General features: G+C 46.5%; 61 protein-coding genes and 2 pseudogenes (2 of these 63 cut by a window edge). 26 read left to right on the forward strand and 37 right to left on the reverse strand.

What is annotated here, in order from left to right; genetic code table 11:
• The 3 genes from AADZ70_RS12600 to AADZ70_RS12610 form a co-directional block, all read left to right on the forward strand.
• A protein-coding gene (locus tag AADZ70_RS12600) for an LCP family protein (protein WP_045926551.1) crosses the window boundary here: on the forward strand, positions 1-321 show its end. Its footprint begins 666 nt before the window's first position; only the last 321 of its 987 coding nucleotides appear in the window; its start codon lies off the left edge, out of view; its stop codon occupies positions 319-321.
• 155 nt (positions 322-476) lie between these two features.
• On the forward strand, positions 477-1,334 hold the full coding sequence (locus AADZ70_RS12605; protein WP_264819252.1) for a Cof-type HAD-IIB family hydrolase: 858 nt from the start codon (positions 477-479) through the stop codon (positions 1,332-1,334).
• A 115-nt stretch (positions 1,335-1,449) separates the two neighbouring features.
• The gene (locus tag AADZ70_RS12610) at positions 1,450-2,175 is read left to right on the forward strand and encodes a hypothetical protein (protein WP_064778516.1); all 726 of its coding nucleotides are present in this window, start codon (positions 1,450-1,452) and stop codon (positions 2,173-2,175) included.
• A gap of 38 nt (positions 2,176-2,213) precedes the next feature.
• On the opposite strand, the gene AADZ70_RS12615 is transcribed toward AADZ70_RS12610, so the two are convergent.
• The 5 genes from AADZ70_RS12615 to pgsB form a co-directional block, all read right to left on the reverse strand.
• Positions 2,214-3,449 (reverse strand): C40 family peptidase, encoded by a 1,236-nt coding sequence (locus AADZ70_RS12615; RefSeq protein ID WP_047475816.1) that lies wholly within the window; start codon positions 3,447-3,449, stop codon positions 2,214-2,216.
• A 147-nt stretch (positions 3,450-3,596) separates the two neighbouring features.
• The gene (locus tag AADZ70_RS12620) at positions 3,597-3,758 is read right to left on the reverse strand and encodes a hypothetical protein (protein WP_342007129.1); all 162 of its coding nucleotides are present in this window, start codon (positions 3,756-3,758) and stop codon (positions 3,597-3,599) included.
• A complete protein-coding gene (locus tag AADZ70_RS12625; protein WP_047475817.1) occupies positions 3,745-4,914 on the reverse strand; it encodes a CapA family protein in 1,170 nt (389 codons plus the stop codon). The genes AADZ70_RS12620 and AADZ70_RS12625 overlap by 14 nt, the downstream gene beginning before the upstream one ends.
• A gap of 18 nt (positions 4,915-4,932) precedes the next feature.
• On the reverse strand, positions 4,933-5,382 hold the full coding sequence (gene pgsC / locus AADZ70_RS12630) for a poly-gamma-glutamate biosynthesis protein PgsC (protein ID WP_003151340.1): 450 nt from the start codon (positions 5,380-5,382) through the stop codon (positions 4,933-4,935).
• Positions 5,383-5,396: 14 nt separating this feature from the next.
• On the reverse strand, positions 5,397-6,578 hold the full coding sequence (pgsB, locus tag AADZ70_RS12635; protein WP_016937732.1) for a poly-gamma-glutamate synthase PgsB: 1,182 nt from the start codon (positions 6,576-6,578) through the stop codon (positions 5,397-5,399).
• 696 nt (positions 6,579-7,274) lie between these two features.
• Between pgsB and AADZ70_RS12640 the strand changes: the two are divergent.
• From AADZ70_RS12640 to AADZ70_RS12675, 8 genes and pseudogenes are all read left to right on the forward strand, one after another.
• Positions 7,275-7,518: pseudogene (locus AADZ70_RS12640) on the forward strand (Ger(x)C family spore germination protein); the annotation flags it as partial.
• Positions 7,519-7,608: 90 nt separating this feature from the next.
• The gene (locus AADZ70_RS12645; protein WP_095241226.1) at positions 7,609-8,595 is read left to right on the forward strand and encodes a LacI family DNA-binding transcriptional regulator; all 987 of its coding nucleotides are present in this window, start codon (positions 7,609-7,611) and stop codon (positions 8,593-8,595) included.
• Entirely contained in the window at positions 8,592-9,473 is an 882-nt protein-coding gene (gene rbsK, locus AADZ70_RS12650; protein ID WP_342007130.1) for a ribokinase, read from the forward strand. The genes AADZ70_RS12645 and rbsK overlap by 4 nt, the downstream gene beginning before the upstream one ends.
• Entirely contained in the window at positions 9,470-9,865 is a 396-nt protein-coding gene (rbsD, locus tag AADZ70_RS12655) for a D-ribose pyranase (protein WP_342007131.1), read from the forward strand. The genes rbsK and rbsD overlap by 4 nt, the downstream gene beginning before the upstream one ends.
• A gap of 16 nt (positions 9,866-9,881) precedes the next feature.
• Complete coding sequence (locus AADZ70_RS12660; protein ID WP_342007132.1) at positions 9,882-11,375, forward strand: sugar ABC transporter ATP-binding protein; 1,494 nt, start codon at positions 9,882-9,884, stop codon at positions 11,373-11,375.
• Positions 11,365-12,336, forward strand: coding sequence for a ribose ABC transporter permease RbsC (rbsC, locus tag AADZ70_RS12665; protein WP_326351147.1), 972 nt, complete (start codon positions 11,365-11,367; stop codon positions 12,334-12,336). Before AADZ70_RS12660 ends, rbsC begins: the two co-directional genes overlap by 11 nt.
• A 13-nt stretch (positions 12,337-12,349) precedes the next feature.
• Positions 12,350-13,267: a ribose ABC transporter substrate-binding protein RbsB gene (gene rbsB / locus AADZ70_RS12670; protein WP_047475824.1), complete on the forward strand. Its 918-nt coding sequence runs from the start codon at positions 12,350-12,352 to the stop codon at positions 13,265-13,267.
• Positions 13,268-13,327: 60 nt separating this feature from the next.
• Positions 13,328-13,861, forward strand: a complete 534-nt coding sequence (locus tag AADZ70_RS12675) for an SH3 domain-containing protein (RefSeq protein ID WP_047475825.1) — start codon at positions 13,328-13,330, stop codon at positions 13,859-13,861.
• A gap of 137 nt (positions 13,862-13,998) precedes the next feature.
• On the opposite strand, the gene AADZ70_RS12680 is transcribed toward AADZ70_RS12675, so the two are convergent.
• The 3 genes from AADZ70_RS12680 to alsS form a co-directional block, all read right to left on the reverse strand.
• Positions 13,999-14,523 (reverse strand): NAD(P)H-dependent oxidoreductase, encoded by a 525-nt coding sequence (locus AADZ70_RS12680; protein ID WP_045926541.1) that lies wholly within the window; start codon positions 14,521-14,523, stop codon positions 13,999-14,001.
• 101 nt (positions 14,524-14,624) lie between these two features.
• Positions 14,625-15,392: an acetolactate decarboxylase gene (budA, locus tag AADZ70_RS12685; RefSeq protein WP_016937721.1), complete on the reverse strand. Its 768-nt coding sequence runs from the start codon at positions 15,390-15,392 to the stop codon at positions 14,625-14,627.
• Between the two features lie 58 nt (positions 15,393-15,450).
• Positions 15,451-17,163 carry an acetolactate synthase AlsS gene (gene alsS, locus AADZ70_RS12690; RefSeq protein ID WP_045926539.1) on the reverse strand — a complete coding sequence of 571 codons (1,713 nt, stop codon included), beginning with the start codon at positions 17,161-17,163 and terminating at the stop codon, positions 15,451-15,453.
• A gap of 156 nt (positions 17,164-17,319) precedes the next feature.
• Here alsS and alsR point away from each other — a divergent pair, with 156 nt between their 5' ends.
• Both alsR and AADZ70_RS12700 read left to right on the forward strand, forming a co-directional pair.
• Positions 17,320-18,228, forward strand: a complete 909-nt coding sequence (gene alsR, locus AADZ70_RS12695; protein ID WP_016937719.1) for an acetoin biosynthesis transcriptional regulator AlsR — start codon at positions 17,320-17,322, stop codon at positions 18,226-18,228.
• A 197-nt stretch (positions 18,229-18,425) separates the two neighbouring features.
• Complete coding sequence (locus AADZ70_RS12700; protein WP_045926538.1) at positions 18,426-19,757, forward strand: arsenic transporter; 1,332 nt, start codon at positions 18,426-18,428, stop codon at positions 19,755-19,757.
• 48 nt (positions 19,758-19,805) lie between these two features.
• Here AADZ70_RS12700 and AADZ70_RS12705 read toward each other — a convergent pair whose 3' ends face one another.
• The 3 genes from AADZ70_RS12705 to AADZ70_RS12715 all read right to left on the reverse strand — a co-directional run bounded on the left by AADZ70_RS12705 (position 19,806) and on the right by AADZ70_RS12715 (position 22,610).
• Positions 19,806-20,480, reverse strand: coding sequence for a hypothetical protein (locus tag AADZ70_RS12705; protein WP_016937717.1), 675 nt, complete (start codon positions 20,478-20,480; stop codon positions 19,806-19,808).
• Positions 20,481-20,521: 41 nt separating this feature from the next.
• Entirely contained in the window at positions 20,522-21,394 is an 873-nt protein-coding gene (locus AADZ70_RS12710; RefSeq protein WP_342007133.1) for a spore coat protein, read from the reverse strand.
• 121 nt (positions 21,395-21,515) lie between these two features.
• The gene (locus AADZ70_RS12715) at positions 21,516-22,610 is read right to left on the reverse strand and encodes a CotH kinase family protein (protein WP_064778509.1); all 1,095 of its coding nucleotides are present in this window, start codon (positions 22,608-22,610) and stop codon (positions 21,516-21,518) included.
• 140 nt (positions 22,611-22,750) lie between these two features.
• On the opposite strand from AADZ70_RS12715, the gene AADZ70_RS12720 reads away from it, so the two are divergent.
• From AADZ70_RS12720 to AADZ70_RS12730, 3 genes and pseudogenes are all read left to right on the forward strand, one after another.
• Positions 22,751-23,368, forward strand: coding sequence for a spore gernimation protein GerQ (locus AADZ70_RS12720; protein WP_342007134.1), 618 nt, complete (start codon positions 22,751-22,753; stop codon positions 23,366-23,368).
• 172 nt (positions 23,369-23,540) lie between these two features.
• Positions 23,541-24,161, forward strand: a complete 621-nt coding sequence (locus AADZ70_RS12725; protein ID WP_342007135.1) for a flavin reductase family protein — start codon at positions 23,541-23,543, stop codon at positions 24,159-24,161.
• Between the two features lie 155 nt (positions 24,162-24,316).
• Positions 24,317-24,649 (forward strand): annotated as a pseudogene (locus AADZ70_RS12730) (DUF4181 domain-containing protein); the annotation flags it as partial.
• Between the two features lie 22 nt (positions 24,650-24,671).
• Here the strand turns inward: AADZ70_RS12730 and ggt are convergent.
• Positions 24,672-26,249, reverse strand: coding sequence for a gamma-glutamyltransferase (gene ggt, locus AADZ70_RS12735; RefSeq protein ID WP_342007136.1), 1,578 nt, complete (start codon positions 26,247-26,249; stop codon positions 24,672-24,674).
• A gap of 207 nt (positions 26,250-26,456) precedes the next feature.
• Here ggt and AADZ70_RS12740 point away from each other — a divergent pair, with 207 nt between their 5' ends.
• From AADZ70_RS12740 to AADZ70_RS12750, 3 genes are read left to right on the forward strand one after another with little or no spacing between them, the layout of a single operon-like run.
• Positions 26,457-26,933, forward strand: coding sequence for an Lrp/AsnC family transcriptional regulator (locus tag AADZ70_RS12740; protein ID WP_016937711.1), 477 nt, complete (start codon positions 26,457-26,459; stop codon positions 26,931-26,933).
• A 13-nt stretch (positions 26,934-26,946) separates the two neighbouring features.
• Positions 26,947-27,537, forward strand: a complete 591-nt coding sequence (chrB, locus tag AADZ70_RS12745; protein ID WP_342007137.1) for a chromate efflux transporter subunit ChrB — start codon at positions 26,947-26,949, stop codon at positions 27,535-27,537.
• A complete protein-coding gene (locus AADZ70_RS12750; RefSeq protein ID WP_264819270.1) occupies positions 27,534-28,070 on the forward strand; it encodes a chromate transporter in 537 nt (178 codons plus the stop codon). Before chrB ends, AADZ70_RS12750 begins: the two co-directional genes overlap by 4 nt.
• A 26-nt stretch (positions 28,071-28,096) precedes the next feature.
• Here AADZ70_RS12750 and AADZ70_RS12755 read toward each other — a convergent pair whose 3' ends face one another.
• A complete protein-coding gene (locus AADZ70_RS12755; RefSeq protein WP_264819271.1) occupies positions 28,097-28,318 on the reverse strand; it encodes a hypothetical protein in 222 nt (73 codons plus the stop codon).
• Positions 28,315-28,860 (reverse strand): flavodoxin family protein, encoded by a 546-nt coding sequence (locus tag AADZ70_RS12760; RefSeq protein ID WP_064777940.1) that lies wholly within the window; start codon positions 28,858-28,860, stop codon positions 28,315-28,317. The genes AADZ70_RS12755 and AADZ70_RS12760 overlap by 4 nt, the downstream gene beginning before the upstream one ends.
• 122 nt (positions 28,861-28,982) lie before the next feature.
• Here AADZ70_RS12760 and AADZ70_RS12765 point away from each other — a divergent pair, with 122 nt between their 5' ends.
• Positions 28,983-29,864: a LysR family transcriptional regulator gene (locus tag AADZ70_RS12765; protein WP_342007138.1), complete on the forward strand. Its 882-nt coding sequence runs from the start codon at positions 28,983-28,985 to the stop codon at positions 29,862-29,864.
• Positions 29,865-29,951: 87 nt separating this feature from the next.
• Here the strand turns inward: AADZ70_RS12765 and AADZ70_RS12770 are convergent, their stop codons facing one another.
• The 11 genes from AADZ70_RS12770 to AADZ70_RS12820 form a co-directional block, all read right to left on the reverse strand.
• Complete coding sequence (locus tag AADZ70_RS12770) at positions 29,952-30,668, reverse strand: endonuclease V (RefSeq protein WP_342007139.1); 717 nt, start codon at positions 30,666-30,668, stop codon at positions 29,952-29,954.
• Between the two features lie 115 nt (positions 30,669-30,783).
• On the reverse strand, positions 30,784-31,437 hold the full coding sequence (locus tag AADZ70_RS12775; RefSeq protein ID WP_342007140.1) for a hypothetical protein: 654 nt from the start codon (positions 31,435-31,437) through the stop codon (positions 30,784-30,786).
• Positions 31,438-31,587: 150 nt separating this feature from the next.
• Entirely contained in the window at positions 31,588-32,073 is a 486-nt protein-coding gene (locus tag AADZ70_RS12780; protein WP_342007141.1) for a hypothetical protein, read from the reverse strand.
• Entirely contained in the window at positions 32,073-34,079 is a 2,007-nt protein-coding gene (locus AADZ70_RS12785; protein ID WP_342007142.1) for a T7SS effector LXG polymorphic toxin, read from the reverse strand. Before AADZ70_RS12785 ends, AADZ70_RS12780 begins: the two co-directional genes overlap by 1 nt.
• Positions 34,080-34,098: 19 nt before the next feature.
• Positions 34,099-34,359 (reverse strand): YwqI/YxiC family protein, encoded by a 261-nt coding sequence (locus AADZ70_RS12790; RefSeq protein ID WP_016937698.1) that lies wholly within the window; start codon positions 34,357-34,359, stop codon positions 34,099-34,101.
• The gene (locus tag AADZ70_RS12795) at positions 34,359-34,793 is read right to left on the reverse strand and encodes a DUF5082 family protein (protein WP_016937697.1); all 435 of its coding nucleotides are present in this window, start codon (positions 34,791-34,793) and stop codon (positions 34,359-34,361) included. The genes AADZ70_RS12790 and AADZ70_RS12795 overlap by 1 nt, the downstream gene beginning before the upstream one ends.
• Before the next feature lie 306 nt (positions 34,794-35,099).
• Positions 35,100-36,425 (reverse strand): UDP-glucose/GDP-mannose dehydrogenase family protein, encoded by a 1,326-nt coding sequence (locus AADZ70_RS12800; RefSeq protein WP_016937695.1) that lies wholly within the window; start codon positions 36,423-36,425, stop codon positions 35,100-35,102.
• A 198-nt stretch (positions 36,426-36,623) separates the two neighbouring features.
• A complete protein-coding gene (locus tag AADZ70_RS12805) occupies positions 36,624-37,388 on the reverse strand; it encodes a CpsB/CapC family capsule biosynthesis tyrosine phosphatase (RefSeq protein WP_016937694.1) in 765 nt (254 codons plus the stop codon).
• A gap of 48 nt (positions 37,389-37,436) precedes the next feature.
• Positions 37,437-38,078, reverse strand: coding sequence for a CpsD/CapB family tyrosine-protein kinase (locus tag AADZ70_RS12810; RefSeq protein WP_342008063.1), 642 nt, complete (start codon positions 38,076-38,078; stop codon positions 37,437-37,439).
• Between the two features lie 34 nt (positions 38,079-38,112).
• Positions 38,113-38,859 (reverse strand): Wzz/FepE/Etk N-terminal domain-containing protein, encoded by a 747-nt coding sequence (locus AADZ70_RS12815; protein WP_016937692.1) that lies wholly within the window; start codon positions 38,857-38,859, stop codon positions 38,113-38,115.
• 215 nt (positions 38,860-39,074) lie between these two features.
• Positions 39,075-39,218, reverse strand: coding sequence for a hypothetical protein (locus AADZ70_RS12820; protein WP_014471134.1), 144 nt, complete (start codon positions 39,216-39,218; stop codon positions 39,075-39,077).
• Positions 39,219-39,421: 203 nt separating this feature from the next.
• On the opposite strand from AADZ70_RS12820, the gene AADZ70_RS12825 reads away from it, so the two are divergent.
• Together AADZ70_RS12825 and AADZ70_RS12830 are read left to right on the forward strand one after the other, a co-directional pair.
• Positions 39,422-41,032: an SWIM zinc finger family protein gene (locus tag AADZ70_RS12825; RefSeq protein ID WP_342007143.1), complete on the forward strand. Its 1,611-nt coding sequence runs from the start codon at positions 39,422-39,424 to the stop codon at positions 41,030-41,032.
• Positions 41,019-43,793 carry a DEAD/DEAH box helicase gene (locus tag AADZ70_RS12830; RefSeq protein WP_342007144.1) on the forward strand — a complete coding sequence of 925 codons (2,775 nt, stop codon included), beginning with the start codon at positions 41,019-41,021 and terminating at the stop codon, positions 43,791-43,793. Before AADZ70_RS12825 ends, AADZ70_RS12830 begins: the two co-directional genes overlap by 14 nt.
• 115 nt (positions 43,794-43,908) lie before the next feature.
• On the opposite strand, the gene AADZ70_RS12835 is transcribed toward AADZ70_RS12830, so the two are convergent.
• The 4 genes from AADZ70_RS12835 to AADZ70_RS12850 form a co-directional block, all read right to left on the reverse strand.
• Entirely contained in the window at positions 43,909-44,766 is an 858-nt protein-coding gene (locus tag AADZ70_RS12835) for a Cof-type HAD-IIB family hydrolase (protein ID WP_342007145.1), read from the reverse strand.
• Complete coding sequence (locus AADZ70_RS12840; protein ID WP_016937688.1) at positions 44,763-45,545, reverse strand: DeoR/GlpR family DNA-binding transcription regulator; 783 nt, start codon at positions 45,543-45,545, stop codon at positions 44,763-44,765. The genes AADZ70_RS12835 and AADZ70_RS12840 overlap by 4 nt, the downstream gene beginning before the upstream one ends.
• 209 nt (positions 45,546-45,754) lie before the next feature.
• Positions 45,755-46,096 carry a single-stranded DNA-binding protein gene (gene ssb / locus AADZ70_RS12845; protein ID WP_045926379.1) on the reverse strand — a complete coding sequence of 114 codons (342 nt, stop codon included), beginning with the start codon at positions 46,094-46,096 and terminating at the stop codon, positions 45,755-45,757.
• 96 nt (positions 46,097-46,192) lie between these two features.
• Positions 46,193-46,546 carry a hypothetical protein gene (locus AADZ70_RS12850; RefSeq protein WP_016937686.1) on the reverse strand — a complete coding sequence of 118 codons (354 nt, stop codon included), beginning with the start codon at positions 46,544-46,546 and terminating at the stop codon, positions 46,193-46,195.
• A gap of 172 nt (positions 46,547-46,718) precedes the next feature.
• Here AADZ70_RS12850 and AADZ70_RS12855 point away from each other — a divergent pair, with 172 nt between their 5' ends.
• A complete protein-coding gene (locus AADZ70_RS12855; protein ID WP_016937685.1) occupies positions 46,719-47,129 on the forward strand; it encodes a YwpF-like family protein in 411 nt (136 codons plus the stop codon).
• 45 nt (positions 47,130-47,174) lie between these two features.
• On the opposite strand, the gene mscL is transcribed toward AADZ70_RS12855, so the two are convergent.
• Entirely contained in the window at positions 47,175-47,570 is a 396-nt protein-coding gene (gene mscL, locus AADZ70_RS12860) for a large conductance mechanosensitive channel protein MscL (protein ID WP_049627557.1), read from the reverse strand.
• Between the two features lie 56 nt (positions 47,571-47,626).
• Positions 47,627-48,052: a 3-hydroxyacyl-ACP dehydratase FabZ gene (gene fabZ / locus AADZ70_RS12865; protein WP_003151242.1), complete on the reverse strand. Its 426-nt coding sequence runs from the start codon at positions 48,050-48,052 to the stop codon at positions 47,627-47,629.
• Positions 48,053-48,247: 195 nt separating this feature from the next.
• Here fabZ and AADZ70_RS12870 point away from each other — a divergent pair, with 195 nt between their 5' ends.
• Positions 48,248-49,312: a tetratricopeptide repeat protein gene (locus AADZ70_RS12870; RefSeq protein WP_342007146.1), complete on the forward strand. Its 1,065-nt coding sequence runs from the start codon at positions 48,248-48,250 to the stop codon at positions 49,310-49,312.
• A 21-nt stretch (positions 49,313-49,333) separates the two neighbouring features.
• Here AADZ70_RS12870 and AADZ70_RS12875 read toward each other — a convergent pair whose 3' ends face one another.
• The 4 genes from AADZ70_RS12875 to spoIIID all read right to left on the reverse strand — a co-directional run bounded on the left by AADZ70_RS12875 (position 49,334) and on the right by spoIIID (position 52,599).
• A complete protein-coding gene (locus AADZ70_RS12875) occupies positions 49,334-50,155 on the reverse strand; it encodes a flagellar hook-basal body protein (protein WP_029575297.1) in 822 nt (273 codons plus the stop codon).
• A gap of 24 nt (positions 50,156-50,179) precedes the next feature.
• Entirely contained in the window at positions 50,180-50,977 is a 798-nt protein-coding gene (locus AADZ70_RS12880) for a flagellar hook-basal body protein (RefSeq protein ID WP_016937681.1), read from the reverse strand.
• A 159-nt stretch (positions 50,978-51,136) separates the two neighbouring features.
• Entirely contained in the window at positions 51,137-52,138 is a 1,002-nt protein-coding gene (mbl, locus tag AADZ70_RS12885; RefSeq protein ID WP_342007147.1) for a cell shape-determining protein Mbl, read from the reverse strand.
• A 179-nt stretch (positions 52,139-52,317) separates the two neighbouring features.
• Positions 52,318-52,599 (reverse strand): sporulation transcriptional regulator SpoIIID, encoded by a 282-nt coding sequence (gene spoIIID / locus AADZ70_RS12890; protein ID WP_003151236.1) that lies wholly within the window; start codon positions 52,597-52,599, stop codon positions 52,318-52,320.
• A 332-nt stretch (positions 52,600-52,931) separates the two neighbouring features.
• Here spoIIID and AADZ70_RS12895 point away from each other — a divergent pair, with 332 nt between their 5' ends.
• Both AADZ70_RS12895 and AADZ70_RS12900 read left to right on the forward strand, forming a co-directional pair.
• Positions 52,932-53,345 carry a MarR family transcriptional regulator gene (locus AADZ70_RS12895; RefSeq protein ID WP_016937679.1) on the forward strand — a complete coding sequence of 138 codons (414 nt, stop codon included), beginning with the start codon at positions 52,932-52,934 and terminating at the stop codon, positions 53,343-53,345.
• A 24-nt stretch (positions 53,346-53,369) separates the two neighbouring features.
• Positions 53,370-54,566 (forward strand): MFS transporter, encoded by a 1,197-nt coding sequence (locus AADZ70_RS12900; RefSeq protein WP_045926376.1) that lies wholly within the window; start codon positions 53,370-53,372, stop codon positions 54,564-54,566.
• Positions 54,567-54,601: 35 nt separating this feature from the next.
• Here the strand turns inward: AADZ70_RS12900 and AADZ70_RS12905 are convergent, their stop codons facing one another.
• The gene (locus AADZ70_RS12905) at positions 54,602-56,056 is read right to left on the reverse strand and encodes an NCS1 family nucleobase:cation symporter-1 (protein ID WP_342007148.1); all 1,455 of its coding nucleotides are present in this window, start codon (positions 56,054-56,056) and stop codon (positions 54,602-54,604) included.
• 166 nt (positions 56,057-56,222) lie between these two features.
• A protein-coding gene (locus AADZ70_RS12910; RefSeq protein WP_045926374.1) for an MFS transporter crosses the window boundary here: on the reverse strand, positions 56,223-56,519 show its 3' portion. 1,068 nt of this gene lie beyond the right edge of the window; only the last 297 of its 1,365 coding nucleotides appear in the window; its start codon lies off the right edge, out of view; the stop codon is at positions 56,223-56,225.

The following is a 56,519-nucleotide window of genomic DNA, read 5'->3' on the forward strand; positions in this document are numbered from 1 at the left end:
ACCGATCTGATGCGCGGACAAAGACAGATGGAAGTGCTGAGCGCCATTATTAAAAAATCTAAATCGTTAAGCTCGATCCCTTCTTATGACGATATCGTCGACAGCTTAGGGAAAAACTTAAAAATGAACTTATCTCTGAATGACGCCATCGGCCTGTTCCCGTTTATCACATCGCTGAAATCAGTGAATTCTTTACAGCTGACAGGTTCAGACAGCTATATTTACACTCCTCAATACGGCAAAAATATTTATTATTTCAAACTGAATGAGGAGAACCTTCAAGAAGTGAAAACGAAATTAAAAAAGGATTTAAACGAGTAAGATATCACGGCGGGGTTTCAGAATCCCCGCCGTTTTTCTGTTGAAAAATAGGGCATGAAGGTATAGCCTTTTAATTGACGGCTTTCTGCTGATTTCGCAAAAAGCTGAACATACTACAGGAAGCAGCTTTATTTTTAAGGAGGGCATCCATACATATGAAATTGATAGCCATTGACTTAGACGGCACATTACTGAACTCGGACAGTGTGATTTCTCCGGAAAACAGAGCGGCTTTACAAAGAGCGGATGAAGCGGGCGTTCTTGTGGCCATCTGCACGGGCAGAGCCACTTTTGATGTAAAATCACTCCTGGAAGATTTGGATATTCCGATCATTGCTGCAAACGGCGGGACGGTTCACGACAAAGGATACCGGCTCGTCAGCCGGCTCTTAATGGATCAGCAGGCCGGTAAGGATATCGCCGCTTACTTAACGGGAAAAGACATTTACTTCGAGGTTTATACAGATCATCACCTGCTGTCCCCGTTTGACGGCGAGTCCAAATTGCAGGCAGAACTGGACATTCTGAAAAGCGCCAACCCGGAAGAAGATATTCAGACATTATGGGAGGGCGCAAAGACGCAGTTCAAACAATTCGGCATCAAACCCGTGCAGGATATACAGGCCATTTTTAACGGAGACGAACATATTTACAAGCTTCTTTGTTTCTCTTTTGATATGGAAAAACTTAAAAATGCCAAAGAAGAAATTACACACCATCCGAAACTATCCCAGACTTCTTCCGGAAAACACATCATCGAAATCCTCCCTGCCGGTTCCGGTAAAGGACGGGCCCTGACGGAGCTTGCCTCACTATACGGAATTGAAAAACAGGATATTTACGCCATCGGCGACAGCCCGAATGATTTCTCCATGTTTGAAGCAGCCGGAAACCGCATCGCCATGGGCAACGCGATTGATGAACTGAAGGAAAAAAGCACGTATATTACAAAAAGCAACGATGAAAACGGCGTTGCCCATTTCATCAACCGGCTTCTCGACAACGAACAATAAAAAATCCGTCCGTCAAAAGCCAGGTCTTTCACGACCTGGCTTTTTCATGTTTTCTAAAAAAGGAATTTCCAAAATTGAAAATAAATTGTAAAATAAAGAAAAAAGGAGCGTTATTATGTCGAATGCAATCGCTGTTATTGGATTTTTGGCTTTTCTCTTCGCACTTGGATACGGAATATTCCATCTCATATGCAAAGCGGCAAAAAAAGAAAAACGTTTTTCAAAAAAGCTGTTTTGGCCCCTTCTCATCGGCGGATTTGTTCTGCTCCTGACAGGCGGTTCCTCGGCAGAGCCGGACACCTCAGCCGCGAAGGCAGAGGAGAAATACAGCACACTGGATACGGCTTATCAAAAATTAACGAAGGACCACCAGGCGCTTGAGAAAAAATATGAAAGCATCAGTGCCGCGGCTGAAAAAGAGAAATCCGAAGCCGAAGCAGGCAATGAGAAAAAACTCAGCAAACTCAGCAAAGAAATAAACGAGCTGAAAAAAACAAACAAATCACTCAAACAAGACAACGAGAAATTAAAAAATTCACAAAAGAAACTCGAAAAGACCGCTGAAACGCTTCAATCAGAAAATAAAACATTAAAGCGGCAAAAAGAAGAAACAAAAACATCCGAGCACACGGAAACGGCGCAAAATACCGCCCCTTCCTCCGGCGGACATGCCGGGACGAAAGCAGCCGACACCTCACAGGGATGCGACATTAAAGGCAGCCGAAACGGCATTTATCACACGCCGGGAAGTACATACTACGATCGGACGACAGATCCAGTGGAAATGTTCTGTTCTGTAGAAGAAGCGGAAGCGGCCGGATTCAGAGCCCCGAAACGGTAAAAGAAAAAGACGTCAGAGACACTCTCTGACGTCTTTTTTTACGGGAGCCGGATGCTGCCCGCATATTTGTCCTTCCAATAAGCGCTTGTATTCATATTTGTGATGGTTACGCCTGCGGACACAGTGACATGAATCACTTGTCCGTTCCCGATGTAAATGGCCGGATTCAAGCTCTCCGCTTTAAAGAAGACCAGATCGCCGGGCTTCAGATCCTGTTTATCGACCGGAGCGCCCGCCTGCATCTGCTTGTCCGCGTAACGCGGCAGGCTGATTCCTTTTGCTTTTTGATAGACGTATTGAACAAATCCGGCTGTATCAAAGCCATTTTCCGGTGAAACGCCGCCTTTCAGATAAGAAATTCCGATAAGATCAGCCGCTGTTGACACAACGGGATTATCTTTAGAAATAGTCAGGTTGCTGAATCGGCGCACTCCTGTAAAATGCTTTTTCCAATAATCTTCCGCCAAATAAGAAATGGTGACTTTTTCGGAGCGGCTCGCTTGGATGAATCTTCCCTCTCCCGCATAAATGCCTGCATGGGAAATTCCTTTTTTATACGTGTCGCTGAAATAAATCACGTCCCCGGGCTTTATGTCGCTCAATTTGATTTTCTCACCGACCAGCCACTGCTGCTCCGCAGATCTCGGCAGGTAAATGTGAAGCCTGTTTTCGAAAACATATTGGACAAGCCCCGAACAGTCGAATCCCGCTTCAGGCGTGCTGCCGCCGAATACATACGGAATGTCGAGATAACGGGCGGCTTCCTGAACGATCGGATTATCAGCCAGCTCCGGATCTTTTTTAATCCGTCTCGCGCCAAGATATAAATTCATCCAATAACTGCTTTTTTGAAAGCGCGTGATCGTCACGCCTTCTGACGGAGAACTGTGTATCATCTCTCCGTTTCCGATATAAAGACCGTCTTGGACGGGCGTGTTTTTTGTTGAATCCGACTTTTTGAAAAAAACAATATCTCCCGGTAAAAGGTCATTTTCTTTGACGGCAGCTCCGACTTTCCATTGATCACTGACCGTTCTCGGCAGATGGATGTTCTGTCTGCCGAAAAGATAATGGATCAATCCGGACGGATCAAAACCGTCCTCAGGCTCTTCGCCTCCGTAAACATATTTATTTCCGACAAGTTTTTGTGCGTCTGAAACGATCAGGACAGAAACTTGAGAATCCGCTTCAGCAATTTCCGTTCTCGTTACTGCAGGTGCCACAAGACAAATCATAAGGCCGGCAAGGATGTACTTCCTCCAGCTTGTGAGCATGTTTTTTGTTCACTCTCCTTGTTTTTAGTAGTTTTTACATCGGTAACTTTTAACAAATGTTTAGAGAGCATAAAAAAAGAATGCCCATATCGGGCATTCTTTACTGGATTCGGTGCAAACAATATGCCGGCAAGCGGAATCATGCGCTTATTTTGCGCCCGCTGTGTCATCTTGCTGAATTTTTTGCATTTCCGTGTCAATTTTTTGTTTTTCCTGATCTGTGAGCTGATCATTGTATTTAAAAGCTGACATAAACATAAATACCATAATGATCGCGGCAAACGGCCATCCGGCTTTAATGATTTTCATTTGTTTTTCCCTCCGTTTTCTTTTTTAAGATATTGCTGTGGTCCACATCAAACGTTAACTTTCCGTCCTTGACGCTCCAATTGAAATTCGATTCTTTCGTCAGTTCTCGTATGATTGTTTTATGATTGATGCTGCCTTTTTTAACCGGCGCAGGCGTCGCTTCATGAATGTTCATCGGCGTGACTTCAAAGCGTCCCGTGCCGTTTTTCTGCAAATGATATTGTACAAGCGCCGTGTCTCTCGTTCTTGTCCATCCCTGGTCAAATACGAAGTTGCCCAGGCTGTAGAAAATAACGGTGCCGTGGTACATTTCGATCGGTTCAAGCACGTGCGGATGGTGTCCGACGATGATATCCGCTCCGGCATCTGACATTGCTCTTGCCAACTGGCGCTGTCTGTCATTCGGATCATTATCATATTCCTGTCCCCAGTGTGTTTGAACAATGACAAGATCGGCTTTCTTTTTGGCTTTGGAAATCATCGGAATGAACAGCTCAGGATCGGCCGGAAGCACACCCGGCGCATTTCGTTTAGCTGCAAAGCCTTTTCCGGAAACATCGGTGAATCCCAGTGTTGCGATTTTGATTCCGTTTACATCTTGATATGAAATGTTCTGCTCAGCCTCTTTAAGCGTCAGGCCCGCACCGACAAGTTCAAGGTTCTGCTTTGAAAATTCTTCAACAGTATCCCGCATTCCTTGAGGGCCGTAATCCATCGCATGGTTGTTGGCTGCCGTCAGAACGGTGAAATTCGTGTCCTTCAATACTTTTACGGCATCTTTGTCTGACTGAAGGTGAATATTTTTGTCTGCTTCTTTGTAGTTCTTTTTATATGTAACCGGGTTTTCAAAGTTTCCCGATACATAGTCAGATGCTTCAAAAAATGGCTTTGCGTAGCGGAAGACGCTTTCCGTTCCGTTATGCTTTGTCACTTTCTCCACATTCCGGCCCATCATAATATCTCCGACGAACGAGGCTGATACAAGGTCATCGGCATTTCTTTTCACACTCGGCGTCTCCGCCTTCCCTGTCAGGATGCAGATGAACATCAGGCAAAAGACGATCGGCAGTGCGATAAAAACGTGAAGATTGGTTTTCTTTTTCTGCTGTTTGGTCAGCTTCAGCAGTTTCTCTTGAAAGCTTAATTGTTTTTTCATCGTTTGACACACCTTACATTAGATTAAGTAGTAAGCAAACATAATGGCAAAAGTGGCGCCGCTTAAAAACAGCGTGCTGGCAAATGTAATCGTTAATCCCTGTTTCTGAATCGTGTTGGCGATCAGACCCGGTACAATGATACCGATTCCGCGGAATTCTGATATCTCAAACGGTACGATCGGGTAGAGAAAATCCAATGCGATTTTTAAGCAGATTCCCGTGATCAGCATAGCTGCGAATTTTCTGCGTCCGTATAAAATCATAAATCTGGATAAACCGTATTTGACGATCACGTATGTAAGAAGACTTACTAACAATACGAGTAAAATAAAGACCGGCTGGTTAAAAACGAGCCCTAAATAACCTGGTACAACTAAACCGGCAGGTACGATACCTGTTTTTTCCGCGAAAATTAAACTGATTAACACGCCTAAAATAAGTGAGATATATAAATCTGATCCGAACATTTATCCTTTTCCTCCTAGCTAACGAGCTGTTTCACCTTATACTCTTGGATTTTTTCAATTAATGGTTCCGCTGAACCGTGGATGTTGCCGACGCCATATATGACACGGTTTTGCATTCTTGTTTTCAGCACGTCCATGATTTCGTCTGTTGATTTATATTCGAGATCGTGCAGGGTATCGGCAGGAATCTTGCCTTCTTCATAAGCTTTGACGATCGGTTCTGTCGTCTCGCCAATGAGAATGAGTTCCTTCGTTTTAATGTACGGAAGCACGTCATTGGCAAACTGAATCGTTCTGTCCACGCGGTCGGCGCGGCAGTTCATGATGACGATCGGTTCATCTGTCGGATAGCCGATTTCCTTTACACGTTTCCATATATTCAAAGTAGAAGATGCATCATTTGCGGCAAAGCCATTTACGAAATGACCGGGCTCCTTTGTGCTGAGCAGCGGCAGAATTCTCATGGCGCCTGGATCAGGCGGCGCATTCAGCATGCCTTTAAACGCCGTTTCTTCATCTATACCAAGAGCCTGGGCAACGCCGAGCGCAAGTGAAGCGTTATCAGGAAAGACCATATATTCGAATTTCCGCAGGTATTCATCAGTAATTTTAGAGTTATCCGCAATAATGACTTCGGTATTTCGCTCTGCGGCTTTTTCTTTAAAGAAATCTGTGTATTCACTGTCTGTAATCACAAGATGGCCGTTATAAGGAATCGTCGCGGTAAATGCTTCAGCGATTTCATCAAGCGTCGGCCCCATAACGTCCATATGGTCTTCAAGCACATTCACGATGACGCCGATGTTGGCTTGAAGGAGTTCTTCCTGAAAGATAATCTGATAATCCGGGTTTACCGCCATACATTCACTGACAATGGCATTGGCGCCCCGTTCTACGGTTTCCTTCATTACTTCTTTTTGCTCGCCGATATTCGGGCCCTGCGGTTTCCGTTTGATCGGTTTTTCCTCAGGTGTATCCCAATAGATCATCCTTGCATCTGTTCCCGTCGTTTTTCCGACTGTTTTGTAGCCCGCCTCCATCAGTATTCCGGTCGTCAGCCTCGTTACGGTTGACTTTCCGCGGATACCATTAATATTGACGCGTACTGGCAGAGCATCGATATTCTTCTGATGCCGCCTTTTTTCAATGATTCCGATGATTAGTACGGCAGCACAGGCTATAATGAGTAACCACATTGATTTTTGACATCTCCTTCTGTATTGATAAATTCATTCATCAGTATATAGCTTCACTATGAATTCTCAATCGGCATTATGTAACATAATCTTCCCGCTTTCACTGAGCCAAACTTCTCTATTAGTGACGCTATTCTTCCTATTATCGAATTGATTTTTTTGGGAATCGGCAGGACTTAGAACTTACTTCAATTTTTTTTAGAAAAAATGAATGCGTTTACATTTTCCCTCGTCTATTTATTTGGACTAATAGAACTATTCGCGTTCCGGAAGAAAAAGATGTAATCATAATCCATCTTATCCAGCCTTTTATACCAGTGTTTTCCGCACTGCGCATACGTTTTCGGACTCTTTGTCCGCTGGATGCACACTTCCTGTTTTGTTAAGAATAAGGTCTTAAAGTCATTCATTTTTCCCCTGTATTCTGCTGTCAGTCCCATTCCAAAATAACTATTGGGATGTCTTGTACATGACAGAAACAGACGGGTCCGGAGTGTTTACAAGAAATATACATTTTATATGCGGAAAGCCTATCTGCTTTCGTTCCGTTTACAGGCCATTTCTCACTCTTTTGAAATAATTTTAATAAATCTTTAAATTCGTTCAAGAAAAGTTCATCCATAATTGTGGAGTTTATGGAAAAACAGCAAGCAGCATCAAGAAATTCCTCTAATTTATAAAATACATAAAAAAGGAATGGATAATGATCCCCGCCGGCATCTGAAAGTAAAAATTCATTTAAAGCTGAACGCACGTGCCTTGGAATATGCGAAAGACAAGCTGAATTCCTATGCGGCTATCGGCAAAATGAACAAACAAGCCTCAGCCAATCTGAACGAGCGGAGCAAGCATCTCAATTGGGCGTGAGGTCTATCCTTTCATAGAGATTGTCCCTGATATCAAAGTGAACATCTCTCAAATCGGTATCGTGAATGAATAGAGGCTCAAGCCTCTTTTTTTGTTGCCAAGCGAAAATATTCGTGATACTCTTTTTGTGTAAACGGTTACATAGATAGAGGAGGAGTGTTTGTTGGCAACGATTAAAGATGTCGCAGGCGCTGCCGGCGTCTCTGTTGCCACGGTCTCGCGTGTCCTCAATGACAACGGCTACGTGCATGAAGATACAAGAACGAAGGTCATGCTTGCCATGGAGAAGCTGAATTATTATCCGAATGAAGTTGCCCGCTCTCTTTATAAAAGAGAATCCAGACTGGTCGGACTTTTGCTTCCGGATATTACGAATCCCTTTTTCCCGCAGCTTGCCCGCGGCGCTGAAGACGAATTGCAGCGGGAGGGGTACCGGCTGATGATCGGCAACAGCGATGAGGAATTGGAAAAAGAGCTCGACTATCTGCAGACATTTAAACAAAATCAAGTTGCCGGAATTTTGGCGGCCACCAATTACCCTGATCTTCCCGAATACAGCGGGAGCCTTTACCCGGTCGTATTTCTGGACCGGGCAAAAGAAGGCGCTCCTTCCGTATTCAGTGACGGCCGGGCAGGCGGAAAACGGGCGGCTGAGGAAATGCTCCGCGGCAAAAGCACAAGCATCACGCTCGTCAAAGGCCCCGGCCGCCTTCCGACCGCTCAGGAACGTTTTAACGGCGCACGTGACGTGCTGCAAAAAGCGGGCGCGCAGTTCAATGTCATCTCCGCCGCTTCATTTTCCATCAAGGATGCCGCCATTTTAGCGAAAGAATTGTTTGCCGCATTCCCGGAAACTGACGGCGTCATTGCCAGCAACGACATTGCGGCGGCGGCCGTCCTTCATGAGGCGCTGCGGCTCGGTAAAAAAGTTCCCGAGGAGATTCAGATTATCGGATACGACGATATTCCGCAGAGCAGTCTCTTGTTCCCGCCTCTTTCAACGATCCGCCAGCCTGCATATGAGATGGGAAAACGAGCGGCAAGCCTGCTGCTGCAATTAATAAAGAAAGAACCGCCAAAAGAGACGTCCATTCAAATGCCAGTCACATACATGGAAAGACAAACGACGAGAAAGGATGAGTACAAGTGAGTGAAATTTGTGTTATCGGAAGCTGTTCTATGGATCTTGTCGTCACATCCGAACGGCGTCCGAAAGCGGGAGAAACCGTACTGGGCGCAGACTTTCAAACCGTGCCCGGGGGAAAAGGCGCAAATCAGGCCGTAGCCGCTTCCCGCCTGGGCGCTGACGTATATATGGTAGGGAAAGTAGGGAGTGACAGCTACGGAAAAGCGATTATTGAAAACCTGCAGGCAAACGGTGTCAATACGGACTATATGGAAACGGTTACACACAAAAAAAGCGGAACGGCTCATATTGTGCTCGCAGAAGGAGATAACAGCATCGTCGTCGTAAAAGGCGCAAACGATGACATCTCCCCCGCTGATGCCAAAAGCGCACTCGCGAAACTTCCCGGCATTGATATCGTGCTGATCCAGCAGGAAATCCCCGAAGAAACCGTTGAAGAAGTGTGCAGCTACTGCCGCGAGCATCAAATTCCGGTGATCCTTAATCCGGCGCCGGCCCGTCCGCTGAAACAATCAACGATTGAGGATGCCGCTTATCTTACGCCGAACGAACATGAAGCATCCATTTTATTTCCTGGCCGGAAGAAAGAAGAGGCGCTAGCCGGCTATCCCGGCAAACTGTTTATTACCGAAGGGAAACAAGGTGTGCGGTATTCTGACGGCACTGCAGAGCGGCTCGTTCCCGCCTTCCCTGTGGAAGCGGTCGACACGACAGGAGCCGGTGATACTTTTAATGCGGCACTTGCCGTCGCACTCGCGGAAGGACAGGACATTGAACAAGCGCTTCTGTTTGCCAACCGCGCCGCCTCCCTATCCGTGCAGCATTTCGGCGCCCAGGGCGGCATGCCGGACAGAAAAGCAGTCGAGGAGTTGCTGTCATGAAGAAACACGGAATGTTGAACAGCCACATCGACAAAGTATTAGCCGATCTCGGGCATACAGACCTCATCGCGATCGCCGATGCGGGTCTCCCCGTCCCAGACGGTGTCCCTAAAATTGATTTGTCCTTAACGGCGGGCGTTCCCGCCTTTCGGGACGTGACCAGCCTGGTGGCCGGGGAGATGGAAGTCGAAAAGGTGATGGCTGCCTCCGAAATCAAAGACGCCAATCCTGAGAAGGCAAGTTTTCTAGAAAGCTATTTCTCAGAGCGGACAATCGAGTACATGCCCCACGAAGAATTCAAACAGCTCACACAGAAAGCAAAAGCCGTCATCCGTACGGGTGAAATGACACCATACGCCAACTGCATCCTGCAGGCGGGAGTGATTTTCTAGAAGGGAGGGATCCAGCATGCACATCGGCATGACAGACATTCATAAAGCATTCGGGAAAAATCAAGTGCTCTCCGGCGTCTCATTTGAGCTTCTGCCGGGAGAAATCCACGCTTTAATGGGAGAAAACGGAGCGGGTAAATCGACTTTAATGAATCTGCTCACCGGACTGCACCGGCTCGACAGGGGAAACATTACGATAAACGGAACAAATATGACCTTCTCTAATCCAAAAGAAGCCGAAAAGCACGGAATCGCCTTTATCCATCAGGAACTGAATATATGGCCGGACATGACGGTGCTTGAAAACCTGTTTATCGGCAAAGAGCTGACGACGGCGTTCGGTGTTTTAGAAACAAAGAAAATGAAAGCGCTAGCAAAATCACAGCTTGAAAAACTGGGAGTCTCTCTGCCTCTTGATCGGGAGGCCGGACAATGTTCCGTCGGCCAGCAGCAGATGATTGAGATTGCTAAAGCGCTGATGACAAACGCCGAAGTCATCATTATGGACGAACCGACCGCGGCGCTGACCGAACGGGAAATCGGCAAGCTGTTTGACGTAATGACGGCGTTAAAGCAAGACGGCGTTTCAATCGTCTATATATCACACCGAATGGAAGAGATATTTTCAATTTGCGACCGGATCACCATTATGCGGGACGGCCTCACTGTCGATACGGCGCATTTAAAAGATACTAATTTTGATGAAGTGGTCAAAAAAATGGTCGGCCGGGAGCTGACTGATCGGTATCCGACACGCACGCCGTCACTCGGCGATAAGGTGCTCAAAGTGAAAAACGCCTCAAAAAAAGGAAGCTTTTCACAAGTCAGTTTCCATGTGCGCGCCGGAGAAATCCTCGGTGTTTCCGGCTTAATGGGTGCCGGACGGACAGAAATCATGAGGGCGCTGTTTGGAATTGACCGGCTCGATTCCGGAGAGATCTGGATTTCCGGCCGAAAAATCGGCATTCGGGGTCCGGCTGATGCCATCCGCAAGGGACTCGGCCTGATTACAGAAAACCGGAAAGATGAAGGACTGCTTCTGGATACGTCCATTCGTGAAAACATCTCATTGCCGAACCTGACCAGTTTCTCTCCGAAAGGCATCATTGACCGAAAACGCGAGGCGGAGTTCGTCGAGCTGCTGATCAAGCGGCTGACCATTAAGACCGCGTCTCCGGAAACCGCCGCGCGTCATTTATCCGGAGGAAATCAGCAGAAAGTCGTCATCGCCAAATGGATTGGAATCGGCCCAAAAGTTCTCATCCTCGATGAACCGACAAGAGGCGTCGACGTAGGTGCGAAACGGGAAATCTATTCATTAATGAATGAACTGACCGATCGCGGAGTCGCCATCATCATGGTTTCTTCCGAGCTGCCGGAAATTCTCGGCATGAGTGACAGAATCATCGTCGTCCATGAAGGACGCATCAATGGAGAAATCAATGCGGCCGGCGCAACACAAGAACACATCATGACACTTGCCACGGGAGGGCAGCAGAATGAAAACTGAACCAATAACATCAACTGAACAACAGCGTTTTTCCATTCATACCTTTACGCAAAAACTCGGTCCGTTTCTCGGCTTACTGATTCTTGTGCTGATCGTTTCCGTTTTAAACCCGAGTTTTCTTGAACCGCTCAATATTCTCAATCTTCTTCGGCAGGTTGCGATTAACGCGCTGATCGCTTTCGGAATGACGTTTGTCATTTTAACGGGAGGCATTGATCTCTCTGTCGGAGCCATCCTCGCCTTATCGAGCGCATTGGTCGCAGGTATGATGGTATCAGGCATCGACCCGATCTTAGCCGTTATCATCGGCTGCGCGATCGGCGCCGTACTCGGCATGATGAACGGTTTATTAATCACAAAAGGAAAAATGGCTCCGTTTATCGCCACTTTGGCGACAATGACGGTCTTTCGCGGACTGACCCTCGTCTATACAGACGGAAATCCGATTACGGGACTCGGTACAAATTATGCGTTTCAATTATTCGGGCGCGGTTATTTTCTCGGCATTCCCGTACCCGCCATTACCATGCTGATTGCATTTGCGGCCCTATGGGTTCTTCTGCACAAAACACCGTTCGGCCGCCGGACATACGCCATCGGCGGCAATGAGAAAGCAGCGCTGATTTCCGGTATCAAAGTGCCCCGTATCAAGATCATGATCTATTCTCTGACAGGTTTATTATCGGCTCTGGCCGGAGCGATTCTGACATCACGCTTAAATTCCGCACAGCCGACGGCCGGGGAATCATACGAGCTGGACGCCATCGCAGCGGTTGTACTCGGCGGAACGAGCCTGTCCGGCGGACGGGGACGCATCATCGGTACGCTGATCGGGGTTTTGATTATCGGTACGCTGAACAACGGCTTGAACCTTCTCGGCGTATCGTCTTTTTATCAGCTCGTCGTCAAAGGAATCGTCATTTTAATCGCGGTGCTGCTGGACCGCAAAAAATCGGCATAGTAGGAGGAGCATTATGAAGAAGGCCATCATCGCGATTGCGGCATTATCACTGTTTTTACTGTCCGCCTGTTCACTTGAACCGCCCCAATGGGCAAAACCGTCAAACACCAAACATAAAAAAGAATTCACACTCGGACTATCCGTCTCCACTTTGAACAATCCGTTCTTCGTTTCATTAAAAGACGGCGTGGTAAAAGAAGCCAAAAAACGGGGCATGAAGGTCATCATTGTCGATGCCCAAAACGATTCATCAAAACAGTCGAATGACGTAGAAGACCTGATCCAGCAGGGAGTCGATGCGCTGCTGATCAATCCGACCGATTCATCAGCGATTTCAACCGCCGTCGAATCTGCAAATTCCCTCGGCATTCCCGTCATTGCGCTTGATCGTTCAGCCGAACACGGCAAAGTCGAAACGCTTGTCGCTTCTGACAATGTCAAAGGAGGAGAAATGGCGGCCGGCTACCTCGCCGATCAGCTCGGAAAAGGCGCCAAAGTCGCGGAATTGCAGGGAGTTCCGGGCGCATCCGCGACCCGGGAACGCGGTACGGGCTTTCATCATATCGCCGACAAAAAGCTGAATGTCGTAACGAAGCAAGCGGCCGATTTTGACCGTACAAAAGGATTGACCGTCATGGAAAACCTGCTCCAGGGCCATCCTGACATCAAAGCCGTGTTCGCCCATAATGATGAAATGGCGCTCGGTGCGCTCGAAGCGATCAACAGCTCAGGCAAACACATTCTGGTTGTCGGTTTTGATGGAAATAAGGATGCGATTTCCTCCATTAAAAATGGGAAGCTGACAGCCACGGTCGCCCAACAGCCGGAGCTGATCGGAAAACTGGCGGCGGAAGCGGCGGAACAGGTGCTGAAAGGAGAAAAAATCAAAAAAACCATTTCCGCTCCATTGAAACTTCAAACGCAAAAGTAACCGTCCGATGTTTAGACTTCCGGAAAAACGTGAAAAGAAGAAGTAAAAGGAGAGATAGAGATGAAGAAAACAGCCAAAGCGGCATCCATCCTGACCCTTGCAGCGGGAATATCAGCGGCTTCAGCTGCCGGAATAACGCCTCTTCCTGAGACACACGCGCAAGAAGCGGTCAAGATTGACGATCTGTACAGCTATCCGCTTGACTCTTATCTCGTTTCCGCGGAAGCATTGAACGTCAGAACAAAAGCATCGGCTGTCAGCCCGAAAGCTGATGTCCTTCATTTAGGCGACAGCTTAAAAATCGTTTCATTCCAGAACGCAGACTGGGCAAAAGTTCATTATAAAAACGGAAAAACAGGATTTGTATCTACTCATTATATTGTTAAAGCAGCAACAACCGTAAAAACGACCGCAAAAACTAAAGTATTTACAGAAAACCGAGCAGTCAAAGCTTCCCTTGCTAAAAATACGAGCGTTTCTTTCTTAGGATGGAAAAAAACTGCCGGCGGCGGCATTGATTTTGGCTGGGCGCTTGTCGATTACGGCGGCGCAACTGGATACATCAGCACAAAAGATCTGCAAAAACTGACATAATTTCAAAAACGGATTTCGCACATTCACCGCGAAATCCGTTTTTTTCTTTCTGACAGTCAAAATTGTCGAGAATTCGAAATATTTCTCAGGAAATATTGTCACATAAAGACGAATGCATACTGCATCAGCGGATCATTTTAAAATGATTTCTTTATGTAATCCGCCAGACTTCTCGCATTGTCACGAATATCTGCCGCACCCGCCCCATTTACACCGTACAGCGCGAAAGCCGGCAAATAGGTCATACCCGTAAAATTAGCCATTGCCTGAAACGGCCTTAAAAGCTCGCTCAATGTAAAGTGGTTGGAACCGCCTGCCTGGTATGCATCCTCCCCGGCACCTACGGAAACAGCCAGCAGTAATTCTTTGCCGTGCAGCGCCTTGCCTTTGGAGCCGTAAGCCCAGCCGTACGACAGCACATGATCCATCCATGTTTTTAAAAGCGGAGGCGCACTGTACCAGTAGAGCGGAAATTGAAATACGATCCGGTCATACTGTTCACACAGCTGGCGTTCCTTTTCCGCATTGATTTTCCCGTCCGGATATTCTTTATAAAGCTCACGGACCGTAATGTCATCGTGATTTTTTAATTCTTCTGTCCACGCCTTATTGACCACTGAGTTTTCCATGTCAGGGTGAACCGTCAATACCAAAACTTTCACAGCTACCACACCTTTCCCTTTTGACTGTATTTTACCTAATCATTGCCGATTCAGCCAAATAAAAAGAAAGCCCGGGAGAAAAACGGGCTTTCTTTTTTCATTTATTCAGGGCTTCCTTCGGTTGTTTCAATATCCTTCGCGAAATTCGGATTATCTAAATTCGCGTTGAAAAAGTCCGCCGTATTCGGAAGCTTGAGATTCATGTTCATTTTTTGAGAAATGGTCACTTTGCAATCTTTAATGATATAGTCAAACACATGTCCGCCGGAATTGCGGCCTTCATCAATGAAGTGCAGGTGATACCCGGAAACAGCGATGCCGTTTGCGTAACCCGGCGTCCAGAAGCCGGCAATCGTTCCCTGAATGTCGTCAAAGTTGAACACAGGCTGTGTTTTCACCGCTTCGATCATCGGAACGTACGGTTTCTCCTGACGTTCTACCGTTCTCGTCTGCACCTTTTTAAATACACCGTCTAAACGGATCGCATAAAATAAGTTTTTACTAGGGAGAAGGCTTGCCATTTCCTGTTCGAATTCTTCACGGGTCATTTCGCCGTCGATCGTATGCGTCATATCCGGTGTGAAAAATGTGAATGAACAGAATGGTGACAGGTCCCCGCCTTTCACAGGCGTAGCCGTTCCGTCGCCGCGCAGACGGTAAAATTGTCCGTCAAATCCGATTAATTCGCCGTCCAGTTTGTTGAAAGTGCCGATTCCGAAATCACCGAACTTCGGAATGTCAGCCATATCAAAATCTCCGTCATATACTCCGTCCAGCAGAGATGTCATTGTTGATACTTGATAGATCTGATCCTCAGGTGAGCCTTTTTCTCCGCGGCTCATCACTTGGATGTCGTTTGCATTTTTCATTCTCTTCACTCCTTTTAAATTAGGCTGTTTTAGAAAACAGGTCATGGTGCGCAGAGTGCTAGAGAGCTTTTGCTTTCATTCTTTCTTTGAATTGCTTCGGAAGCATGTCACTTGATAAATGAACGTTGTCACTGTAATCGACAGGAATGTCGATGATGACAGGGCCTTCTGTGTTCAAGCCTTTTTGCAGCACGTCTGCCAGCTGTTCCGGTGACTCGACACGCAAGCCGGTGGCGCCGAAGCTTTCTGCATATTTTACGATGTCAATGTTTCCGAAATCTACGCATGATGTACGGTTGTATTTTTTCATTTGCTGGAATGCGACCATATCATATGTGCTGTCATTCCATACAAGGTGAACGATCGGCGCTTTTAAGCGGACTGCCGTTTCCAGTTCCATTGCGGAGAACAGGAATCCTCCGTCTCCTGAAACGGATACGACTTTTTCACCCGGATTCACCAATGTGGCGGCAATCGCCCAAGGAAGCGCTACGCCCAATGTCTGCATGCCGTTGCTGATCATCAGCTTCAGCGGCTCATAAGCGCGGAAGTAGCGGGACATCCAGATCGCGTGAGAACCGATGTCACAAGTAACGGTCACATCGTCAGCAATTGCGCTGCGAAGTTCTTGGACGATTTGCAGAGGATGCACTCTGTCGGATTTATGATCGCTTGGCGCCTTCTCGCTGTCTGTCAGCATTTGTTTTAATTCGCTCAGCACTTCTTGTTCACGGCTGCCCATATCGAATGTCACCGCATCGTGCTCGATTTGTTTGACGGTTGCGGCGATATCCCCTAATAACTCTAATTCCGGCTGATAGGCATGATCGATATCGGCCTGAATTTCGTCAAGATGGATAATAGCACGGTCGCCGTTTACGTTCCAGAACTTCGGATCGTATTCAATCGGATCATAACCGATCGTTAATACGACATCCGCCTGTTCAAGCAGAAGATCGCCAGGCTGGTTGCGGAACAGTCCGATCCGGCCGAAATATTGGTCTTCAAGCTCTCTGGACAATGTGCCGGCCCCTTGGTACGTTTCAACGAAAGGCAGTTTTGTTTTGGCAAGCAGTTTACGGATTTGTTTTACCGCTTCCGGTCTTCCGCCTTTCATGCCGACTAACAGAACGGGAAGTTTCGCCGTCTGGATTTTGGCGATAGCCGCGCTGACCGCTGATTCCGGTGCAGGGCCTTGTTTCGGCGTCGGCACGCTGCGTACGTTTTTAACATTTGTGATTTCATTCACAACATCCTGCGGAAAGCTCACAAAAGCCGCGCCTGCCTGACCTGCTGACGCTGCCCTGAAGGCGTTTGTTACCGCTTCTGGTATATTCCCTGTTTCCTGTACTTCTACACTGTATTTTGTGATCGGCTGAAATAGTGCCGCATTGTCTAATGATTGGTGTGTCCGTTTTAACCGGTCCGCGCGAATCACGTTTCCCGCCAGTGCCACTACCGGATCACCTTCTGTATTAGCCGTTAACAAGCCGGTCGCTAAGTTGGATGCCCCCGGGCCTGAAGTAACGAGACAAACGCCAGGTTTTCCTGTCAGTCTTCCGACAGCCGCTGCCATAAACGCAGCGTTCTGTTCGTGACGGCATAAAACCAGTTCAGGTCCTTTATCTTTTAACGCATCAAATACTGCATCAATTTTTGCACCCGGAATGCCAAAAACATGTGTGACACCTTGCTCCACTAAGCAATCAACAACAAGCTCCGCCCCGCGATTTTTTCCAGAGGTTCTCAGTTCATTTGTTGCTTTTGCCAACACCCTCACTCCTTATTATGCATATTAAATATAAAATTTTAAGTAATTTGTGATATTATTCACTATACACCCTTTGGAAATTGACCTCCAATATCAATTCGCCGTATGATTAATATGTTTCACGAATAATTAACAAAGGGAAAGGAATGGATAAGGATGGAGCTTCGCCATCTTCAATACTTTATTGCCGTTGCTGAAGAACTTCATTTCGGCAAAGCCGCGCTTCGGTTAAATATGACACAGCCGCCTCTCAGCCAGCAGATCAAACAGCTTGAGAAAGAAGTCGGCGTGACTTTATTAAAGCGCACGAAACGGGTTGTAGAGCTTTCTGCTGCCGGAGAAAGTTTTTTGAAACACAGCAGAAACGCGATCGAACAAATAGAAAAAGCGATTGAAATGGCGCAGAGGACAGCGCGGGGAGAGCTCGGCCGGCTTGTCGTCGGTTTTGTCGGCTCAGCCACATATGAATTTCTGCCGCCGATCATTCGGGAATTCCGCGAAAAATTCCCCTCCGTCAAGCTTGATCTGCGTGAAATCTCTTCTTTCAGACAGCAGGAAGAGCTTCTGAAAGGCAACATTGATATCGGCATCCTTCATCCGCCTTTACAGCATTCGGCTTTACATATGGAAAAGGTGCAGAGCAGTCCTTGCATTCTGGCCTTGCCGAAGCAGCACCCGCTTACCGCCAAAGAGACAATCGACATTCAGGATTTAGAAAATGAACCGATTATCACACTGGCGAAAGAAACATGGCCTACTTTATACCTGGAATTTGTAAACTATTGCGAGCAGGCGGGCTTTAAACCGAAAATTGTTCAGGAAGCGACGGAGTATCAAATGGTGATCGGATTGGTAAGCGCCGGAATCGGTGTAACCTTCGTGCCTTCTTCAGCTAAAAAACTGTTTAATCTCGAAGTCGCCTATCGCGACATCAATCAGGTTCAGCTTACCGCCGATTGGGTCATCGCCTACCGCAAGGACAACCAAAACCCGATCCTGAAACATTTCTTGGAGATTATCAATAAACGCCAGGCTTTATTGCAGGCGGATAAGGAAAAAGTATAAAAAAGAGGACGCCGAGAAGCAGCCTCTTTTTTTTTGTGCTTTAATGGAATTTTACTAAATTAGTAGAAACGCTCAGTACACCTTTCGGCCTGTACTCGTATACATACAGTACAACTGATCAGGAGGGATAAAAATAACGGGGCGGCAATGACCCATCCAAAAAGGAGGCAGAACATATTACACATATTAGCGTCATATTGACCCTGATTTCTTTCTTTGTGACCATTATTCTTATTTTTTGGAGACCCCGGGGATTAAATGAAGCCGTTCCGGCATCGCTGGGCGCCATTTTCGTTTTGTTATGCGGAACCGTTTCCTTTCATGATTTAGGAGATATAGGGTCTAAAGTCACCGGAGCATCGATCACCATTATTTCCACAATGATTATGGCGATCGCGCTCGAAAGCTTCGGTTTTTTTAATTGGGCGGCAGCCAAGCTGCTCCATCGCGCCAGAGGATCAGGCATCCGGCTGTTTTGGCTGACCAACCTGCTTTGTTTTTCAATGACGCTCTTTCTGAATAATGACGGCAGCGTCTTAATCACCACTCCTATTTTACTGTTGGTATTAAAGTATCTCGGACTTAAAAAACATCATAAAACGCCCTATTTAATCAGCGGCGTCTTAATTGCGACGGCGGCAAGCACTCCTATCGGCGTCAGTAATATCGTCAATTTAATTTCTCTCAAAATGATAGGCATGGACCTTTATTTGTACACCAATATGATGTTTATCCCCGGCACGCTGGGGCTCGTGTTTATGGCCTTTCTGCTGTTTGCTGTTTTTTACCGCCGCTTGCCGAAACAGCTCCCCGATATTCCGGTTCATTTTGATTCACTGGAACACAAAAGATATCATCCGCTTCAGCCTCCGCCAGATCAGGCCCAAAACAGCCGTACGAAAATCATGTTTTGTGTTTTAGCGTTTGTATTGTTAGTGCGGGTCAGTCTGTTTGCCGCTTCATACAGCGGCATATCCGTTTCACTTGTGGCAGTCATCAGTTCAGTCATCCTGCTTGCCTGGAGATGGTTTCATTTAAAAATGAGTCCGGCAGACTTATTAAGGAAAGCGCCCTGGCATATCTTTGTTTTTGCCTTCACGATGTACATTATCATCTACGGACTGCATAATATCGGACTGACCGCATTGCTTGTTCAGTATATTGAGCCTTATGTCTCACAGAGCATTGCCCACGCGGCTTCTATTATGGGTATTGCTACATCCGTCCTCTCTAATTTGTTTAATAACCATCCTGCCCTAATGATCAGCACCTTGACATTAACTGAAATGTCAATTGACCCATTAACCGTAAAAATCATTTATTTAGCTAATATTATCGGCAGTGATATCGGATCATTGCTTCTGCCGATCGGGACATTAGCCACGCTGATCTGGATGCATATCATCAGACAGCACGGCGAAAAAGTCTCTTGGTCAGAATATATCAAAACGACCATTGTCGTTGTCCCTCTCACCGTTGTATTTACCATTACCGTTTTATATGTTTGGATCAGCTGGATATATCTTTAGCTCCGATGAAAAAAACTGCCTGCTATATAAGAGAGGCAGTTTTATCATTTATGGGAGGTGCATGGTTTTTAAATGATTCAATTTCCAAAAGACCGTATCTCCGTCCGCATTGGTCAATTCAAGAATGTTATCTGAGACGTCCTGTAACAGCCCCACTTTATTCGGTATATCACCTAAATCCAGAATAATCAATTTGCCGGTATATTTTTTTAATTGCTCCTCAAAATTCCGGACAAGGGGCACACTGGCGGGAACGACCGGCAGTTCTGAGCTGTTTAATGTATACGGCGTCTGCTCATCGGAATAAGGTGTCAGCCATTTTAAATGATGCATTGAGATGAAAAGCGTCTTATAAACCGGAGAGAAGAAAACAAAATAATCGTTTAAAACACTTGTTACATAGCCATGAATGGACCGGTCTCCCGTAACGAATATTTCTGTAAATCTGCCTTTTATATGCTGGAGGGTATTCCGGTAAGAAAATGAATGTTCCTGTTTTTCAGGATGCGGACTTTCTTCTCTTGTGTGCGGCCCTTTACTCTCATCGTCCGGCACAGTCAAAGTCATCCGCTGCAGATGCAGCAGCGGGATATAAAGAAAAGTCCGGCCGTCATGGATCACAATGATATCATGACCGATATCCAAAAGAGTTCCTGAAAATGTAGTATTTCCCGATATCTCAATATCGACTTGTTTATCCAGAAATCTGCTTAACCCAGCCATTTCATCCTCCCCTCTCCCTCGTTTTCGGACAATCTTTCCGGTCATTTACGGCCGCGTTTCCACCGGTAATCTATTGTTCTTAATACAGTGGCGTAGCTATAAGATTCATCTTCTTTCCGTTTAGAGGATCGTACGGACTTTGATGATCTTTTCGATTTTTTAGAGGAAGTATGCTGCTCTTCATGTGATGCTTCTTCAGCGCACTCTTTCTCATCTTTATTCTCGTCTTGATTCTCGTCTTTTTTGGCCGCTCCTTTTGCCCCTGCGCTGATGCTCTTAATATGAAAAGGATAGATCCGCAGCACTTCTTTATCTTTCACAAGAGTATAGTGGCCGTCGGAATTATCCACAAGTATACCTTCAACGGCTTCAGGACCTCCCCGGTTGATGGAAACCCATTTGTGGATCAGGCGTTTAAATATGCCGTGAAAATCATCAGCCATTTCAAATTCCGGGCGCTCTTCCTCTTGGCCGTCCTCTTCTTGTTCGGCGCTGATGCTTTTGACATGGTCGGCATTAAAATAGACGATTCCGTCATCTTCCGTTTCCAGCACGAGAAAATCATCCCCTGTTTCGTGAAGCTTTCCTCTTTTCGATTCCGGACCTCCCTGATTCAATTGCACCGTGCGATTGGTCATCCTGCTGATCAGGTCTTGAAAATCATCAGCTCTCTCGCATTCTGCCGGCTCAACCGGCGATAAGGTCTCACTCGTATTTTCCGTAACGCTTTTCACGTGCTTCCATTGATAGTAAACGATTTTATTATCAACCTGAAGAGCGATATAATCCGATTGAATGTCTGCCAATCTTCCTGTCTTGGACTCCGGGCCTCCCCGATAGACAGTAATCACTTTTCCTTCCATCGCATGCAGAAAGTTGTCATCAGACCGATGCCGATTCGTATTGCGTTTCATCTATTGTCCTCCTAGTCATATTTCTCATTAATGTCAAACATAATGCATATATACGTATCCCGATTCTTTTCGGGAACTGGTTCACCAGCCTATTTGTAAAAAATCTTTCTTCCTCCCCAAATCAGATATTCCACTGCTCTAACTCGCTGCTGATGAAAGCAGACCGTTCCTTAATGTATTCGCAAATCACATCAGGCTCCCGGTCAAAGCGGTCAAGCTCATCTTTTTTATAAGGGTCCTTCGCGACATGCGGCCTGATCTGCTCATACAGCGACATGACCTTCGGCTTCATATGTTCAATGGTAAACCGGGTCTGAAGCGTCTCTTCCAAAAGCCGTTTGTACGCTTTGCGGAAATACGGTTCATCCAGAAGTCTTGCGGTCAAGGTATTAAATCCTTGTATTCTGACATAATCAGCCTCCATCCGGTCACCGTGAATGTCTCGTCCCCACGTCGCATCGTAATCCCACGGAATGACTTCAAAAAGTCCCGTTTCATGGCTGCGGTACAAGGCGTAATTATGAACAAACCCATCGTAGTTTGAGGTAAACACGATGCCCGCAAGCCACCGCAAATACTTATCCGCGTCCAAGTGTTTGACAATCTCCCCCTTGAACTCTGACTTCGGCACGGTATTAATTTTATAAATCATATCCTGCAGATAAAAATCGTCTTCTTTCGTTCCCGTTTTCTTTTCATAGCCAAGTTCGAGCGATGTTTTCGTGTCCCGCTCCAAATCACTGACAAGGGAGAAATTTGCATCATCATCCACCGCGTAAAAAACAGCGCCGTCAGCCAGGTTCCGTTTCGCCAGAAAATATTCATCTACTGACTCCAACTCAAGGTACACACCCTCATATTTGCCGTTGATCTGCAAGGATACGAAATTCGCCTTTGGCGACAGCGTTCCAAGCTCCGCGAAGAAATCGAGAGACAGCTTATTCCGCATCATCGACGGATCTTTGTATTCGGCGTTTAAATGTATTTCTTTAGCCCTGCGAAATGTTTTCGGCGAATAAAAAGTGACGTGATACGATTTTTTCTTAAAGTCTCTTATATGAGAGCCGCGGTACGCCAGATCAATGTCAAGCCGTTTTTGATTCACTCTCAGCACCGCGGGCACCGGATCATCATCCCAAATGTCTTTTTTCAGCTCCAACAAGTCTTTCGGGTGAATAAACAGCTGATATAAAGGCAATGCTGATTGGTCTTTCACCTGAAAACCTCCTTGTATTAATTTAGGCTGTGCTTTTTCAATAAAACTCAGCGGAACACACATACACTTTTTTTATCCATGCGTACTATGTGGTAGTAAGGATCGCATCCTTAAAACATATATCAAGAGGAGGTTTCAAAATGGGCCACTATTCCCATTCTGATATCGAAGAAGCAGTAAAGTCCGCAAGCACCGAGGGATTGAAAGATTATTTGTACCAAGAACCAAAAAGCAGTAAGAAAAGAAAGTCCCGCAAAAATAAAAAATCTCGCAGCCACAAGAAATCACGTTCTCACAAAAAATCTCGCAGCCATAAAAAATCATGCCGCTCTCACAAAAAATCTCGCAGCCATAAAAAATCACGTTCTCACAAAAGATCCCGCAGCGATAAAAAATCACGTTCTCACAAAAGATCCCGCAGCCATAAAAAATCGCGTTCTCACAAAAAATCTCGCAGCCATAAAAAATCGCGTTCCCACAAAAAATCACGCAGCGATAAAAAATCACGTTCTCACAAAAAATCCCGCAGCCGTAAAAAATCGCGTTCCCACAAAAAATCTCGCAGCGATAAAAAATCACGTTCTCACAAAAAATCCCGCAGTCAGAAAAAATCGTGCCGCCGCAAGAAAAAACGCACTCAGAAAAAACCTTACCGTTCTCATAAAAAACAAAGCCATAAAAAAGACGATTACTGCACCAAAACAGAGTATTGGAAAGATGGAAATGTCTGGGTTGTAAAGAAAAACTATAAGAAGTAATCCCCCAACAACCTAATATCACTTGTAAATAGGCTGCCGGCTAAACGGAAGCCTTTTTCCTCAAACAGATATATGCCACGAAATAAGATATGCATCCGGGTTTCTTTTGTTGTGCTTCCGAATTTTCTTTCGGTATAATCAGGTCATACGAAAAAGAAAGGCGGCTGACATGATGCATATCTTACGAGCAGACGAATTAAACGCGAAAGATACCTACAAATTGCTTTCGGGCACAGTAGTTCCCCGGCCGATTGCATTTGTCACTACGCGTTCATCTATCAACGGCGCCGTAAACGCGGCGCCCTTCAGTTTTTATAACGTTGTCTCCGCAGATCCGCCGCTTCTTGCCATTTCTGTAAACCGCGCGGAGGGACAGCAGAAAGACACTGCGAGAAACATAATCGCTCATCAGGAATTCGTCGTGCATGTCAGTGATGAGTCCATCATTGAAGACATTAACAAAACGGCGGCAAGGCTTGGCCCTGATGTCAGTGAGCTTGACATGACAGACCTTTCCGTGACAGACAGCACCTGCATCAGCGTTCCCGGTATAAAAGAAGCGAAGGTCAGGTTTGAATGTATACTCGAACGCCACCTTCCGTTCCAGAATGACGGCGGGGAAACGACGACAGATCTCATCATCGGCAGAGTCGTTTGTTTTCATTTGAATGATCAAGTATATGATGCCGATAAGGGCTACATACGGACCGATGAACTGCAGCCTGCGGCGAGGCTCGCGGGGAATGAATACGCCAGACTCGGGAAGACATATACGCTTGTCCGCCCGACCTGAAACAGGAGCCAATATAATAGAAGAAACTAGTCAAAAAGACCCCTTTTAAAAGGGGTCTTTTTTTATCTGTTGACTGTTTAACTCAGTCTAATGTCTTATAAAAGATTGAAACTTACAAGGTCCTAAACGAATGACAAGTTTTTAGGGGGCAGACGATGGATTTCATTCAGTTACTGATTTTTTCAGCCGTATTTATTTTGCTCAGCCTTATGTTTCACGTATTTGCCGTCAAAGTTCTCCATTTGCCAAAGCCTGTTAAAAAGCAGAAGCCGATAAACGGCACACATCGATTAATCGAAATCACCCTGCTTATTTCGGGCATCGCAACGGTGTCATTATTCAATGAAATGTACGTATTTGCAGGAGTTGTTTCTATGCTTTTCTGCTGCGACGGCTTAATGGAGCGGCGGCATCGGCGGGAGAAAAAGCAATATGTGTACGATTCGTTTTACGCGGGTCTATCTGCCGCACTCGGCGTACTTATTTTTCCATCCGTTAACGGATCGTGCTCTAAACCCCTGCGGCCGCTCCGTCGCCGCGCGGGTCGGCCCCGCCTTGGAGAAAACCTTCGTCATCAATGACGATCGCTGCCGCGTGTCCCATGATCCGGTCAAAATCGCTAACCGTCTCGACGCGGTGGCCGCTTTGCTTTAATGCTTCTCTCGTTTCACGGCTGATCCGGCTTTCGACCCTCAGCCCTTCATACGCCTCTCCCCATGTCCGCCCCCACACCCAGCGCGGCTCACTGACCGCCTGCTGCGGGTCCATATTGTAATCAATAATGCGTGTAATCAGCGCCGTCTGAGTTTGCGGCTGGCCTTCTCCTCCCTGGGTGCCGTACAGGATGTGCGGCTTCCCTTCTTTACAGGCCATCGCCGGCATGAGGGTGTGGAAGGTCCGTTTGCCGGGTTCGAGCGTATTGACATGAGATTCATCCAGCGAAAAAAATGACCCGCGATTTTGCAGCAGAATGCCCGTCTCCCCCGCCGTAACGGCTGATCCGAACTCAAAATAAAGGCTCTGTATAAAGGAAACGGCATTTCCTTCCGCATCTCTGACAGCGGCATAAGCAGTGTCGCTTCCGACCGGACGGCTTACCGCCGGAGCAGCCGTGTAACCGATGTCTTCCGCCAGCTGCTTTGCATACCGTTTATCAAGTAACCGATCCAGCGGAATATGAGAAAACGCCGGATCAGTCAGCACTTCATTCCGATGCTGAAAACTCTTTTTCAGCGCCTCGATCAGCAGATGATAATATTCAAAGGAGCCGTGTTCGATCTTAGAAAAATCATAGTTTTCCAATATATTGAGCGTCATTAAGCCTGTAAACCCCTGTGAATTCGGGGGAGCCTGATAGATGCGGTACCCGCGGTAATCAGAGGATACCGGGTCCGTCCACTCGCCGCGATGGGCTTTGAAGTCATCAAGCGTCAGACGGCCGCCGTTGTTTTGCAGAAATGATGTGATGCTTTGGGCGATATCCCCTTCGTAAAAAGCGCTCCTGCCTTTTTCGGCAAGCTGCTCCAAGCTGGCCGCCAGATCCTTCTGGACAAACCGCTCGCCAGGCATGGGCGCTTTTTTGTTTCTCGTAAAAATGGCTGAGGTATAAGGTGTTGAGGCTAAAAGAGCGAGATTTCGTTCTGTGTGGGCGCACTGGTCGGCGGACACCGGGAATCCGTCTGCCGCATAATCAAGGGCGGGCTTCAGCACCTCAGCGAGCGAAAGACGCCCGTACGCCGAAAGCACGGCATCCCAGCTGTCCGCCATTCCCGGAACGGTAATGGCGCTTTCTGTCCCTCGCATCGGTATCGCTTCTCTGCCTCGATACAAGTCTCTCGTCACATGTTTTCCTGAGCGGCCGCTCCCGTTGTAAGCTTTGATTCGCCCCGTTTCTTGATGGTATGTAAGCCAAAATGAATCTCCGCCAAGCCCCGTCATATGCGGATAAACGACTGCCAGGCAGGCGCTGACCGCCACCGCTGCATCAAACGCGTTTCCCCCCTTTTCAAGAATGCCGGCCCCCGCCTGGGAAGCAAGATAATGCGGACTGACGACCATTTGTTTCGTTCCGATGGTAGAAGTATTCATGGCAAGCCCCTTTACAAATTTTCTCAAGTATAAAAAGCGGCACCGACGGCATCCACTTTTCTGAGAGAAAATCTCACACACTATTTTCTTTCCGTTAAGAAAAAATCAATATTTATTACGTAACGAAAACAATTAAAAAATTTATCCTTCATACCGTAAGATTTCATGATACAATAATGTCTACCAGATGAAGGAAGGTGAAGCCGATTGGAACATGAGTACAGCATTCCGAACCTTGTACTTGATGAAACGGATAAACATATTCTCTCGATTTTGCACGAGGAAGGGAGGATTTCCTATACAGACTTAGGAAAGCGGGTTAATCTGTCGCGTGTGGCGGTTCAGCACCGCATCCAGCATTTAATGGATGCCGGCGTAATTGAAAAATTCACCGCTGTCATCAACCCGGCGAAAATCGGCCGCCATGTGTCCGTGTTTTTTAATGTGGAAGTGGAGCCGCAGTATTTGGAGGAAACAGCGTTAAAGCTTGAAAAGGAGCCGGCCGTGACAAGCCTTTATCACATGACCGGACCGAGCAAGCTGCATATGCACGGCATTTTCGCAAATGATCAGGAGATGGAAGAGTTTTTGACAAAACGGCTCTATACGCAAAAAGGCGTCGTCAGCGTCGATTGCCAAATGCTGATTAAACGGTATAAAAGCAGAATGGGCATGAAGCTGTAAGGAGGACACGGCAATGAAAAACCCCTATTGGGACATTACGGCGGCAATGGTGCGAACAGGCATTCTCGGATTTGGGGGCGGCCCGTCCGTGATTCCGCTCATCCGCCATGAAGCCGTCAATAAATACAAATGGATAGATGATGATGAATTCGGAGAAATATTAGCGATCGCAAATGCGCTTCCCGGACCGATTGCCACAAAAATGGCCGCGTACTTGGGCTTCAAGCTGAAAGGCACGTTAGGCGCAATCTTGGCAGCCCTCGCCCACATTCTGCCTACATGCCTTACGATGGTAGGCTTGTTTGCCGCTGTAAATGTGTTAAGCCACTCAGCGGTTGTTGCCGGCATGATTGGCGCCGTCACGCCGGTTATCGCCGTCATGCTCGGCATCATGGCGTACGAGTTTGGCCAAAAAGCGCTAAAAGGTTTCGGCTGGGTCACCGGCATCCTGTTTTTTATCATCGCTTTTATCGGCCTGCAAACGCTGCAGATCAATCCCGGCTTTGTCATTATTATTTTCTTAGCATACGGCGCGTTTCATTTTAAATTAAAAGACAAAATCACAAATAAACGTTCAAAAGATAAAGGAATGTCGGCTTCATGATGATGATCTATTTATTTATGGCGTTTTTTATTGCAAATGTACTCGGATATGGCGGCGGCCCTGCGTCTATTCCGCTCATGTTTGAAGAAGTCGTCAACAGATACAGCTGGCTCTCAAACGACCAATTCTCAAACATGCTCGCCCTTGCGAACGCATTACCCGGCCCGATCGCCACTAAAATCGCCGCGTATGTAGGCTACAGCGCAGGCGGATGGCCCGGCTTCCTGATTGCGCTGATCGCAACCGTCGTACCGTCAGCGCTCGCATTGATCGTGCTGCTTCGCATCATTCAGCGCTTCCGCCAATCATCCGTCATCAAAGGCATGACGCTGTCCGTCCAGCCCGTCATCGCCGTCATGATGCTCATTCTTACGTGGCAAATCGGCGCAGACGGCATCAAAGCGATCGGCTGGATTCAATCACTAGTCATTGCGGGGATTTCTCTCCTTGCCCTGACAAAATTCAAGCTGCATCCGGCCTTTCTGATTATCGCGGCGTTTTTGTATGGAGGCCTTGTGGTTCCTCATTTGTAGAAAAAAGCACCTGTCCAGGTGCTTTTTTATTTTGGCCCGGAAATGCCGTTTGATATGACAACTGTTTCTTCTCCTGCATCACTCTTGATGATGTGCTTGACTTGCAGCGTAGTTCCTGCCATTCTCACAGATTGCTTCAACTGAGGCGAATTGGTTTCAACCTGTATCCAAACAGGAGGCTGGACCTTCCAAAATAAAAACAATGCAAGAATCAGCATGCCAGCAATGACCGACAGCAAAAACTTCATATCGCATCGCTTCTTTTCAGTAAGCTGCTCGCAGCGTTCAGCGCCTGATGATCATGAAGAATATCACCGGGACGATTGCCTTCTCCCAGCACATAGCCTTTAAAGGGCATCCCCATAAAATGAAAAATATGTTCAAATTGCTGAATCAGCGGCAGCCCTTTTAGTTTAGGATTGTCTCCTCCCACTGCTGTTACATAGGCCTGCTTCGCTGACATTTGCTGTATAAAATCAGGAAATCTCGGGTCTCTCAACGTCTGTGACCAGCGATCAATAAACAGCTTTAATGTCCCTGACATGCCAAACCAATAAATTGGGGTGGCAAAGACGAGAATATCACACTGCAATATCCGTTCAATAATAGAATCGTATTCATCTTGAACAGGACGAAAGCCGCCTTGGGCGTGGCGCAGATCTTCAATTGGCCGGATCTGATATTTCCGCAAATGAATGTGCTCCGCATCGAATCCTTGAACAGCTTTATCCGCAAGAATATCCGTATTTCCGCCAGACCGAGTTCCGCCATTAATAACCGCAATTTTCATGATGCATCTGCTCCTTTGTTTACGAATGATTTTCTTCATCATATAATGGATTCATCAATCAATACAGATGATTATTTCGATTGTTTCAATCGATAAAACCGATTTAGAAAGGGCGAGATCAAATGGAATTGAAGCAGCTGATCACCTTTATTACCGCAGCAGAACATGTAAACTTCACCCTAACCGCCAAGATGCTTAACTATGCACAATCAAGCGTTACCTCTCAGATCAAATCACTTGAAGAAGAAATCGGGACTCCTTTATTTGAACGGCTCGGCAAGCGGCTTATCTTGACAGAAGCCGGCAAAACATTCAAATCCTATGCGGAGAAGATCATTGCGTTAACAGAAGAAGCAAAAATGGCCGCAAATCAAGTAAGAGAAACAACCGGAACCTTGAAAATCGGGGCGACGGAAAGCCAGTGCACATATCGCCTTCCGCCTATCATAAAAGAATTCAAACAGGCTTTTCCTCAAGTAAAGCTCATATTCAAACCGTATATTTCCAACGAACAAGCGAAAGAACAGCTCTTACAGGGCCAGCTTGATATCACCTTCATTTTAGATGTGAACCGAACGGAAGACGGACTGCACGTTGAATCTCTGATTCAGGATGAGATCAAAATGGTAGCCGCCAATGACCATCCTTTTCCAGCAGACTCACCAGTAACATTGAAGGATCTTCAAAACGAAACCCTTCTGCTGACAGAGGACGGCTGCTCATACCGCACGCTCTTTGAGGACACTTTACAAGACGCCGGAGTCTACCCTAATAAATTAGAATTTGTCAGCATAGAAGCCATCAAACAATGCGTGATGGCCGGACTTGGAATTGGACTATTGCCTGAAATGACAGTAAAAGACGATATTGCCGAAGGACGGATGAAAGAACTCAACTGGCAGAATGAATGCCCTGTTTTTACTCAACTGGCATGGCATAAGGACAAGTGGATGTCTGCACCATTAAAGGCTTTTATCGATTTGACGCGAAAAACATTCAAATAGAAACCTTATCCGCAAGGACGACAAGGTTTTTAATAAAGCAGACACCAGGCATACAAAAAAACACTTGACGGCTTAAAGCCCCAAGTGTTACACGTGATTTTTCCGATAAAACGTTCGCAAGACATGTGTTTCAAGGTCAGCCAGACGGACAGGGATCGGCAGTCTGCTTTCATGATTGATCAAACTCATCGTGATCTGATAGCTGCTTTCTAAATCAATGTTATGTCCGCAAGACAAGAAAATAGGCTTCACATCCCGCCGCGTCCTCAGCGCCCGGCCATATACTTCGCCGTCAATGATAATATCTGTGTATACGCCGACTTCATTTTCAGGCATCTCGAAATCGCATCCTTTGATTTTGAGATAGGTTTTCGCAATCCCAATCGTCGGCTTCCCCAGAAAAAAAGCCGCATGGGTGGCAACGCCCATATGATTGTAATGCAGATACCCGTTGCCATCAAACAAGAAGACATCCGGCTCCGTCTCCAGCTTTTTCGCCGCCTCGATGATCAAAGGCAGCTCGCGAAACGCAAGAAAACCGGACACATACGGTACGCTGATTTTCCCCATACTGTGCACCTTTTCAATGACTTCTTTTGTATCAGCGTCAATCACGATGATACTGCACACCCCGTACGGTTCCCCGTCCTGCTCCCAATAGGCGAGGTCGACGCCTGCGCAGGTGTTGACGGAGTTTGGAGGGATGACGGGGGATAGGTTGATTTTATGTATAAGGGATTGTTGTATTTGAATAAAATCCGCTTCATCTTTTAGATGAAAATCGTGAATTTGATGTATTTTCATTTCACTTGTTTTCCTCTCTTAAAATAGTCTTCGCGCTCAATCTTCCTGTGTTTCGATCTAGCGAAGACTCCATATGCTTCATTGAAAAAAGCAGATAGTATCATCTGCTTTTTTATTAATACTCATTTTTCATTTCTTTCATAAAAATAAGATCCAATTGTTTAAGTAATTCTTTAAGTTCAGTACACATCATATCTTCTAGAGGATTTTCCCAATCTTCGTTTTTTATCAGTTCAATGCCATAACTTCCAGTGGGATCCCCTTCTGGGTACCACCCTACATCAAGCAGCAAACTTTTAGTTTTATGAGAAATCTGCAGGAGATCTTGATTAAAGTCAAATAACCAAGCATCATCATTTTCCTCTAGATTTTTAGGATCAGTTTCTTTTAATGTAATATAATCAACAGTCCAACCCGCCGGTATCTTAAGCCTTAAGAAATTGGGAACATGTTGGCTTAGCGGCTGCAAACCCTCTAAAACCCCGCTTCCCACAGTCCAGATTTGATATTCTAACTCTTCTAATAATTGTTCTATCTCATCAAAAGATTCATCTTCATAAATCTTATCTGTTTTTAAGCCCGTTACTATGACATGGTATTGATCATTTTCATAAATTACCTTAATAAAGGCCTTTCGTTTTTCATTTTGCAGTATTAGTAATTCACATTTTTCTTGCATCCTTCTTTCTGAACTTAAATTGTTCAGTACTACAGACCAGCCATCACAGATTTTTAATGGCAGCAATTGAGAAATATGGTCTCTGTCCATCCAGTTTCTCCTTCATTATTCTAATATATCAGTAACACAGGACAACTCTTAATGTTAACCTCCTTTTGAAATGCTTTATACAATAAGAAACAAAAACGCCAGCCCTTGGTTTAATCCATAGACTGACGTTTCGTTTAAAACCTCTCACTCTTAAGCTTTATCCAAGGCGATAAAAGTCCCGTTAGGATAGTCACCATCCCAACCACACGGAAAGTAACCCGCTTTATAAATTTTAAAAACTTTTTCAAAAAAATTATTTGTATTACCATTAATTGCTCTATTAATAGCACAATTGTTTAGGTCAGCTACTATGTCCTCAAAAAAAGCATTGAATTCAGTAGAAGCACTTCTAATACTTTCAGAAAAAGTATCTAATAATGTGTCTATATTTTCCGGCTTTTGACTATCTTCTAATTCGTAAAACCGCTCCCATACCTCACTCATTTCAATTTCCCTTATATCTTTCCATGTATATTCGTCTTCTCCATATACTTCTTCATAAGCGAAGTATTCAGCCTTTTCTTGGTCATTAATTATTTTAGTAAAATTAGATACATTAACTGATTTTATAGGCTTAAAGGTTTTTGAAAATTCAATTACCTCTTCCACTAGATCATGATATTTTCCAAAATTCATTATTTGTTATACCACCTTTCCCAAAGATCAACTGTCGCCCCACCGCCTCTTTTCCAAACGGGTTTTCTTGAGGCGCTACCTTCTTTCCTTTCTAATTTATATGCTTCTAATCCTTTCTCCTTTATTTTCTTTAATTCTGTTTCTAAATAATTATCTCTCATATAAAGAGGCAGCCCTTTTTCTTGTAATTCCCTTAATTTTTGTTGTAAACCATATACCTGTTTTTCAATGACGTCTATACTTTGGTTAAGATCGATCTCATCTAATTTTTTTCTCACAAAACTGCTATAAACTGAATGATATCCTTTATGCCGTGAAGTAGCACTTATATCATCATCCGGCACCCGTAAGAAAAAACCATTTGAAGCATCATCCATATCCATTCCTAACTTCTTCAAAACAGGATGACTTCGAAACTCCTTCGGTATAATATGTTGAGCCTGATATGGAGTACGTTTTGTTGAACGTGGAAGTCCCATTTGCTCAAACATATTTTTACCTAATTTAGTTGAACTCCCTCCTGTAACCTTGCCTGGGGTCCCTGGAATTAATCTTGTGGCAGTGCCTCCACTGTTACCACTGCCCGCCATCTTCACAATCCCAAGATCTTTCACAGCTTTGGTTTTCACATCAGCATGAATGATTGGGAAAGTTGCGCCATCCGGTGTGACAGTCTTGTGGACGCGAATTTTTACATTCGTTGGGACTTTGAATTCTTTTACTTGGTCTAGAATCTTTTTCCCTTTTTCAACTTTTGCTGTTTGTGGCGATTTTGCAAGCGGGATGCCTTTGTTTACATGCTTCGCCAATACACCAGCACCAACCAAACTCAACGCCGCTTCCAGTGCACCCGTTTTCCGCTTCTCCTCAGACACTTTGTTTCCGAACATATCCCGTCCTGTGACGGCTTCTGAAAAACCGTTTGAGGCGACGAGGCCGTATGCGCCCATTTCTGTCATTTTGAGAATGTCTAAGGATTTTCCGGTTTTATAGATGTCTAAAGCGTGTTCTGCGGCCATGACGGTTTTTCCGGTTTTGTAGATGGCTTTTCCGCCTTTGAAAGCGCGGCCCGCCCACCCGACGACCGGTATGAATCCGGCGGCGGCCATTGCTCCTGCTGTCACACGTTCTGCGGTGGAGAGTTTTTCTCCGGTCACCGGATCAACGCCTTCGGCTGCTCTTTTATAATCATAATAGCCAGTGACTTCTCCGGTAAAGTTGCAGATACCGTCCCATGTTTTCTCGTACCATGGTTTATTGGCTTCTTTTTCAGCCTTTTCCTGAAGCCGTCTTGCTTCGGCCTGCTGGGCTTTTGCATCAATATAGTTCGTTCCCTGCTTTTCTGCTTCAATGACGCTTTTGTAGATTTCATTGCTGTGGAAGGCTTTTTTGTCATAGTACATAGGGGATGCGCTTTTCCCGTTGCTGGTGGCTTGCATGAGAACGGAATATTTGCTGAGAACCGCGTTGTCCAGAGATTCTAAATTTTGATATTCAGTGGTCAGAGATTCATCAAGTTTATCGACTGCCGTGATCGTGTCACGTCTGGTTTTCTGGGCATCGCCCATTTTATCTGCGTAATCATCAAGCGTATACGTGTCGAGATGAATAATATCGCTGATGCCTGACAAGATGGAGTCGATTTCGGCTTTATGGGCGGAGACAATCTCTGAAGCCTTCAAGTCCGCGTTGGGCAGCTCATGATCCAAAAACGAAGTCTCCACATATGAATCGCTGAGTTCTTGATCTTTAATATCACCTGAAATGCCGTTTAAAAACGCAATTTGAGCAGAAACAAGCGTCAGCCAGCTATCGGCGATTTCCGCTTGTCCCTGAAAGAAATCCTTTATATTGTCTGCGCCTTTCCCTTTCAAAGCATCACCCAGATCAGCCATGCCTTGAAAGGCTTTTTTGAGCGCATTCAGCTGTTCTTCAAGAGCTTCGTATTGTTTCTTTCTCTTGTCTGCTTCATCCGTTAACGATTGTGATTCAAACACTTTGCTCATCGGCAAGTCCTTTCTTTCGTTATTTTACGGCGATCGCCTCGTCCTGTTCTTTCAGGGAATCTACGTTGTCTTTTACGTCCGCGATGTTCTTATGAACGGCTTGCTTATATTCGCTGATCATGGATACAAGCTTTGCCTCGCGGGAGTGGTACTTGGAGGTATAGTCAAGCTTGTTTTTACCGTTTGAACCCGCATTCCCGATCGAAACGGCCTCCAGCGCGCTGCTGACGGATTCAAGCTGTTTCATGACGGCTCCGTATTTGAGTTTTATTTCTGTCATTAAAACCAACTCCAGCTTCTTTTGATTGATTGTATTTTGTCTCCCACGGCGTCAAGGGCTTCTTCACCAAGCGTCAGCAGGTGCTCTGCTTCTCTCGCGATGCTTCTGGCGGCAAGGAGCCCTCCTTTTTCAATTTCAAGCTGTGTCATCTTTAAGCCGATCCGATAAATATACCCGTCGTATTTGTCTGTAACGATTCTGTATGCCTCTGTATGGGCCTGATCGCGCCGCTCATCAAATTCCTCAGCGAAAGTGCCGGTCCAATGATGATCCAAGTGCGGTCTGAGGATGTCTTTGATTTCAGACACGCCCTCTTCCTGCAGAGATTCTATATCTCTCTTCGCTTCTTTTAATTTATCAATTTGGTGTTCGATCTCGCCCAGTTTATGGCTGATTGTGCTGTTAATATGGCTTAATGTGCTTGAATGGCTCATCTGTTTTCACCTCGTCTTACGCAAAAAGTCGTACAAAAAGCACAGACTTTTCCATACTATATTTCCATATATTATATTTTAAAATAGACAGAAAGCAGCTTAAATAGGTTAAACGGCTTATTTTCAGCAGCCGAGGTGCTCTTTATTAACGCCAAAAGACTCATGAAATCGGCACGTTCATTCACAGACCTCCTCTATATATCCATGATAAATTCCCTAAAAAAAGGAGCCGGTTATCAATAACCGTCTCCTTTGCCGTGTATCATCATTATAAATATAATAAAGGCCGGCGCGGAGGCCGGCCTTTCAAGTGACAGAATCAGTCTGAGGCAGGACGGCTTTTCTTCCGATTGAGATATATTCCACGCCCGCCTGCTCCGCTTCTTTAAGCGAGTGGCAGTTTCTCCCGTCGAAAATAACCGGAGTTTCCATCAGCTCTTTGTAGGCTTCAAGCGGAAAATGCTTAATATCTTCCCAGTCTGTCAAAATCAACACGGCATCAGCTCCCCTGACCGCTTCTTCTATAGACTCCCGATAGGAAACCCCGGCCGGGAGCAGCTCGGAAGCCCGGAATGAAGCAATCGGATCGTACGCTGTCATCCGGGCGTCAAGAGCCGCCAGACGATCCGCAATGACAATGGACGGCGCATCCCGCATATCATCAGTATTCGGCTTAAAAGACAGCCCTAACAACGCTATGGTTTTTCCCGTAACTCCGCCGAGCCTGTTCAGCACTTTATCAACCAGCATGGACTGCTGGTTATTGTTGACTTTAATGACGGACTTCAGCAATTCAAAATCATGCTCCACATGTCCCGCGATCTGCACGAGGGCGTTTGTATCCTTCGGAAAGCAGGAACCCCCGTAGCCGATGCCGGCTCTTAAGAATTGATTGCCGATCCGTTTATCCAATCCCATTCCGTGTGCGACTGATTCCACATCCGCACCGACTTTTTCACATATATTAGAAATTTCATTAATAAAACTGATCTTTGCCGCTAAAAAAGCGTTCGATGCATATTTGATCATCTCGGCGCTTCTGATATCCGTATGATAAACCGGAATGGCAAACGGCGCGAAAACCCGGTCAAGCGTTTCTCCCGTCTGCCGGTCTTCAGTTCCGATTACGATGCGGTCGCCGTGAAAGGTATCGTGAATCGCCGAACCTTCACGGAGAAATTCCGGGTTCGAGGCGATTGAAATATTTACGTCCGATTTCAGCCGTGAATGAATAACTTCGCTGATCCTGTCATTCGTTCCCACGGGAACCGTGCTTTTTGTCACGACGATCGCATCTTTAGAAATAGATTCGGCAATCCGTTCGGCGACATTTTCAATATAGGTAAGGTTTGCGTGCCCGTCTTCTTTTTGCGGCGTTCCGACCGCTATAAAAATAACCTCTGCTTCCGCAAGCCCTTTTTCGTAGCTCGTTTCAAAGGCCAGCCGATGCCGGCCGATGTTTCGTTTCATCATATCTTCAAGGCCCGGTTCAAAGATAGGGGATATTCCCTTTCTCATCTGCTCAACCTTACGTTCGTCAATATCTATACATGTTACGTCATGGCCGATTTCTGAAAGAGACACTCCTGTCACAAGACCGACGTAGCCTGTTCCGATCACTGTTATTTTCATCGTGTTCCCCCAACCGTTTAGAAATTGCTGCTGGGCAGCTTACCGTTATTAGCATATGATCCCGGCGCCGGCAGAATGCCGGTAGCCTGCGGTCATGATAGAAAAAACGGTGCCGGCCGCTGATTATAGCATAAGCATAAAAAGATCATCTTGCAAAACAGCCGCTTATGCTTCATTTAAACGGAGTAGGGAAGATGGTTAAAAAAGACCCCAGCGCTTACGGCGGGCCACAGGCAGCGGAGGTTCCTTATAAACGGCTTTGTTTTCAACGAGAAGCGCAGCGTTTTCCGTAAGCATGTAAACCAGCTCTGCCCCGGCTTCTTTTTTCAGAACACCGAGCGCCTCCTGATAATAAAAATTTCTCGATCCGAGATTATGGGCGTCAGATGCGAGAAAGTGGATCAAATTCGCTTCAATAAGCTGCAGCGAAAAGCTCTTCGCTTTCCGACCGAATGCTCCGGCAAGGCAGCCGGCCGTCACTTGGGCAGCAGCGCCTTTCTTTACAAGACTGTAAAGGACGGACGGGTTTTCGCGGATTTCTCTGTTCCGCTCCGGGTGGGCGATGACAGGGACATATCCCCTCAGCTGCAATTCATAAAATAGCCGTTCGGCATAGGCCGGAACATGATCGGCCGGAAACTCCGCCAGCACATACTTTGTATCATGGAGCGGGATAAGCGGGCCGCTTTGAAGACCTGCCAGCAGATCTCCGTCTGTTCTGATTTCCTGGCCGGGCAGAACGGTGAGCGGAATGCCTTCCTTATTCAAACGTTTGTTTAACAGTCTGACCGCTTCTTTGACCGTATGCCGGTCCGTGTCATAGCGGTATTTCACGTGATGCGGCGTCGCAATGATCGTATCAATTCCCTGTCGGACCGCTTCTCTCGCCATCTCGAGGCTTTCTGTATCATCCGCCGCGCCGTCGTCTATGGAAGGAAGGATGTGACAATGGATATCTATCATATTTTAATCCCTCCTTCTTAAAAAGAATGGACCGCGCCCATTATGACATCACTGTCCATAATAGGCGTAGTCCGAGTGTTTCGTTTGTTTTTTTCCGTTCATCACGGCTCCGAGGAGCTTGCACGGGCAATAATCGAGCGCTTCTTTCGCCTTGGCCGCTTTTTCCTTGTCCGTTTTCCCGCTTGAAATCACCATAATGGCCCCGTCAGTATAGCTGCCTAATATTTTCGTATCGGCTACGGCCAAAACGGGAGGCGTGTCTAAAATCACCTTATCATAAACGAGGGCTGCTTCTGACAGAAGATCCCTCATGGCCCCCGTCGATAAAAGCTCCGCCGGATTGGGCGGGATCGGCCCGCTCGTTAAAATATCGAGATTGGCTTCCTCAGCCCGCAGGACGGCTTTCTGAAACGGAATCTGTTGTAACAGCAGCGACGTTAAGCCGGTTCCGTTATCCAATTTGAAGGTGAAATGAACCGTCGGTTTGCGCAGATCCGCATCAATTAAAAGCACTTTTTTCCCCTGCTGGGCAAATACGACGGCAAGATTGGCCGCGGTAGTCGACTTTCCTTCTTCCGGACCTGCGGATGTGATTAAAAGGGACTTCACCTCCGTATCGACGGAAGAAAATTCAATGTTTGTACGGATCGTCCGATATTGTTCTGAGTTGATGGACTTCGGCTCTGACATCGTAATCACGCTTCGTTTTGCCGGCTTGTCTTTTTTACGCGTCAACTTGTCCGCCTCCCGCTTGTTTGGTTTCTGCCATCCTCAAGTTTTTGGCAACGCTGTCTTTTGCGCTGATTGAAGTAACCGTTCCTAAGACCGGGATGCCGAGCAGCGATTCAAGCTGTTCCTCCGATTTGATCGTATTATCCAGATGTTCCAGCAAAAAGGCGAGACCGATTCCGCCCAAAAGTCCGGCTGCAAACGCAATCGCGATGTTCAGCTTACGGTTAGGCTCTGCCGGTGACTGGCTGTCCGCCGCTTCGGCCTTTGAAAGAATGCTGACATTATCCACGTTCATGATGGCCGTGATCTTGTCCTGAAAAACGGCTGCAACCGTATTTGCCATAACGGCGGCCCGCTTTGCATCCGTATCCCGCACGGCGATCGTCACGACTTGTGAATCCTGCTCGCTGGATACCGTGATTTTCGATTCCAGCTCTTTCGAAGTCATGGACAGATTCAGCTCTTTAATCACCTCATCGAGGATGACCGGGCTTTTGATGATGACATTATACGTGTTGATTAATTGGAGGTTGGTTTGAACGTCATTGAATTGGACTTCTTTTTGATTGTTTTTGGATTGACTGACCAAAATTTGCGTTGAATTTTCATAGACCGGCGTAAGAGCGAAGAAACTGATGAGTCCGCCTGCGGCAGATGCCGCCGCGGTGATAATAAGTATAAACAGCAGACGCTTTCTCAGTATTGCGAATATTTCTTTTATGCTTGCGGATTCTCCCATATAACCTCCATATCACTTTCCGTGTATTCCTATTCCCTCCAATGAACTTTTCCAATTACGATTATACAGATTTGAACTGTCATTTCTAACCTTTTCAAATGACAATATTCGACAAAAATACACAAACACTTCTATTCGGTTTATTTTTGTAAGCGCTTTATACGCTGTTATCACAGGAACAATAAAAAATCCCGCGGTCAAGAGCCCGCGGGACTTTATGTTGCATATCCATTTTTAATATGAGAAATCAAATTCTCAAGCATTTCTTTAGTGGTCATCTCAGAGGACTGCTCACCGATGTCGTGCGCATGCATTAAAATCTTCAGAAACTCCTCTTGATCTAACTTCGTTTTCTTCATCATTCGTTTCCTTTCGGCTTCCATTAAATTGAAAACAAGATTATTATATGCTGTCGGGTGCTGTTTTGCAATCTCTAATACATCATTCGACACACTCGGGTTTTTATGTCCTTTTTTAGGAAAAACTTTTTCCGGACCATGTGTTGCGATATAATAGAGGAATTGGAATCTTTTTATTTTGTGACTCGTTAGGAGCGATAATCATGCTTCAGGATATGATTGCTAAAGAAGATGTGCTCGCAGCGGCTGAACAGCTTAAAGAACTTCTTCCTTACAATGAAGACAATGTTCAGCTGATGAAGAAAGCACTCATTTTATATCGGCAGGATTCCGTCTATCGTATACAGGTTCAAACCCCGACAGAGATTTCCGCGTATGTGCAGGATGTTGTGCCTGTAAGGGTCACGCTGAACTTATTTTTCATGGTGAAAAGCGGCTGCGCATGCCCGTCTGAGGCGATCTGCCGCCACGTGCTGGCCGTTTTTCTTTACGTATATGCCCAATTTGAACGGGTCGGTTCCTTTACCGAGCATTGGCTGGAAAGAGAAAAGCTTGAGGAAAGCAGGGAGCTTGTCCGCCGGCAGTTTCAGGAAAAAGTGCTGCCGAATGAAGAGTCGCTGTCAAGCTGGCTCGCTTTTTTTGATTCGGAATTCTCACTGTGGGAGGCGCGGACGCCGGCCGGAAGCCAGACGATGCAGGGGCTTTATTACGGCTATTTGTCAGCGCTCAAAAAACATGCCCCGAAAAAACCCGAGCTCAAAAGCTTATATCAGATTCACTCGGCGCTTGCCGTCTGGCTTCATATGTTTACTTTGATTGAGTCAGGCAGACTGGATGCCGAAAAAGATTATTACAGCATCAATCCATACGTCGAACAGCTGATGGATACGATTTACTCCTCCATTGACAGACTGAAAACGTATGCCTTGTCTTTCTCGCTTGATCCCTTTTTGGACCGGACGCCTCCGGTGATCCGCAGGCTTCTGCTGAAAGAGGAGCTTTTTCAATACGAACGCCTCCGGGTATTCGGTGAAGTTTGGAGCTCGCTTTTGAACCGGCCGAAATGGGTCGCGCGTGAACAGGAGATTCTCGCACAGGAAAGCGGCCGCCGTTTTTCGCCGGAAGTACGGTTCGGACGGCTTCATTTGGCCTTTTTGCAAAAAGATGATGCAGCGGTCTTTGAAGATATGTCTCGCTTCCCTTCCGAAGCGCTGCCTTATACCTTTCAATGGCTCAGTGAGCTCACCGCCAAAAAAGACTGGAAACGGCTGAAAACATGGTACGGTCAGATCGAACCTCTTGCCGTGAACTACACGAAACTTGATAAGCCGTTTAAAGAAATGCGCGATATTATAGGAGAGCTGTTTGTGCTGCTGGCGGATTATGCGCGGCACTCACGGGATGATCAGCTGTTTGAACGGTTTGCCTCCGGCTGCCTTCCCTATACCTTTACAGAATACAGCCAGTATCTGTACGAAAAACGGCGGTATGCGGAGTGGGTGGAGATTCACAGCCTCGTCGGTTTTTCCGTCTGGGAAATCGAAAAGGACATCCTGAAGGAAATTGCCGCCAGTGATCCGGAAGCGCTCATCCCCTCCTATCACCGGGCGGCGGCCTTTTTTATCGACCAAAAAAACCGCAGCGCCTATAAAGAGGCTGCGCGCCATCTGAAAAAACTGCGGACGCTTTATAAAAAGGCAAAAAAACAGCAGGTTTGGGAGCGGTATATCAGCCAGCTGAGCGCAAGCTACAAGAGGCTGCGCGCCCTTCAAGAAGAATTGCAGAAAGGAAAGTTGATTGATGGCGAGTCTTAAGGAATTTTTCATTCATGTAGAACAAATGGAAGATTGGACATTTACGCTGTCAAGCCATGACGAGAAAGAACAGCCGCTTACGCTCAGTCAGATGAAGACTCATCTGTTCCAATGGCATGAGTCCACCTTTTACGGAACGTTTCTTGAAGACGTCAGCTTCATCGGCACTCCGGCTGTTCTGCTCAGCCCGTGGATGACCGTCGAGCTGCTCGGAAAAAACTCGTTCAATTCATTCAGCACCGTTCAGCTGACAAAGGAAACGGAACCATTAATCGAAGCGGCTTCGACGATATACGAATTTATAGCCGACGGCGATTTTCTTCCGGATTATGAGGCTTGGCAAAAGGGCGTCCTGCGCTTCAAAGACCGCGAGCTTTTGCTGGAAGGCTTTACGGCAGACTGGTTCTCGGCCGCGGTTCAGGACTACATTCAGTACAACGATGACCTGCGGGAAAAATGGCAGCAGATCGAAACCCGTTCGCCGGCCGTTCATACGTTTAAAGGCTCCTTTTTGGACGAAGATGATTTTCTTGAGGGAATCGGCTGGAATGATGATCTGACGCCGTTTACCGTCGGGCTGCGATTAAACGAGCCTGATTTTGACGGTGACGACTGGAAAATCGAAATGTTTTTACGCGAGAAAAAAACCGGAGCCATCACCTTTTTCGACGGACTGAAGGGGCTGAAAAAAGCGTGGCAGGCATACAGCGGAAAAATCGCGCGTGAACAGGACCGCTTCCGCCGAACGGTTCCCTGGCTTTCATTTGATTCGGGAACGACGCTCATTTCTGAAGAAGAGGCTTGGATCTTCTTATCGGAAGCGAGTGAGACACTTGTCGATATGGGCGTGGAGATTCTTCTTCCATCGTGGTGGCAGATTGTCCGGGAAAGCAATATGATGCTCAAAGCAAAAGTGTCATCCTCCCCGCGGGGCGAGTCCTTCGTCGGCATGAACGCCCTGCTTGATTTCAACTGGAGATTCGCCACAAACGGAATTGAGCTGACAGAGGATGAATTCAATGAGCTTGTCGCAAACAACAGACGTCTCGTCAACATCCGCGGCCAATGGGTGAAAATTGATCCGCAATTTATTAAACAGATGAAAAAACTGATGGAAAAAGCGGAATCTGAGGGTCTCCACATGTCCGACGTGCTGGCGCGCGAACTGATGGATCACGGGGAAAACGGAGCCGAGGACACGGACATCATTGACTCATCGGCATTTGCCGGGATCAAGATCGAATTATCAAAGCAGCTCAGAAGCCTGATCCGCAAACTGACGGATGCCCGGGATCTGCCGGAGCATGAAGTCAGCGCCGCGTTTCAGGGACAGCTCCGCCCTTATCAGGTGTACGGCATGAACTGGCTTCTCTTCCTGCGGGAAAACGGCTTCGGCGCCTGTCTCGCAGATGATATGGGACTTGGAAAGACGATTCAGATGATCGCCTATTTTCTTCATGTGAAAGAAAGCGGCCGGCAAAAAGCGCCTGCCTTAATCATTGCGCCGACATCGGTGCTCGGCAACTGGCAGCGTGAGCTCCAGACCTTCGCGCCGCAGCTGAAGGCCATGCTTCATTACGGACCCCGCCGGCCGAAGGAGGAAGCATTTGTCCCGGCCTATCAAGACGCGGATGTCGTTCTTACTTCTTACGGCCTCTCGCACGCCGATCAGGAAGAGCTTTCTTCCGTGACATGGAGCACCATCTGCCTTGATGAAGCGCAAAATATTAAAAACGCGCATACGAAGCAGTCCCGCGCGATCAGAAAGCTGAAAGGCGTCCATCATATCGCGCTGAGCGGAACACCGATGGAAAACCGCCTGACAGAGCTTTGGTCGATCTTTGATTTTATGAACAAAGGCTATCTCGGCAGCCTGACCGGCTTTCATAAACGCTATGTGCTGCCGATTGAAAAAGACCGTGACGAAAAAAGAATCAACCAGCTTCAGCAGTTAATCCGGCCGTTTTTACTGCGCCGGACAAAACGGGATGAAGAAGTGGCGCTTAATCTCCCTGACAAGCTGGAACAAAAAGAGTTTATCCCGCTCTCGGCCGAACAGGCCTCCCTTTATGAGCAGCTTGTCAAAGATACATTTGAACATATGGCTTCTCTGACCGGCATGCAGCGGAAAGCGCTGATTTTGAGCATGCTCGGCCGCCTGAAGCAAATATGCGACCATCCTGCGCTCTATTTGAAGGAAGAACAGACAGAGCTGTTAAACGGGAGATCCGTCAAACTGGAAAAGCTGCTTGACTTAATGGCGGCGATCCGCGGACAAGGGGAAAGCTGCCTCATTTTCACCCAATACATTCAGATGGGCAACATGATGAAGCGCCTCTTGGAAAAAACATTCGGAGAGCCTGTTCAGTTTTTAAACGGAAGCCTGTCCAAGCAGGAACGCGATTCCCTTGTGGAACGGTTCCAGAAGAAAGAATACCCGACGCTGATTTTGTCACTGAAAGCGGGCGGAACCGGTCTGAACCTGACGGCTGCCAATCACGTCATTCACTATGACAGATGGTGGAATCCGGCGGTGGAAAACCAGGCGACCGACCGCGCCTACCGAATCGGCCAGGAGCGGTTCGTCCACGTGCACAAATTAATTACGACGGGAACGATTGAAGAAAAAATTGATGCCATGCTCGAAACGAAACAAACGCTGAACGATCAGATTATCCAAAGTGAAAATTGGATTACCGAGCTGTCATCCGATGAGCTTGAAGAATTATTCACCCTCAGCGCATCGGCGCAATCACATTAAACGCAAAAAGGCCGGCTCTCTCGGAAGAGCCGGTCTTTTAAAATGCCGTCCTTACTGTTACGCCGCATTTGCCATGAATGCGTCACGCCAGTCGTGAACAGTATCGCCAAACCTTTTAAAGTAAATTCCTGATCATATGCGCAACGCCGTTTTGATCATTTGTCAATGTAACGGCGTCAGCGATCTCTTTAATATCTTCTCTCGCATTTCCCATCGCTATGCCTTTTCCGGCCGCCTGAAGCATTGAGTAATCATTTAAGCTGTCACCGACCGCTGCGGTTTCAGCCATCGGAATGCCGAGCTTTTGCGCCAGCCGTTTAAGCGCCTGCCCTTTAGAAGCATGTCGCGACGACAGTTCAAAATTGTGATCGGCAGAGCTGACAAGGGTGAGGTCTTTCTGATCACTGAATCGGTCCCAGCCCGCTTTCAGCTTCCGCTCATCAAACGAAAACCCGAGAATGTTGTAAAAATCCAGACGTTCTTCTTTCTCAAAGAGCTCACGGTATGATTGAATGTAAGCAAAGCCTGACTGGCTGTATTGCACAGAAGCCGCCTGCTCCAAAATAGAAAGGTCGGTTTCCGGATTGGCGCTTTTTACCCGATCCATTTCGATCTCGAGCAGCTCCCTGCCGGTTTCAGGCGTATAGATGGCTTTGTTTGTAAACACCTCATAGTAATATTGGTTCTCTTCAAGCCAGGACAAAATCCCCCGGGCCCTTGTTTCTTCAATCGCATCACAATGGTACAGGCTGCCGTCAGGAGCATGAATGGCGGCTCCGTTTGCGCTGATAATCCAAGTTTTTATGCCGAGCGGTTCGAATATGGAGTGCACGTCAAAATGCGCGCGTCCCGTGGACACCACGATTTCAATTCCCGCTTGCCGGGCTTCTCTTAAAGCCCGCTCGTTTTCATCGCTTACTTGATGACTGCTGTTCAGCAGTGTGCCGTCCAGATCTATGGCAATCAGTTTCACATGTCCTCATCCTCTTCTTCAGAATCAGTTACAAGCAATTCTACGCCGTGCCGGTCGAGCAGATCGCAAAAATCCTGATCAGGCAGCCGATCGGTGATCAGCAGGTCAACCTCGTGCAGGTCTGCATATTGATAAAAACTCGTACGGCCAAGCTTGGAATGATCGCTCAGCGCAATCACCTGTTCCGCCTGCCGGATCATTTTACGCTTGACCATGCCGTCTTCTTCATGCGGTATCGTCAGACCGTTTTCCGAGATGCCGACAACGCCGATCAGCACCTTATCGGCGTGATAATCCCCCAGTTTTTCTACCACAGAAGCGCCGTATAAAAATCGGTGTTCCTTTTGCAGCTTTCCGCCGAGCAGATGAATGTCAATTCCCTCTTTTGCAGAGAGGATATCGGCCTGATTGATCGAATTTGTAATAACAGTGCAGCCGGTGACATTTAAATGTTCGGCGCAGGCCTGAACGGTTGTGGAGGTATCCAGGATGATCCGGTCTCCTTTATGGATCAGGGAGGCGGCCAGTCTGCCGATTTTATTTTTCTCTTCAGAAACGGTTTTCAGCCGGCCGGAATAGCCAGGCACTTCCTGATGCACAGACGGCAGAATCGCGCCGCCCCGTGTTCTGATAATGGCCCCGCGCTCTTTCAGCTTGACAAGGTCCCGTCTTGCGGTGTCTCTTGAAATATGAAGCAGCGAACATATCTGTTCAGCGGTGATCCGCCGATGCTGTTTCAAATATTCCATTATCGCAATCAGTCTTTCTTCTTGATACACGTCCTCATTCCTTTTTTCGTCACTTATCTGTAAGTAATTATAAGTTTTTATCTTAAAACATTCAATTATTTTAAGTGTTTATAAGCAAAATCACTTCTTTTTAACCATTTTTTAGATCCCGAACCAAAAAAACCAGTCTTTCGACTGGCGTATAGGAAGGGGGTATTGCGGGGCCCGCCAAAAGGCGGGAAAAAGAGGAAAAAAGCATGTTATTCAGCAAGCGGCTCTTTCCGTTTTTGATCCATAAACCGAACGGTATCAGCCATGACCTCGGTCACATAAACTTTTACACCGTCTGTCTTTTCATAGCTTCTCGTCTGGATTCTGCCGCTCACACCGACCAATGACCCTTTTTGACAGTACAATGCCGTGTTTTCAGCGCTTTTTCTCCAAATGGTGCAGTTGACAAAGTCAGTCCCGGTTTCACCTGACGCGCTTTTAAAATTGCGGCTGACAGCCAAGGTAATATGAGCCACGGCAATGCCCGCTGATGTAAAACGGAGCTCCGGGTCTTTCGTCAGCCGGCCGACAAGCATCACGTGGTTAAACAAGCCGTATCCTCCTCTCTTTTCGAGGGTGGCTTCATTGTAGTACAAGAGCTCCTGAAAGCAAAAAGCGGAAAAAACCGTTATCCGTTTATGCCTCTCTTATGATTTCGCTTTTCTTTCAGATAAAAAAAACTTTTTCTTTTGACCGCTTATGTAATATGTATTTTTGAGCAGCCGCGAAAAAAGTTTCGTTTTAAGCCAGTTTTTCTCAAACATCCTGACAAACTTTCCGCCGTCCCATGCGAACCAGTAAAAACTCAGCTTTTTATCAGCCAGTGAAAGCTGAATTTTATACTGTTCCATGCGGTCTTTTGTTTCATACAAAAAGACGACATTCCCTCTTCTGTTAAGATGCACCTCGCACTCTTCCTTTTTGGATACTAAGTAGGAATGATCGTCTTCCCGCCTTAAGCCGTCTTCTATATAAATTTCCTTCAGGCGCAATTGATTCATAAGCATCTCTCCATGACTATATTCTTTTACATTATAATGAAAAAATAGAAATGATTAAATGTTGACCGCCTACAAAAATGATGAAGCATGTCTTACAGCATTTTCCCGGAAAAAGTGATATGTGTTATAATAAATGAACGAAAAAACATGGACAACAGGGGTGAAAATAGAGATGAAAACCTTTAAACTGGTTGATCTGAATGTGGAACGTTTAGATAAAGACGATCGGCCGATTGAACAGTTTCCCCTTTTAGACGGATTGATTATCAATAAAGAAGACGGTGAAAACCATTGGTTAATTGAAGCTCTGGTCCCGGCCGAACACTTTTCTTTTTTTGACATGCTGATGAAAAGCCAGAAAGAAGCGAAGGTGTTTGTAACGATTACGAAAAAAAGCAACCGTCCCGCCCAGCTGACGGGAAGCATCAAAAATATCGTCGAGCTGGAAAAGAGTATACAAGTTTTAATTTACGGTCAAATGGTGTCAAGAAATCACCCCGGATCAGAAAGCATTCTGGAGTCGCTCGTGAAAGAAGGATACTCAGGCAGCCGGCTGATTGAAGCGTTCAAACAAAAATTATAATCATGAAAAAGGCCGGACGTTAATCATCCAGCCTTTTTTTATGCCCTAGTCATTGTGATGCGCCCGCTGTTTCAGCAGATCTCTGATTTCAGTCAGCAGTTCTGTCTGCTGATCTGTTTCTTCGGCTTCTTCCGCCTCTTCTTCAGCTTCTTTTTTACGTCTCAGCTTGCCTAATGTGCGAATCACGATAAAAATAGAAAATGAAATAATGAAGAAGTTCACAATCGTTTGTATAAAGCTTCCGTACTTGATATGGGCGTCGCCGAATGTCACTGCCAGTCCTGAAAAATCAAGGCCGCCAAGAAGAAGACCGACAAGCGGCATAATGATATCTTCAACGAGTGACGTCACGATTTTCCCGAAAGCGCCGCCGATGACAACACCGATTGCCAGATCCATGATATTGCCCTTCATCGCAAAGCTTTTAAATTCTGACCACATTACATTCACCCCTTTCTACACGAAATGGGCTTTTTTATAAGCCCATTTGTTTATTTTTATTCTCCGAGTGCAAAGGTTAATTCGGCTTCACACACGAGCTCGCCGTCAACTTTGGCAACGCCTTTGCCGCGTCCGATCGTACCGCGTGCACGTGTAATGTCCACTTCAAGCTCCAGCTTGTCACCCGGTTTTACCTGCTTTTTGAAACGGCAGTTATCAATCCCCGCAAAAAACGCGAGTCTGCCCCTGTTTTCTTCTTTAATCAGCATCGCCACAGCTCCGACCTGCGCCAAAGCCTCTACGATTAATACGCCCGGCATAACAGGGTACTCAGGAAAATGGCCGTTAAAAAAATCTTCATTCGCCGTCACATTTTTATATCCCGCCGCCCGTTTTCCTTCTTCGACTTCCGTAATTCTGTCTACCAGAAGAAACGGATAGCGATGGGGAATAATTTCTTTAATTTGCTGAGTATCAAGCATTCTCTTGACATCTCCTTCATCGACAATAGTATGTATAGAAGGTATAAGTGGTAACCAATCTGTACATTTGGAAGTATATTATGAATCAATTTCTTTTTCAACCGCACTATAAACTGTAACCAGCTGGCAATGAGCCTCGTCCATTAATGTGTTATGATGAATAAAGATTTTTACCCTAAGCAAAGAGGTTGGAAGATGATTGCTAAGTTTACTGAAAAACGCACGCTGGTGATGCTGAATGAGTGGTATGACGCCATGGGAAAACGCCAATTCGATCTAGCCCGTTCCCTTCACGAACAAATCAATCAGCATCTCCCCAAATTACAAAAGAATGCAAAGCTCAATCTCAGATATCAGCTGTTTTTTGCACGGTTTCAGCTGCTGTTTGAGAAAAAAGACGGGCTGGTTAAACTGTTCTGTGAGCTGAAGCGGCACAAAGATGAGATGGATCATGAATTAACTTATTATTTCCATTTTTTTAAAGGATTATTCCATATGGTGAACGGCACTCCGAACCGGGCTGTCTGCCGCTTTAAAGAAGCCGAACAGTACCTGCCGGCCATCCAGAACCGTATTGAAGCCGCTGAATTTTATTATAAAACAGCGGGTGCTTATTACATGATGAAGTCGCCTCCGCTTTCCATACAATATGTCAACAAAGCGCTGAAGATCTATCAAAATGAATTCGGCTACATCAAAAAAACGCTCAGCTGCCAGCTGCTTCTCGCCGTAAATTACATAGACGAGGCACGCTATGAAGACGCTGAACAGCTCTTCAATGAATCCATAAAAATAACAGACCGCATCAATGACAATAACCTGCTGTGCCACGCTTATTACAATTTTGGTTTTTTAAAGACCGCTCAGAAAAAAGATAAAGAGGCGCTTCCTTTTTACAAAAAGGTATTGGGCAATCAGCGTTTTGAAAAGGAGTCTCCCGTTTCCTACCTTCATTGTGTATACGAAGCGGTCAGAGCACTTTTTAAAACCGGATGCCCCGCCGAAGGACAAACCGTGCTGCAGAAAGGATTATACATAGCTGACAAAGTGCAGAACAACATCATGAAACTGAAGCTGGCCGCGCTCAAAACACTGTATACCTCTCAGGAGGATCCGTACGACCGATTGCAGAAGCTCGTGCTGGAGCTGCAGAAAATTGAAGCGTGGGTGGATTTGGAAGTGCTGCTTCAGGATATTACGGATTACTACAAAAAAAAGGGCGATTTTGAGAAAGCCGCATTTTTCATCATGCGCGGCTGATCAAAACGCCCCCTTCTTTTATTATCTGACTGAGTTGATTAAGCCCAGCATTTGGTCTCCCAATGTAATCGTGCGGCTGTTCAGCTGGTAAGAACGCTGCGACACGATTAAGTCGGTCATTTCCTTAGACATATCGACATTTGAATTTTCAAGCGCCCCTTGCTCCATGCCGATCCCCTGCCGGTTTGCGCCGGTCAGCTCTTCAATCGCTGAAGCTCCCGCACCGTTTACGGAAAACAGATTATCCCCTTCCGCATGAAGCGCCTGAGGGTTATTGACATTGACGATGCCGAGATTAAACGTCTGGGAACGGGTCCCTGCCTGGTCTGAAGCTGTCAGGGTTCCGGTTTTGCTGATTTTCAGCTTAGTCAGCGAGCTGTCAATTTGGATGGGCTGACCGTTCTCATCGAGGATGGGATTGCCTCCCGCCGTCATCAGCTGCAGAACCCGGTTATTTCCGCCGGCCGGCTTGAGGGTGAGTGAGCCGTCCCTTGTATACACCCGCCGTCCGTCCGCTTCTGCCTGGAGATATTGATATGGTGATGTGAACGCGATATCAAGGTCACGGTCGGTTTTTTTGATGCTTCCCTGCCCTGAATCCAGCTGCGGCGTCATCATCGCTCCGGCGCCGAGACGCAGGCCGGGCGGTGTTTTCCGCATGTTCGGCGAATTTTCCTTTTTATCATCTATTTGATCATACTGCTGCCTGATCAGCTCGGAAAAGCGGGAGTCCCTCGCTTTATAGCCTGTCGTATCACTGTTTGAAAGGTTGCTGCTGACTGTATCCATCTGCTGCTGAAGCTGGTTTAAGGCTGTTGAAGCCGTCAGCATTGATCTGAGCATCATAATTGAACGTCCCCCATTTTATTACACTTTGCCGATTTCATTTGCGGCTTTATCCATGCTTTTATCGTAAGCCTGAATGACTTTCTGATTGGCTTCAAATGATCTGTATGCTTCCGTCATTTCTGTATACGTGCTTGTCACGTCCACGTTTGAAAGCTCCGAGACGCCTTGTTTTAAGGTATACGAGACTTGGGGATTCGCCGCCGCACTCGGCAGTTCAGAGCCGTCGGCCGTGCTGTATAGGTCATTGCCGTCCCGTTTCAGATTGCGCACGTCTTCTTCCATTCTGATGTCAATCTGCCCCGCCGGCCGGCCGTTTGTTGTGACCGTGCCGTTTTCTGATACGGTGAATTTTTCATTGTCGACTGTAATCGGCTGTCCGTTTGTTGATAAAACAAGATTTCCGTTTATCGTAAGCTGATTGTTTTCATTCAATGAGAAAGTGCTGCTTTTTGAATAGCGGACGCCGCCCGCAGTCTGAACCGGATAAAACAGCTCGGCGTTTTCATTCGTTTTAGCATTCTTGGGAACCTGATTCTCCATAAGCGCGATATCCGTCGGCCGATCGGTCGTTTTCAGGCTTCCCTGCGTGAACAATGGTTTCAGCTCCTGCATGTACACGCCTGTGTTGACGGAACCGATTTTCGTTTTTTTGTCGCCTTCTATTCGGCTCAAAAGCATTTCGGGAAAGGCGCGGATTGAACCTTGATCCTCTTTGTACCCTGATGTATTCGCGTTTGCGATATTATTTGACAGCATTTCCGTTCTTCTCTGCTGTGTAATCATTGCGGACGTTGCGGTATATAATCCTTTTAACAAGTCTTCCACCTCTGAAATAGCATGATTTCCAGTTGCCTAACCGGAACATTTGTTCTATAATGAAGATCAACATTTTTTCTTATTATCGGATTTACATTCCCTTTCGTGAAGGGTTTTACAGAAAAAACCTCATTCTTTTTCAAGAATGAGGTTTTATGATCAGCTCAGTTTGCGTTTTGGAAGCTTGTCCATGTTATCAAGCATGACGCCGGTTCCGACCGCAACACAATCCATCGGATTCTCAGCGACAAGAACAGGCACCTTCAGTTCTTCGGCAAGAAGCTGGTCAAGTCCGTTTAACAGCGCTCCCCCGCCGGTAATGATGACGCCGCGGTCGATGATATCAGCGGACAATTCAGGCGGTGTTCTTTCAAGAACATGCTTGGCAGCCTGCACAATGACGGCAACTGATTCACGAAGGGCTTCTTCCACTTCTTTGCTGTTTACTGTAATCGTTCTCGGCAGACCGGAAACCATGTCACGGCCGCGAATGGTGATTTCTTCATGACGTGCGTCTGGGAAAACCGTTGCGACCTTCACCTTAATATCTTCAGCGGTACGCTCACCGATCAGCAGCTTGTACTCGCGTTTGATATAATTTAAGATTTCCATGTCAAACTTGTCCCCAGCCATCTTAATAGAAGAGGAGGTGACAATATCGCCCATAGAAATAACTGCGATATCCGTCGTACCGCCTCCGATGTCAACAACCATGTTACCGCTCGGCTGGAAGATTTCCATACCTGCGCCGATAGCGGCAACTTTCGGTTCTTCTTCAAGGTACACATGCTTTCCGCCGCTTTTTTCTGCGGCTTCTTTAATCGCTTTTTGCTCAACGGACGTAATATTCGTCGGGCAGCAGATCAGCATACGCGGTTTTGAGAAAAGTCCTTTTACATTAAGTTTATTAATGAAGTGTTTCAGCATGGCTTCTGTTACTTCGAAGTCTGCGATTACGCCGTCTTTCAGCGGACGGATCGCAACAATGTTCCCAGGTGTACGTCCAACCATTCGTCTGGCTTCTTCGCCGACCGCCAGCACTTTGCCGCTGTTTTTATCAAGCGCCACAACGGACGGCTCATTCAGAACAATTCCTTTTCCTTTTACATGGATCAGTACATTTGCAGTACCGAGGTCAATTCCAATATCCCTTGCAAACATCTATTTATATCCTCCTTGATATCTGTTTCACAGTAAAATATCCACATTGTGCCCTAATTATATATATTATCATAATTTATCAAAAAAAAGCTGCTGAACGAGATAAGTTCTTGACAAAATTTTGCGGATATTCGCGAAACCGCCCGGAGGAAAAAAAGGGAGCCGGCAGACGTCAGACGCTACGGCTGCTGAACGGGCTCCCCTTCTAGAATTTCATCTTTTTTGTACTTTAATTTCGTCGCCTCTCCTCCTCTTAAATGTCTGATGGATTTATGATAATCGAGTATTTCTTTTACTTCATTCGCCAAGTCAGGATTGATTTCAGGCAGGCGCTCTGTCAGATCTTTGTGTACGGTACTTTTGGAAACACCAAACTCTTTCGCAATGACACGAACGGTTTTTTTCGTCTCCACGATATACTTACCAATCTTGATTGTTCGCTCTTTGATGTAATCGTGCACACCACTCGACCTCCCCAGTTGGATGTGAGAAGTGTGAAATGAGATCCGTATTCTGTAACAGATTCACTGATGATGCAGCTTCTTTGTTGTCCGATTATATAAGAAGGTTTTTGAAATATGCCCACGATCCCTCACCTCAAACACTCTCTTTGATAGGTTTGTAACAGTGTATTAGCAATGAATTGGGAATATGCTAAAAACTCAATAAGGACAAGGGACGGATCGCAATTTTCTGCTTTTTGAACGGGGGGCTTTACATCCGCGCGATCCTGCTGTAGAATGAAACAGCGCAATTAGTTACTTAGGTAAGTTTTTTGAAAAGGAGAACGGAAATGATCCCCGTCAACAGACGCCTCATTCATCAAATCAATCAATGCGCCCGCCTGATTACGAAGAAAGCCAATGAGCGGCTGGAACCATTCGGCCTGTACTCCTCTCAATGGTCAATCCTATATTGCTTGAAAACGATCGGACCGATGACCCAAAAAGAAATCTGGTCCTATCTGAATGTGGAGGCGCCGACCGTTACCAGAACGATCAAACGCCTTGAAGAAAACGGCTGGATTCAGCGGGAACAGGGAGAAGACAAGCGGGAAAAGCTCGTCGTCTTGACGAAGGAAGCTGAATTGAAATACGACTGCATCAATCAAGAGATGCTGAAGTTCGAGGAAGACATGCTTGCGGATTTCCAAGATGGAGATAAGGAAGCTTTTTCTGAGTTTCTGAATGTGTTTTTAACGAAATAAAAAAGAAAGGGAAGTGCTGTACTTTTGAGTAAATCTGACTCGATCTGGACCAAAGATTTTATTATGGTCGTACTCGTGAATTTATTTGTCTTTGTGTTCTTTTATACATTTTTGGCCGTGCTGCCTATTTATATGATTCAGGAGCTTGGCGGCAGTGAATCGCAAGGAGGGCTTTTGATCAGCCTGTTCCTGTTATCTGCTATTATTACCCGTCCTTTTTCAGGGTCGATTATTGAACGGTTCGGCAAGAAAAGAATGACGATTGTATCTCTGGCGCTGTTCGCTCTGTCTTCTTATCTGTATTTGCCGATACACAATTTCTATCTGCTGCTAGGACTGCGTTTCTTCCAAGGTATCTGGTTCAGCATTTTAACGACGGTCACGGGTGCAATTGCCGCTGACCTTATTCCCGCCAAGCGGCGCGGCGAGGGACTCGGTTATTTCGCGATGTCTATGAACCTTGCCATGGCGATCGGTCCGTTTCTCGGGCTGAGCCTTGTGAAAGTCATTTCATTCCCGGTTTTCTTTACGATTTTCGCCGTGTTTGTTTCTTTAGGCTTGTTAATTGCTTTCATGATTCGCGTGCCGGATCAAAACAACAGCGGAACGACTGTCTTCCGTTTTTCTTTCTCCGACATGTTTGAAAAAGGCGCGCTTAAAATCGCGATTGTCGGGTTGTCCATTTCTTTCTGTTATTCAAGTGTGACTTCATATTTATCTGTTTATGCAAAGACGATCCATCTGTTGGATGTCAGCGGCTATTTCTTCGTCTGTTTCGCCGTGACGATGATGGCAGCCCGTCCTTTCACAGGAAAGCTGTTTGACAAAATCGGGCCGGGAATCGTCATCTATCCGTCGATTATCGTGTTTTCCGCAGGGCTTTGCATGCTGGCGATGACAAACAGCGCCCTCATGCTTCTCTTATCCGGCGCCGTCATCGGTCTCGGCTACGGCTCTATCGTACCGTGTATGCAGACTTTGGCGATTCAGAACTCGCCCGGACACCGTTCAGGCTTCGCAACGGCTACCTTCTTCACTTTCTTTGACAGCGGGATTGCCGGCGGGTCCTATGTATTCGGCCTCTTCGTCGCTTCGGCCGGATTCCATTCGATTTATCTGGCAGCGGGGCTGTTCGTCCTGATTGCTTTACTTCTGTATGGCTGGAGCCAGAAAAAAAGAACGCCGCTTGAAGCGGACGGAAACGTTTCAATCGCAGACTGATATGACAAAAAGCCGGGGGCAGCCCCCGGCTTTTTTTATTCTGCCGCTCTTTCCCGCACCATTTGTCCCGCCGCTTTCGCATAAGGCGGATGGAAATACATAAGCACCGTATAACCGAGACATGACACAATCACACCCGCGAACCAGGAAATATCGTAGATGCCGGCGAACGCCGGGACGTACATCCCGATTAAGGAAATAAACGCGCCGAGAAAGGTCGCGGCAAAAGCCCGGTAATTATAGCCTTTGTAATAAGTGTACTGTCCGTTTTCCGAATAAAGGTCTTCAACTGAAAGCTGTCTTTTTCTGATGAGAAAATAATCAGCCATCATCACCCCGGCTACCGGTCCGAGCATCCCGCCGATGAGTCCGAGAAACGCATATACATTCGTGGCGCTCTCCATCAGCTTCCACGGTATTGTGAACAGGGCCAGAACGGCGGTCAAATACCCTCCCCTTCTGAACGTAATATATTTAGGCAGGGCATTCGCCAAGTCATAGGCCGGTGACACGATGTTTGCCGCCACGTTGACCGAGACGGCGGCGATGCAGAGTGTGATGACCGAAAGAGCGATAACGAAAGGATTATCAAACCGGGCCAAAATCTCCACCACATCCCAAATTGGTTTCCCGAATGCAACCTGTGATCCGGATGTCACTGTAATGCTTGCAAACGCAAACAGGGCAAACGTTCCCGGCAGGCCGTAAAACTGGCCGCGAATCTGTTCTTTTTGCGACGCGGCGAACCGGGTGAAGTCAGGAATATTCAGAATCAATGTCGCCCATATTCCGATAATGCCCGTTACTCCCGCCGCAAACGGCCAAAACGTTTCAGAAAAGGTATGAAATTTTCCCGGCTGCGAGTAAATCGGGCCGAGCCCGCCGGCAATATCTATCGCCCACCAGACCATGCCGCCGAATACGAGATAAACAAGCGGACCCGCCCACACTTCAAATTTTTTGATCGATTCCATGCCGTGCCTCAGCACAAGCAGATGAATGCCCCAAAAGAAAATAAACGACAGAAAGCCCGACAGATGAAGCCCGAATATATTCCAATCTCCGCCGAGGCTTCCCCAGCCCGGCCATATGTTCAGCAGCAGAATGTTTAAAGCCGTGCTTCCGGCAAATGTTTGAATTCCGAGCCACATAATGGCCGTAAACGCCCGGAGAAGCGCCGGAATGTTTGCGCCGTATATTCCGTAAGAAGCCCTGATGATGACCGGAAAGGGAAGCCCGTATTTCGTTCCGGCATGTCCGTTTAAGGCGAGAGCGGCGAATAAAATGAGTGATGCTGTCACGATAATGGCGAGCACCTGCCAAGGAGAAAGGCCGATCGCAATGAGCCCGCCTACAGTCGCATAGGTCGGGATGTTATGAATGCAGCCCATCCAGATAGATGCAAAATTCACCGCTTTCCACGTCCGTTCTCCTTCTTCTAAAGGCAGTAAATCTTTGTTGCTGAGCCGATCATTCGTTGGTTTTTTCATCTTCACCCTCCTGTATGTACGGTTTCCTCACATATCATGTTAAAGAATATAACTGAAAATTCCGTAAATAACATTGGGCGCTATCGACAATTTTCGTTTTGATTTTTGAGCACATTGTACATAAAAAAAAGAGACGGTGAGTACCCGTCTCTTTTTGATGCGGCTGTTAAGAGGCCTTTTTGAGAAGAACCGAAAACCGGAACGCCATCAAAAGGCTTACGGCGCCGACAATGATAAGAATCGTGCCGAGCATATGAAAATGGCCGGCGGTTATTTCTTTTCCGAAAAGAATGCCCAAAATGACGGAAGATAAAATCGAACCGAGATACCGGCAGGTCTGAAACAGGCCGGACGTTGTTCCGACCATGTCGGCTGGACTTGTTTTCAGCATGGCCGCCTGAAACGTCACATTGCCGAAGCCGTAACCGACACCCAGCACGGACAGAATCAGCCCCTTTCCTAT

The sequence above is a fragment of the Bacillus sp. YBsi01 genome (genome assembly GCF_038406745.1).
Classification (GTDB): domain Bacteria; phylum Bacillota; class Bacilli; order Bacillales; family Bacillaceae; genus Bacillus; species Bacillus siamensis.

What these genes read in the sequence shown, in the direction of transcription:
- AADZ70_RS12800 (WP_016937695.1), bottom strand. Translation starts at nt 36,425, where the DNA reads ATGAAAATAACAGTGATCGGAACAGGCTACGTCGGTCTTGTGACAGGA.
- AADZ70_RS12850 (WP_016937686.1), bottom strand. Translation starts at nt 46,546, where the DNA reads ATGAATCAATTGCGCCTGAAGGAAATTTATATAGAAGACGGCTTAAGG.
- AADZ70_RS12675 (WP_047475825.1), top strand. Translation starts at nt 13,328, where the DNA reads ATGAAGAAAACAGCCAAAGCGGCATCCATCCTGACCCTTGCAGCGGGA.
- AADZ70_RS12755 (WP_264819271.1), bottom strand. Translation starts at nt 28,318, where the DNA reads ATGAAGTTTTTGCTGTCGGTCATTGCTGGCATGCTGATTCTTGCATTG.
- AADZ70_RS12790 (WP_016937698.1), bottom strand. Translation starts at nt 34,359, where the DNA reads ATGACAGAAATAAAACTCAAATACGGAGCCGTCATGAAACAGCTTGAA.
- chrB (WP_342007137.1), top strand. Translation starts at nt 26,947, where the DNA reads ATGAAAAACCCCTATTGGGACATTACGGCGGCAATGGTGCGAACAGGC.
- AADZ70_RS12895 (WP_016937679.1), top strand. Translation starts at nt 52,932, where the DNA reads ATGATCCCCGTCAACAGACGCCTCATTCATCAAATCAATCAATGCGCC.
- pgsB (WP_016937732.1), bottom strand. Translation starts at nt 6,578, where the DNA reads ATGTGGTTACTCATTATAGCCTGTGCTGCCGTACTAATCATCGGAATC.
- AADZ70_RS12830 (WP_342007144.1), top strand. Translation starts at nt 41,019, where the DNA reads ATGGCGAGTCTTAAGGAATTTTTCATTCATGTAGAACAAATGGAAGAT.
- AADZ70_RS12710 (WP_342007133.1), bottom strand. Translation starts at nt 21,394, where the DNA reads ATGAAACGCAATACGAATCGGCATCGGTCTGATGACAACTTTCTGCAT.
- AADZ70_RS12820 (WP_014471134.1), bottom strand. Translation starts at nt 39,218, where the DNA reads ATGAAGAAAACGAAGTTAGATCAAGAGGAGTTTCTGAAGATTTTAATG.
- AADZ70_RS12660 (WP_342007132.1), top strand. Translation starts at nt 9,882, where the DNA reads ATGCACATCGGCATGACAGACATTCATAAAGCATTCGGGAAAAATCAA.
- budA (WP_016937721.1), bottom strand. Translation starts at nt 15,392, where the DNA reads ATGAAAAATGCAAACGACATCCAAGTGATGAGCCGCGGAGAAAAAGGC.
- AADZ70_RS12725 (WP_342007135.1), top strand. Translation starts at nt 23,541, where the DNA reads ATGCATATCTTACGAGCAGACGAATTAAACGCGAAAGATACCTACAAA.
- AADZ70_RS12605 (WP_264819252.1), top strand. Translation starts at nt 477, where the DNA reads ATGAAATTGATAGCCATTGACTTAGACGGCACATTACTGAACTCGGAC.
- AADZ70_RS12625 (WP_047475817.1), bottom strand. Translation starts at nt 4,914, where the DNA reads ATGAAAAAACAATTAAGCTTTCAAGAGAAACTGCTGAAGCTGACCAAA.
- AADZ70_RS12770 (WP_342007139.1), bottom strand. Translation starts at nt 30,668, where the DNA reads ATGAAAATACATCAAATTCACGATTTTCATCTAAAAGATGAAGCGGAT.
- mscL (WP_049627557.1), bottom strand. Translation starts at nt 47,570, where the DNA reads ATGTGGTCAGAATTTAAAAGCTTTGCGATGAAGGGCAATATCATGGAT.
- fabZ (WP_003151242.1), bottom strand. Translation starts at nt 48,052, where the DNA reads ATGCTTGATACTCAGCAAATTAAAGAAATTATTCCCCATCGCTATCCG.
- AADZ70_RS12875 (WP_029575297.1), bottom strand. Translation starts at nt 50,155, where the DNA reads ATGCTCAGATCAATGCTGACGGCTTCAACAGCCTTAAACCAGCTTCAG.
- AADZ70_RS12610 (WP_064778516.1), top strand. Translation starts at nt 1,450, where the DNA reads ATGTCGAATGCAATCGCTGTTATTGGATTTTTGGCTTTTCTCTTCGCA.
- rbsC (WP_326351147.1), top strand. Translation starts at nt 11,365, where the DNA reads ATGAAAACTGAACCAATAACATCAACTGAACAACAGCGTTTTTCCATT.
- AADZ70_RS12805 (WP_016937694.1), bottom strand. Translation starts at nt 37,388, where the DNA reads ATGATAGATATCCATTGTCACATCCTTCCTTCCATAGACGACGGCGCG.
- AADZ70_RS12615 (WP_047475816.1), bottom strand. Translation starts at nt 3,449, where the DNA reads ATGCTCACAAGCTGGAGGAAGTACATCCTTGCCGGCCTTATGATTTGT.
- AADZ70_RS12795 (WP_016937697.1), bottom strand. Translation starts at nt 34,793, where the DNA reads ATGAGCCATTCAAGCACATTAAGCCATATTAACAGCACAATCAGCCAT.
- rbsB (WP_047475824.1), top strand. Translation starts at nt 12,350, where the DNA reads ATGAAGAAGGCCATCATCGCGATTGCGGCATTATCACTGTTTTTACTG.
- AADZ70_RS12870 (WP_342007146.1), top strand. Translation starts at nt 48,248, where the DNA reads ATGATTGCTAAGTTTACTGAAAAACGCACGCTGGTGATGCTGAATGAG.
- AADZ70_RS12720 (WP_342007134.1), top strand. Translation starts at nt 22,751, where the DNA reads ATGGGCCACTATTCCCATTCTGATATCGAAGAAGCAGTAAAGTCCGCA.
- AADZ70_RS12760 (WP_064777940.1), bottom strand. Translation starts at nt 28,860, where the DNA reads ATGAAAATTGCGGTTATTAATGGCGGAACTCGGTCTGGCGGAAATACG.
- mbl (WP_342007147.1), bottom strand. Translation starts at nt 52,138, where the DNA reads ATGTTTGCAAGGGATATTGGAATTGACCTCGGTACTGCAAATGTACTG.
- pgsC (WP_003151340.1), bottom strand. Translation starts at nt 5,382, where the DNA reads ATGTTCGGATCAGATTTATATATCTCACTTATTTTAGGCGTGTTAATC.
- AADZ70_RS12765 (WP_342007138.1), top strand. Translation starts at nt 28,983, where the DNA reads ATGGAATTGAAGCAGCTGATCACCTTTATTACCGCAGCAGAACATGTA.
- AADZ70_RS12750 (WP_264819270.1), top strand. Translation starts at nt 27,534, where the DNA reads ATGATGATGATCTATTTATTTATGGCGTTTTTTATTGCAAATGTACTC.
- AADZ70_RS12620 (WP_342007129.1), bottom strand. Translation starts at nt 3,758, where the DNA reads ATGAAAATCATTAAAGCCGGATGGCCGTTTGCCGCGATCATTATGGTA.
- rbsD (WP_342007131.1), top strand. Translation starts at nt 9,470, where the DNA reads ATGAAGAAACACGGAATGTTGAACAGCCACATCGACAAAGTATTAGCC.
- AADZ70_RS12905 (WP_342007148.1), bottom strand. Translation starts at nt 56,056, where the DNA reads ATGAAAAAACCAACGAATGATCGGCTCAGCAACAAAGATTTACTGCCT.
- AADZ70_RS12810 (WP_342008063.1), bottom strand. Translation starts at nt 38,078, where the DNA reads ATGTCAGAGCCGAAGTCCATCAACTCAGAACAATATCGGACGATCCGT.
- AADZ70_RS12785 (WP_342007142.1), bottom strand. Translation starts at nt 34,079, where the DNA reads ATGAGCAAAGTGTTTGAATCACAATCGTTAACGGATGAAGCAGACAAG.
- AADZ70_RS12855 (WP_016937685.1), top strand. Translation starts at nt 46,719, where the DNA reads ATGAAAACCTTTAAACTGGTTGATCTGAATGTGGAACGTTTAGATAAA.
- alsR (WP_016937719.1), top strand. Translation starts at nt 17,320, where the DNA reads ATGGAGCTTCGCCATCTTCAATACTTTATTGCCGTTGCTGAAGAACTT.
- AADZ70_RS12705 (WP_016937717.1), bottom strand. Translation starts at nt 20,480, where the DNA reads ATGGCTGGGTTAAGCAGATTTCTGGATAAACAAGTCGATATTGAGATA.
- AADZ70_RS12815 (WP_016937692.1), bottom strand. Translation starts at nt 38,859, where the DNA reads ATGGGAGAATCCGCAAGCATAAAAGAAATATTCGCAATACTGAGAAAG.
- AADZ70_RS12775 (WP_342007140.1), bottom strand. Translation starts at nt 31,437, where the DNA reads ATGGACAGAGACCATATTTCTCAATTGCTGCCATTAAAAATCTGTGAT.
- AADZ70_RS12780 (WP_342007141.1), bottom strand. Translation starts at nt 32,073, where the DNA reads ATGAATTTTGGAAAATATCATGATCTAGTGGAAGAGGTAATTGAATTT.
- AADZ70_RS12825 (WP_342007143.1), top strand. Translation starts at nt 39,422, where the DNA reads ATGCTTCAGGATATGATTGCTAAAGAAGATGTGCTCGCAGCGGCTGAA.
- ggt (WP_342007136.1), bottom strand. Translation starts at nt 26,249, where the DNA reads ATGAATACTTCTACCATCGGAACGAAACAAATGGTCGTCAGTCCGCAT.